This window comes from Streptomyces sp. NPDC002835, assembly GCF_053591995.1.
The window spans coordinates 1-55,283 of record NZ_JBSFUW010000037.1 but is presented as its reverse complement, the minus strand read 5'-3'; the positions used below and the strand labels follow the sequence as shown (position 1 = coordinate 55,283).

Annotated in this window: 54 protein-coding genes and 2 pseudogenes (1 of these 56 running past the window's edge); 29 read left to right on the top strand and 27 right to left on the bottom strand. The window is 72.4% G+C overall.

From position 1 onward, the window contains the following. A protein-coding gene (locus tag ACWD01_RS30100) for a GDSL-type esterase/lipase family protein (protein WP_451166141.1) crosses the window boundary here: on the top strand, positions 1 to 582 show its final stretch. The gene continues 594 nt to the left of window position 1, outside the view; 582 of the gene's 1,176 nt are visible here — the last part of the coding sequence; the start codon falls outside the window, past its left edge; it ends in the stop codon at positions 580 to 582. 6 nt (positions 583 to 588) lie between these two features. Here ACWD01_RS30100 and ACWD01_RS30095 read toward each other — a convergent pair whose 3' ends face one another. The 4 genes from ACWD01_RS30095 to ACWD01_RS30080 all read right to left on the bottom strand — a co-directional run bounded on the left by ACWD01_RS30095 (position 589) and on the right by ACWD01_RS30080 (position 4,599). Beyond that, on the bottom strand, positions 589 to 975 hold the full coding sequence (locus ACWD01_RS30095; RefSeq protein ID WP_451166139.1) for a hypothetical protein: 387 nt from the start codon (positions 973 to 975) through the stop codon (positions 589 to 591). Between the two features lie 202 nt (positions 976 to 1,177). Beyond that, positions 1,178 to 2,986: a vWA domain-containing protein gene (locus ACWD01_RS30090; protein WP_451166137.1), complete on the bottom strand. Its 1,809-nt coding sequence runs from the start codon at positions 2,984 to 2,986 to the stop codon at positions 1,178 to 1,180. Continuing rightward, entirely contained in the window at positions 2,983 to 4,044 is a 1,062-nt protein-coding gene (locus ACWD01_RS30085) for an ATP-binding protein (RefSeq protein WP_451166136.1), read from the bottom strand. The genes ACWD01_RS30090 and ACWD01_RS30085 overlap by 4 nt, the downstream gene beginning before the upstream one ends. Positions 4,045 to 4,155: 111 nt before the next feature. After that, entirely contained in the window at positions 4,156 to 4,599 is a 444-nt protein-coding gene (locus ACWD01_RS30080; protein ID WP_451166134.1) for an ATP-binding protein, read from the bottom strand. Between the two features lie 91 nt (positions 4,600 to 4,690). Between ACWD01_RS30080 and ACWD01_RS30075 the strand changes: the two are divergent. The 4 genes and pseudogenes from ACWD01_RS30075 to ACWD01_RS30060 form a co-directional block, all read left to right on the top strand. After that, positions 4,691 to 4,861 (top strand): annotated as a pseudogene (locus ACWD01_RS30075) (Scr1 family TA system antitoxin-like transcriptional regulator); the annotation flags it as partial. After that, positions 4,861 to 4,977: pseudogene (locus tag ACWD01_RS30070) on the top strand (DUF397 domain-containing protein); the annotation flags it as partial. The pseudogenes ACWD01_RS30075 and ACWD01_RS30070, both read left to right, overlap by 1 nt. Positions 4,978 to 5,067: 90 nt before the next feature. After that, complete coding sequence (locus ACWD01_RS30065; protein WP_451166133.1) at positions 5,068 to 6,294, top strand: SUKH-4 family immunity protein; 1,227 nt, start codon at positions 5,068 to 5,070, stop codon at positions 6,292 to 6,294. 234 nt (positions 6,295 to 6,528) lie between these two features. Further along, positions 6,529 to 6,939 carry a hypothetical protein gene (locus ACWD01_RS30060; protein ID WP_451166131.1) on the top strand — a complete coding sequence of 137 codons (411 nt, stop codon included), beginning with the start codon at positions 6,529 to 6,531 and terminating at the stop codon, positions 6,937 to 6,939. A 69-nt stretch (positions 6,940 to 7,008) separates the two neighbouring features. Here the strand turns inward: ACWD01_RS30060 and ACWD01_RS30055 are convergent, their stop codons facing one another. Together ACWD01_RS30055 and ACWD01_RS30050 are read right to left on the bottom strand one after the other, a co-directional pair. Next, positions 7,009 to 7,269 (bottom strand): hypothetical protein, encoded by a 261-nt coding sequence (locus tag ACWD01_RS30055; RefSeq protein ID WP_451166129.1) that lies wholly within the window; start codon positions 7,267 to 7,269, stop codon positions 7,009 to 7,011. 137 nt (positions 7,270 to 7,406) lie between these two features. After that, complete coding sequence (locus ACWD01_RS30050) at positions 7,407 to 8,009, bottom strand: HIT family protein (RefSeq protein ID WP_451166127.1); 603 nt, start codon at positions 8,007 to 8,009, stop codon at positions 7,407 to 7,409. 238 nt (positions 8,010 to 8,247) lie between these two features. On the opposite strand from ACWD01_RS30050, the gene ACWD01_RS30045 reads away from it, so the two are divergent. Further along, positions 8,248 to 8,745 (top strand): peptidylprolyl isomerase, encoded by a 498-nt coding sequence (locus ACWD01_RS30045; protein WP_356894722.1) that lies wholly within the window; start codon positions 8,248 to 8,250, stop codon positions 8,743 to 8,745. A gap of 85 nt (positions 8,746 to 8,830) precedes the next feature. Here ACWD01_RS30045 and msrB read toward each other — a convergent pair whose 3' ends face one another. The 4 genes from msrB to ACWD01_RS30025 all read right to left on the bottom strand — a co-directional run bounded on the left by msrB (position 8,831) and on the right by ACWD01_RS30025 (position 12,188). Then, on the bottom strand, positions 8,831 to 9,238 hold the full coding sequence (gene msrB / locus ACWD01_RS30040; RefSeq protein WP_451166125.1) for a peptide-methionine (R)-S-oxide reductase MsrB: 408 nt from the start codon (positions 9,236 to 9,238) through the stop codon (positions 8,831 to 8,833). A gap of 14 nt (positions 9,239 to 9,252) precedes the next feature. Further along, entirely contained in the window at positions 9,253 to 10,659 is a 1,407-nt protein-coding gene (murC, locus tag ACWD01_RS30035; protein ID WP_451166123.1) for a UDP-N-acetylmuramate--L-alanine ligase, read from the bottom strand. Positions 10,660 to 10,716: 57 nt separating this feature from the next. Continuing rightward, complete coding sequence (locus ACWD01_RS30030; RefSeq protein WP_451166121.1) at positions 10,717 to 11,187, bottom strand: indole-3-glycerol phosphate synthase; 471 nt, start codon at positions 11,185 to 11,187, stop codon at positions 10,717 to 10,719. A gap of 161 nt (positions 11,188 to 11,348) precedes the next feature. After that, complete coding sequence (locus ACWD01_RS30025) at positions 11,349 to 12,188, bottom strand: pyrimidine reductase family protein (RefSeq protein WP_451166120.1); 840 nt, start codon at positions 12,186 to 12,188, stop codon at positions 11,349 to 11,351. Positions 12,189 to 12,225: 37 nt separating this feature from the next. Here ACWD01_RS30025 and zapE point away from each other — a divergent pair, with 37 nt between their 5' ends. The 3 genes from zapE (at position 12,226) to ACWD01_RS30010 (ending at position 15,233) form a co-directional block, all read left to right on the top strand. Then, complete coding sequence (gene zapE / locus ACWD01_RS30020; protein WP_451166118.1) at positions 12,226 to 13,302, top strand: cell division protein ZapE; 1,077 nt, start codon at positions 12,226 to 12,228, stop codon at positions 13,300 to 13,302. Between the two features lie 35 nt (positions 13,303 to 13,337). Further along, positions 13,338 to 13,766, top strand: a complete 429-nt coding sequence (locus ACWD01_RS30015) for an OsmC family protein (protein WP_451166117.1) — start codon at positions 13,338 to 13,340, stop codon at positions 13,764 to 13,766. Between the two features lie 108 nt (positions 13,767 to 13,874). After that, complete coding sequence (locus ACWD01_RS30010; protein ID WP_451166115.1) at positions 13,875 to 15,233, top strand: alkaline phosphatase PhoX; 1,359 nt, start codon at positions 13,875 to 13,877, stop codon at positions 15,231 to 15,233. Here ACWD01_RS30010 and ACWD01_RS30005 read toward each other — a convergent pair. Continuing rightward, a complete protein-coding gene (locus ACWD01_RS30005) occupies positions 15,214 to 15,429 on the bottom strand; it encodes a hypothetical protein (protein ID WP_451166113.1) in 216 nt (71 codons plus the stop codon). The genes ACWD01_RS30010 and ACWD01_RS30005 overlap by 20 nt on opposite strands. 163 nt (positions 15,430 to 15,592) lie before the next feature. Beyond that, positions 15,593 to 16,009 (bottom strand): organic hydroperoxide resistance protein, encoded by a 417-nt coding sequence (locus tag ACWD01_RS30000; RefSeq protein ID WP_451166111.1) that lies wholly within the window; start codon positions 16,007 to 16,009, stop codon positions 15,593 to 15,595. 124 nt (positions 16,010 to 16,133) lie between these two features. On the opposite strand from ACWD01_RS30000, the gene ACWD01_RS29995 reads away from it, so the two are divergent. Then, positions 16,134 to 16,598, top strand: coding sequence for a MarR family winged helix-turn-helix transcriptional regulator (locus ACWD01_RS29995; protein ID WP_451166109.1), 465 nt, complete (start codon positions 16,134 to 16,136; stop codon positions 16,596 to 16,598). 208 nt (positions 16,599 to 16,806) lie between these two features. Beyond that, positions 16,807 to 17,154, top strand: coding sequence for a DUF4333 domain-containing protein (locus ACWD01_RS29990; protein ID WP_451166107.1), 348 nt, complete (start codon positions 16,807 to 16,809; stop codon positions 17,152 to 17,154). A gap of 511 nt (positions 17,155 to 17,665) precedes the next feature. Here ACWD01_RS29990 and ACWD01_RS29985 read toward each other — a convergent pair. The 5 genes from ACWD01_RS29985 to ACWD01_RS29965 all read right to left on the bottom strand — a co-directional run bounded on the left by ACWD01_RS29985 (position 17,666) and on the right by ACWD01_RS29965 (position 24,509). Then, positions 17,666 to 18,595: a carbohydrate ABC transporter permease gene (locus ACWD01_RS29985; protein WP_451166105.1), complete on the bottom strand. Its 930-nt coding sequence runs from the start codon at positions 18,593 to 18,595 to the stop codon at positions 17,666 to 17,668. Continuing rightward, positions 18,592 to 19,953, bottom strand: coding sequence for an ABC transporter permease subunit (locus ACWD01_RS29980; RefSeq protein ID WP_451166103.1), 1,362 nt, complete (start codon positions 19,951 to 19,953; stop codon positions 18,592 to 18,594). The genes ACWD01_RS29985 and ACWD01_RS29980 overlap by 4 nt, the downstream gene beginning before the upstream one ends. Before the next feature lie 11 nt (positions 19,954 to 19,964). Beyond that, on the bottom strand, positions 19,965 to 21,305 hold the full coding sequence (locus ACWD01_RS29975) for an ABC transporter substrate-binding protein (protein ID WP_451166101.1): 1,341 nt from the start codon (positions 21,303 to 21,305) through the stop codon (positions 19,965 to 19,967). A gap of 26 nt (positions 21,306 to 21,331) precedes the next feature. After that, positions 21,332 to 23,014, bottom strand: coding sequence for a glycoside hydrolase family 13 protein (locus ACWD01_RS29970; protein WP_451166099.1), 1,683 nt, complete (start codon positions 23,012 to 23,014; stop codon positions 21,332 to 21,334). 223 nt (positions 23,015 to 23,237) lie between these two features. Next, entirely contained in the window at positions 23,238 to 24,509 is a 1,272-nt protein-coding gene (locus tag ACWD01_RS29965) for an ABC transporter substrate-binding protein (RefSeq protein ID WP_451166097.1), read from the bottom strand. 167 nt (positions 24,510 to 24,676) lie between these two features. Here ACWD01_RS29965 and ACWD01_RS29960 point away from each other — a divergent pair, with 167 nt between their 5' ends. From ACWD01_RS29960 to ACWD01_RS29950, 3 genes are read left to right on the top strand one after another with little or no spacing between them, the layout of a single operon-like run. Further along, positions 24,677 to 25,183 carry a PadR family transcriptional regulator gene (locus tag ACWD01_RS29960; protein ID WP_451166095.1) on the top strand — a complete coding sequence of 169 codons (507 nt, stop codon included), beginning with the start codon at positions 24,677 to 24,679 and terminating at the stop codon, positions 25,181 to 25,183. Next, complete coding sequence (locus ACWD01_RS29955; RefSeq protein WP_451166093.1) at positions 25,180 to 25,953, top strand: ABC transporter ATP-binding protein; 774 nt, start codon at positions 25,180 to 25,182, stop codon at positions 25,951 to 25,953. The genes ACWD01_RS29960 and ACWD01_RS29955 overlap by 4 nt, the downstream gene beginning before the upstream one ends. Before the next feature lie 2 nt (positions 25,954 to 25,955). Next, a complete protein-coding gene (locus ACWD01_RS29950; RefSeq protein ID WP_451166091.1) occupies positions 25,956 to 28,280 on the top strand; it encodes an FtsX-like permease family protein in 2,325 nt (774 codons plus the stop codon). A 64-nt stretch (positions 28,281 to 28,344) separates the two neighbouring features. On the opposite strand, the gene ACWD01_RS29945 is transcribed toward ACWD01_RS29950, so the two are convergent. Continuing rightward, a complete protein-coding gene (locus ACWD01_RS29945) occupies positions 28,345 to 29,595 on the bottom strand; it encodes a S1 family peptidase (RefSeq protein ID WP_451166089.1) in 1,251 nt (416 codons plus the stop codon). Between the two features lie 153 nt (positions 29,596 to 29,748). Next, the gene (locus ACWD01_RS29940) at positions 29,749 to 30,246 is read right to left on the bottom strand and encodes a cupin domain-containing protein (RefSeq protein WP_451166088.1); all 498 of its coding nucleotides are present in this window, start codon (positions 30,244 to 30,246) and stop codon (positions 29,749 to 29,751) included. A gap of 140 nt (positions 30,247 to 30,386) precedes the next feature. Between ACWD01_RS29940 and ACWD01_RS29935 the strand changes: the two genes are divergently transcribed. Together ACWD01_RS29935 and ACWD01_RS29930 are read left to right on the top strand one after the other, a co-directional pair. Beyond that, the gene (locus tag ACWD01_RS29935) at positions 30,387 to 31,307 is read left to right on the top strand and encodes a polysaccharide deacetylase family protein (protein WP_451166086.1); all 921 of its coding nucleotides are present in this window, start codon (positions 30,387 to 30,389) and stop codon (positions 31,305 to 31,307) included. A 137-nt stretch (positions 31,308 to 31,444) separates the two neighbouring features. Further along, positions 31,445 to 32,329, top strand: coding sequence for a DMT family transporter (locus tag ACWD01_RS29930; RefSeq protein WP_451166169.1), 885 nt, complete (start codon positions 31,445 to 31,447; stop codon positions 32,327 to 32,329). Here the strand turns inward: ACWD01_RS29930 and ACWD01_RS29925 are convergent. The 5 genes from ACWD01_RS29925 to ACWD01_RS29905 all read right to left on the bottom strand — a co-directional run bounded on the left by ACWD01_RS29925 (position 32,326) and on the right by ACWD01_RS29905 (position 35,787). Beyond that, entirely contained in the window at positions 32,326 to 33,072 is a 747-nt protein-coding gene (locus tag ACWD01_RS29925) for a PQQ-binding-like beta-propeller repeat protein (protein WP_451166084.1), read from the bottom strand. The two genes, ACWD01_RS29930 and ACWD01_RS29925, sit on opposite strands and share 4 nt — an antisense overlap. Before the next feature lie 250 nt (positions 33,073 to 33,322). Beyond that, positions 33,323 to 33,520, bottom strand: coding sequence for a hypothetical protein (locus ACWD01_RS29920; protein WP_451166082.1), 198 nt, complete (start codon positions 33,518 to 33,520; stop codon positions 33,323 to 33,325). A gap of 10 nt (positions 33,521 to 33,530) precedes the next feature. Next, positions 33,531 to 34,223, bottom strand: coding sequence for an ABC transporter (locus ACWD01_RS29915; protein ID WP_451166080.1), 693 nt, complete (start codon positions 34,221 to 34,223; stop codon positions 33,531 to 33,533). Continuing rightward, positions 34,220 to 35,098, bottom strand: coding sequence for an ATP-binding cassette domain-containing protein (locus ACWD01_RS29910; RefSeq protein WP_451166078.1), 879 nt, complete (start codon positions 35,096 to 35,098; stop codon positions 34,220 to 34,222). Before ACWD01_RS29910 ends, ACWD01_RS29915 begins: the two co-directional genes overlap by 4 nt. Before the next feature lie 11 nt (positions 35,099 to 35,109). Then, positions 35,110 to 35,787, bottom strand: coding sequence for an AIM24 family protein (locus ACWD01_RS29905; protein ID WP_356894762.1), 678 nt, complete (start codon positions 35,785 to 35,787; stop codon positions 35,110 to 35,112). Between the two features lie 3 nt (positions 35,788 to 35,790). On the opposite strand from ACWD01_RS29905, the gene ACWD01_RS29900 reads away from it, so the two are divergent. The 5 genes from ACWD01_RS29900 (at position 35,791) to ACWD01_RS29880 (ending at position 41,870) form a co-directional block, all read left to right on the top strand. Beyond that, positions 35,791 to 36,609, top strand: coding sequence for a peptidyl-tRNA hydrolase (locus ACWD01_RS29900; RefSeq protein WP_451166076.1), 819 nt, complete (start codon positions 35,791 to 35,793; stop codon positions 36,607 to 36,609). Positions 36,610 to 36,792: 183 nt separating this feature from the next. Then, positions 36,793 to 37,599 (top strand): DUF4142 domain-containing protein, encoded by an 807-nt coding sequence (locus ACWD01_RS29895; RefSeq protein WP_451166074.1) that lies wholly within the window; start codon positions 36,793 to 36,795, stop codon positions 37,597 to 37,599. 142 nt (positions 37,600 to 37,741) lie between these two features. After that, a complete protein-coding gene (locus ACWD01_RS29890; RefSeq protein ID WP_451166072.1) occupies positions 37,742 to 39,181 on the top strand; it encodes a DUF692 domain-containing protein in 1,440 nt (479 codons plus the stop codon). Continuing rightward, entirely contained in the window at positions 39,178 to 40,143 is a 966-nt protein-coding gene (locus ACWD01_RS29885) for a TIGR04222 domain-containing membrane protein (RefSeq protein ID WP_451166070.1), read from the top strand. Before ACWD01_RS29890 ends, ACWD01_RS29885 begins: the two co-directional genes overlap by 4 nt. Before the next feature lie 125 nt (positions 40,144 to 40,268). Beyond that, positions 40,269 to 41,870, top strand: coding sequence for an alpha/beta hydrolase (locus tag ACWD01_RS29880; protein WP_451166068.1), 1,602 nt, complete (start codon positions 40,269 to 40,271; stop codon positions 41,868 to 41,870). 124 nt (positions 41,871 to 41,994) lie between these two features. Here ACWD01_RS29880 and hemQ read toward each other — a convergent pair whose 3' ends face one another. Both hemQ and hemG read right to left on the bottom strand, forming a co-directional pair. Next, complete coding sequence (hemQ, locus tag ACWD01_RS29875; protein WP_451166066.1) at positions 41,995 to 42,708, bottom strand: hydrogen peroxide-dependent heme synthase; 714 nt, start codon at positions 42,706 to 42,708, stop codon at positions 41,995 to 41,997. 4 nt (positions 42,709 to 42,712) lie between these two features. Next, a complete protein-coding gene (hemG, locus tag ACWD01_RS29870) occupies positions 42,713 to 44,140 on the bottom strand; it encodes a protoporphyrinogen oxidase (RefSeq protein WP_451166064.1) in 1,428 nt (475 codons plus the stop codon). Between the two features lie 129 nt (positions 44,141 to 44,269). Here hemG and ACWD01_RS29865 point away from each other — a divergent pair, with 129 nt between their 5' ends. Both ACWD01_RS29865 and ACWD01_RS29860 read left to right on the top strand, forming a co-directional pair. Next, a complete protein-coding gene (locus tag ACWD01_RS29865; RefSeq protein WP_451166062.1) occupies positions 44,270 to 45,205 on the top strand; it encodes a DUF4349 domain-containing protein in 936 nt (311 codons plus the stop codon). Positions 45,206 to 45,233: 28 nt separating this feature from the next. Next, positions 45,234 to 46,616, top strand: coding sequence for an FAD-dependent oxidoreductase (locus ACWD01_RS29860; RefSeq protein ID WP_451166060.1), 1,383 nt, complete (start codon positions 45,234 to 45,236; stop codon positions 46,614 to 46,616). Positions 46,617 to 46,738: 122 nt separating this feature from the next. Here ACWD01_RS29860 and hemE read toward each other — a convergent pair whose 3' ends face one another. Then, positions 46,739 to 47,803, bottom strand: coding sequence for a uroporphyrinogen decarboxylase (gene hemE, locus ACWD01_RS29855; RefSeq protein ID WP_451166059.1), 1,065 nt, complete (start codon positions 47,801 to 47,803; stop codon positions 46,739 to 46,741). A gap of 92 nt (positions 47,804 to 47,895) precedes the next feature. Between hemE and ACWD01_RS29850 the strand changes: the two genes are divergently transcribed. From ACWD01_RS29850 to ACWD01_RS29825, 6 genes are all read left to right on the top strand, one after another. Then, the gene (locus ACWD01_RS29850; protein WP_451166057.1) at positions 47,896 to 48,579 is read left to right on the top strand and encodes a DUF3000 domain-containing protein; all 684 of its coding nucleotides are present in this window, start codon (positions 47,896 to 47,898) and stop codon (positions 48,577 to 48,579) included. 244 nt (positions 48,580 to 48,823) lie between these two features. Further along, positions 48,824 to 49,486 carry a helix-turn-helix transcriptional regulator gene (locus tag ACWD01_RS29845; protein ID WP_005310513.1) on the top strand — a complete coding sequence of 221 codons (663 nt, stop codon included), beginning with the start codon at positions 48,824 to 48,826 and terminating at the stop codon, positions 49,484 to 49,486. 143 nt (positions 49,487 to 49,629) lie between these two features. After that, positions 49,630 to 50,193, top strand: a complete 564-nt coding sequence (locus tag ACWD01_RS29840; RefSeq protein WP_451166055.1) for a GNAT family N-acetyltransferase — start codon at positions 49,630 to 49,632, stop codon at positions 50,191 to 50,193. A 239-nt stretch (positions 50,194 to 50,432) separates the two neighbouring features. After that, positions 50,433 to 51,719, top strand: a complete 1,287-nt coding sequence (locus tag ACWD01_RS29835; protein WP_451166053.1) for an HRDC domain-containing protein — start codon at positions 50,433 to 50,435, stop codon at positions 51,717 to 51,719. A 146-nt stretch (positions 51,720 to 51,865) separates the two neighbouring features. Further along, on the top strand, positions 51,866 to 53,092 hold the full coding sequence (locus ACWD01_RS29830) for a thiolase family protein (protein ID WP_451166051.1): 1,227 nt from the start codon (positions 51,866 to 51,868) through the stop codon (positions 53,090 to 53,092). Continuing rightward, positions 53,089 to 55,218, top strand: a complete 2,130-nt coding sequence (locus ACWD01_RS29825; protein WP_451166050.1) for a 3-hydroxyacyl-CoA dehydrogenase NAD-binding domain-containing protein — start codon at positions 53,089 to 53,091, stop codon at positions 55,216 to 55,218. The genes ACWD01_RS29830 and ACWD01_RS29825 overlap by 4 nt, the downstream gene beginning before the upstream one ends. Positions 55,219 to 55,283: the final 65 nt, after the last annotated feature.

The window sequence follows — 55,283 nt, the reverse complement described above, 5'->3', positions numbered from 1 at the left end:
GCGACGGTCCGCGACCTGCATCTGACGAACCTCGGGCTGTCCGGCAACGCGATGCTGGACCCCTGCGTGGCGCGCACGATCCGGGATCTGCCCGCCGATCTGATCAGCCTGGAGATCGGCGTCAACATCGTCGGCGCGGCGGCGATGCGGCTGCGGACCTTCTGGCCCGCCGTCCACGGCTTCCTCGACACGATCCGGGAGCGCCACCCCGACGTGCCGCTGGTGGTCCTCTCCCCCATCCCGTGCCCGGCCCTGGAGGAGCGCCCCGGCCCTCTCGCCGTCGACCCGGTCACCGGGCGGGTCCGCGCCGTGGGAGACCCGCGGGACATCCCGCTCGGCGCGCTCACCCTCTCCGCCGCACGGGACCTCCTCGCGCGCCTCGTCCGGGAGCGGCAGCGCGACGACCCGGCCCTCGTCCACCTCGACGGACGGACCCTGCTGACGCCGGACGAGACGGCGGACCTGCACGACGGGCTGCACCCGGACGCGGCGGCCTGTCTGCGTATGGGGACGCGTTTCGCCGATTTCCTCGGATCGCACGGTGAAGCGTCGCGAATTCTTCACAGGATGAATACGCGGTGAATTCTTTCAGAGCCGGCGCACACGCGCGGCAATACCGTGGCCGACCAGCAGATAGATCACGGCGGGCAGGCCGTAATTGAGGAGGACCCGAAGCCCTTCTGTGTCCATGGTGAAAATGTCCTGTGACCACCAGGCGAGCCCGTCCGCGACGCCCTCCACGAATCCGACGAAGACGTTGCCCTGGTTGGCTTCGAGCAGGAACAGCAGGATCCACAGGCCCAGGAACGCGGCCGCGACGTCGGCGACGGTGTGGACGATCAGCGCCGTCCGCTGCACGCCGGCCCCGTCGCCGCCGCGCCGCCGGGGCTGCTGGGGCAGGGGCGGGGCCTGCTGCGGGGCGACCGGGCCGCCGTCGTAACGCTGGTTTTCCGGCCTGGGTTCGTAATGGCTCATGGGATTCCCGATCCGAATAAGGGGTCGCCTTTTGCGCCTCTCTCCTCAGGACTGCGCCGCAAATGCCGTGCGCGTTACACGACGACGGTCGCCGCAAATACGGGAGATTCACCGAGCGCGGTTTCTGCCGACCGCCGCGTCAGGTCGGCGAACCGCCCTCTCACACCGGCCGACCGCCCTCTCGCATCCACCGACCGCCGTCTCACGTCAGCCGGAAGACCGGCCCCCGGGGTGTGAACGGCAGCGCGCCGCCCTGCGGCACCAGAAACGCGTGCTCGCGCCGGATGCGCAGGACGTCGCACCACCCGTCGGTGATGACCAGGACCGGGGCCGTCGCCGGGAAGTCGTCGGCGCGCTGCAACAGGTCGATCCCCGGCTGCAGTTCGGTCCCGCCGCGTCCGCGCACCCGGACCCGGTGCGCGATCTCGGCCGGTGGCAGATAGCCGGCGTCGTACGCCGCCGCGTCGCAGAACACGACGCGCGCGGCGGGGACGTCGCGCGCCTCGGCGTACGAGGCGATCGCGCCCAGCGCCTTGCCGAGCAGGGCGGTGTTCATGGAGCCCGAGGTGTCGAGGACGACGCCGAAGGTGCAGCGCGGCGTCTCCTCGGCCGGGAAGTGCCGGCCCGCGCGCGGGATGTCCGGCGTGGACGCCTGCCGGCGGGCGGGGCGGGCGTAGGTCCGTACGGGCTCGGGCCGGGGCACGTACTCGTCGAACCAGTGGGCGAGCCGCGCGTCCCACGGCACGGGCGGGTGGGCCAGCGCCCGGATCTCCTGGACCAGCCCGGCGGGCAGCAGCCCGCGGTCGCCGTACTGGTGCAGGTCGAAGCCCTGCACGAGACCGCGCCGGTAGAACTCGTCCAGATCGGTGTACGGGCGGGCCGCCGGGTGGGGCAGCGGCTCGCCGAGGATGTCCCCGGCGCCCTTGCCGCGCAGGGTCGCGAGCCGCCGCTTGCGCCGCAGGTCCGTGGCGATGCGGTCGTAGACCTCCTCCACGGACAGATCCCTCAGCGCCGGGTCGTACAGCAGCCCCTCCGGCATGTCGCCGATCCGCATGCGCACCAGCCAGTCGTTCACGACGTAGTCGGCGGCGACGTTGAAGAGGTACGGGTCGCGCACGCCGCGGCGTTCACCGTGGCGCAGGGCGGCGTGCAGCATCTCGTGGGCGAGGATGAAGCGCCATTCCTCGTCGGTGAAAGTGCGCAGCGGGTTGACGTAGATCTCACCGGCGACGGAGCTCACGGCGGCGATCGCGATGCCCTGCGTCCGGGCGAGTTCGGCGTCGGCGACGACGGTGAGGCCTGCGGCGAGACCGCCGAGCAGCGGGTACGAGGAGACGAACCAGTTCAGCGCACGGTTCCAGGGCCGCTGCGGCATACGCTCGCCGGTGACCCGGTCGCAGCGGCCGCCCGCCACGTCCATGGCGGCGGACATGCTGCGGGTCAGCGCGTGCGCGAAGGCGGTCTCCCAGTCGGGGACGGTGGTGTCCCAGGAGTGCCAGGTCGTGAGGACCTGGTCGGGGTGCTCGCCGGCGGTGCCGCAGCGCTCGTAGCCGGAGGGGATGCCGTCGCGGCGCCAGCGGGCGGCGAGCTGCTCCTCGTCGCCTCCCGGATACGTCGCCGGGAGATGCTCGGGCGGGCTTCCCACGGGGAAGGTGAGCAGGAAGCGGTTGACGACGGCGCAGCGGGCCGCGAGGTCGAACCGGTCGGGCTGCTCACGCCTTCTGTCCTTGGCGGCCGGCACATGGCCGAAGCCCAGGTGCAGCAGGCAGTGTGCGAGCGTCCACGCCCAGTCGGACGGCTCGGCCCGTTTGGTCGGGTGGACGTGGACAACGCCGTTGGAGTCGACCGCCGCAAGGCCGCCGGCCGGGGTCGCGGCGCACTTGTGCTGCCGGCAGAAGTCGGCCGTGACGGCGGCGAAGGCCGGGTTCCGTTTGACCAGGGCGAGCCCGGCGGCGAACGCCTCCGTGGCCGGGTCCGGCCTGCCCTTCTTCCCGCCCGGCGTGGCCTTCACCGCCGGGCCTCGACCAGCCGGGGCATGTCCCGTGCGGCCTCGACCAGGAACCAGGCGGGCAGCACCGGCTGCCCGTCGGCGTCGTCCGCGATGACGGTCTGCGCGACCTCGACGGAGATCTCCGCGAGCTGCACAAGCAGCGACTTGGAACGGTGGACGGTCTGGCGCAGGGACGGCGAGACGTGCTCCTTCTGCCGGGGCAGGTCCTTCAGGAGCCGCCCCCGGAACGCCTCGGCGAGGTAGTAGAGCAGGTCCCGGTCCTCGAGCCGGGTGGGCCACGAGGCGTCGCCCTTGAGGATCGCCTCGATGCCGAAGGTGTGGCGCACGATCTTCGCGTAGCCGCAGAACGAGACGGCGTGCGCGGGCGTGAGCGTGCCGTGCACGACCACCTTCAGCGTCTCCTCGTCGACGGCCGGCCCGAAGGAGTGCAGGGCGTCGGAGAGCATGTGCCAGGAGCGGGGCGTGGAGAACGGCTCCTCGGTCTTCGGCGGCTGGGACCAGAGGTGGTCGGGGCGGTCGGTGAGGTAGTCCGTCACCCAGGGGTGGATGCCGTGCTCCCCCGCCCACACCAGCCAGTCCGTCGCCGACGCCCGCAGATGGACATGGGTGAGCCGGTTGACCAGCGCGGACGCGATCGGCCGCGCCAGCGCGTTGTCCGTGGCCCGGTTGCCCGCGCCGATGACGATCGACCCGGCGGGCAGCTCGTACGAACCGATCCGCCGGTCGAGGATCAGCGAGTAGAACGCCTTCTGGACGTCGGGGGTGGCGGCGTTCAGCTCGTCCAGGAAGAGGCAGTACGGCTCGTCGCGGGCGATGGCCTCCGGCGGGCAGAACACCGACCGCCCGTCGCGGATCTGCGGCACGCCGATCAGGTCCTCGGGCGCGAGCTGCGTCCCCAGCATGCTGACGCACTCCAGCCCCAGCGACTCGGCGAACCTCCGCACCAGCGACGACTTCCCGATCCCGGGCGCCCCCCACAGGAACACGGGCCGCACGGTGGCGAGTCCCAGGAGCAGTTCGGGGATCTGGGCGGGGGTGACGGTGACGGCAGCCTGCACGCGGGGGTGTTCCTTCGTGGTTCGGGAGATCGGGCCTGCCCGGTACGGGCGGCCCGCCCAGTGTGGGCGCGGCCGATGCCCGCGCGCAGCCCAATTTCGCTCGGCCCGTGGCTACATGTCGAGCTCCACGCGCACGGTCTTGCCCACCGGCACGCGGTCGAGCACCGCCCACCGGTCGGCCAGCGCCTCGACGAGCAGAAGACCGCGACCACCGTCGGCGAGCGGCGGCGGTTGCGGTACGGCGTCCCGCGCCGGCGGCCGTCGCTCGCCCCGCGTGTCGGAGACCTCGATGCGCAGCGTCCGCGGGGTGCGGGTGAGCCGCAGCTCGAAGTCCCGCCCGGGCACGCGCCCGTGGGTCACGGCGTTTGCGGCCAGCTCGGCCACCAGAAGCTCGACGGTGTCCGAGACGTCGGAGCCGTGCGGATGGCCCCAGGCGTGGAGCTGATGCGCCGCCAGATGCCGGGCGAGCCGGGCGCCCAGCGGTGTGGAGCTGAAGCGCTGGGTGAACACACGTACGGTGCCGACCTGTTGGGACGAGATGGGCGGTGGTTGCATACCGGCCACCGTGGCGGCCCGCGGTGGCGCGACCCCAGATCGGGGACTCGTACGCAGAGTAAGCGTATGGGTGCGCAGGGTGGACGGTACGGATAACCCACGGGAGCTGGTGGACCACCTGATCCACCTCGCGGAACGCCGCAACATCGAGCTCCAGATCATGCCGTTGGTACGGGAGAGCCACGCGGGGCTGGGCGGCCCCATGCGGCTCCTGGAGACGCCGGACAACGAGTGGCTGGCCTACTGCGAGGGTCAGGAGACACGTGCCCCACCACCGTCCACGTCCGCGACTCCAAGGTCACCGACGGCCCCCGCCTCGCCCTCGCCCCGGACTCCTGGGCCGCCTTCGTGCGCCTCGCCTCGGACGCCGTCGTCTGACCCGCCCGTCACACCGGGCTCGCTGTCAGTGCCGGGCCCTACCGTGGAACTCGGAAGATCACCACTGCCGAGCAGACGCGGGGAACCATCATGTCGGCGACGACCGTCACCGTGCCGGAGGACAGGCTCCATCCGGCGATCACGCACGAGGCGACGCGGCGGAGGCTGACGGGAGCCGGGCTGCCCGTCGAGGGGCCGATGCGTTTCGAGCCGGTGGCCGGCCCGCGGATGCGGACCGTGCGACAGTACGTGGTGGACGAGGGCGGCGACCCGGCGAAGATCGAGCCGGACGTCGCCGAACTGCTTTTCATGGGCCATCTCCGCGGGAATGACGGCTACGACGCGGACGAGATCGTCCTCGACGGCTCCACGGGACGCGTGTTCACCATGTGGCTCTACATACGGTCCCCGGGGAGCGCGCGGCTGTTCCCGCTCGCCCCGTCCCTCGACGCGCTGGTGCGCTTCGTGTCGGCCGTCTGCGAATTCGGTTCCCTGCGGGGGAGGTTCGCGGGGCTCGCCGGGCGGACGGGAGCGGACGCGGTGGCGGAGGCGTCGGCGCTGCTCATGTCGGTCTTCACCGAGGAGGAGTGGGGCGAGGGCGGCTGGGGCGGCGCGGGCGACCCGGCCGAGTGGGAGCACGCGGTCCCGGCGTGCTGGCGGATGATCGCGGCGATACGGCCGATGGCCCTGATCGCCGGGCCCGGGAACGGCCTGCGGCTCGAACTGCCGGAGGGGCTGCTGGACGAGGAGTTCGGGGCGGACGGAATCGTCCGCGTCGACCCGTCCGAGCTGCCGGCGGCCCTGACGCACGAGCCGACACGGCGATTCCTGGCGGACGTGGGTCTGCCCCGGGACGCCCAGATGTTCGGCATGTACGCGGAAGACGCCCTGCTGCCCCTGCCGGTCGACCGGGAACGCTCCAAGCGGGACCCCGACCTCCGGCATCTGTGGCAGGGGCCGGACAAGCTGCCCCCGGATGCAGAACACCTGCTGCTCCTCGGCGGCCTGATGCACGACTTCCATGTTCTCGTCGACGGGCGGACGGGTGAGGTCCACTACGCCGAGTACGACGCCGACCGAGTGGTCCCGGTCAACGCCGACGTGTCCACGCTCGCGTTCACGCTGTGGCTCCACAGCCGTGAGCGGCAGCTCGACGAGGAGCACGACTTCACCGGCGACTTCTACTACCCGCTCGCCGTCACCATGGCCGACACGCTCGCCTCGGTCGACCCCGTGGCCTGCCTGCCGGCCACGACCCCGGACGACTACCGCTACTGGCCGGAGGTTTTCCACGACTGCGCGGGGGACGTGCTCTGACGCCCGGCGAAGAGCCTCGGCCGCCCAGGCCCGAACCTGGCGGTCGACTGCCCCGGCCTTCCACGTGCGGTGGGCACATGGGCGGTCCCGCGCCTTGCCAGAATGCCTGTACCGAGGCGGTGTTGGAAAATCCTGAGGCTGCCGGTGCAGCAGCTTGCTCTGTGATCGACTGGAGGCGTGGAAGTCATCTGGACAAGTGCAGTAGCGGTCGCCGGTACGTTGCTGGGTTCGGTGATGACGCACACCTTCCAGCGCCTCTCTGCCAGGCGCAACGAGCTGTTCACGCGGGCTGAAGCGCTTCGTCAGGAGCGCATAGCCACGTACAGCGCGTTCGCTGCGGCAGCGGAGGACTACCGCCACGGCCAGGCGTACCGCTGGTACCGCAAGAAGGAGGACCCGGACGGAGAGACGTTCATCCTGGCGCGGGACGAAGCGCACCGCCGCCGGACGGAGACCCGGCAAGCGCTCTACCGGGTCAAGCTGCTCACCGACGACCGCGAGGTGATCCTCGCGGCCGAGCGGGCCTACCGGCGCACGCGGGAGGTGTCGGAGGCAGCTGACCAGGCGGACAGGGACGCACGAGATTCCGCAGCGAGACGAGCGATCGAGGCGTTCGTCTCCAGCGCCTCCCTGCTGCTTCGCTGAGCCGGTCCGACCTGAAAGGTCGGCCGGAGGCGGTGGGCGGTTCCCGGCATCCGGCTCAGCACGGCAGGCTCAGCCCTCCACGAACAGGTCCTCGGCCTCGGTGACGGTGAGCGCCCGGTCCAGCCACCGGTCGAGCCTGTCGAGGTCGGTGCAGCCGGCGATGCGGTCGCGGGTGCTCTCCAGGGTCGGGATCTGACGCTTCTCGAGAACGCGGAGAATCATCTCCGCCCGTGCCTCCACCCGCCCTTCCTCGCGTCCCTCTTCGACGCCCTTGAGGTACGACTCCTCGACGATGGTGCCCCGGCCGGGAAAGAAGGTTCCCCTGCTCATCAACGTCCTCCAGATGGTTCGGGCCGGGCTGAGGAAGTGACCATGATGGGAACGCTAGGGGCCGCCGACGTACCGGAATGCGCCCTTGGCATATGACCACCCGCCAGCGTGACAGTCGGGTGGGCACCTTGACCGGGTCAGACGTGCGCGACGCCCCCGTCCCTCGCCATCTCTTCGGCGATGTGGCGGTTGGTGGCCTGCCAGACGTCCTTCGGGACCTTCGGCAGCACGTCGTCCCAGAGCGGCAGACAGCTGCCGCGCAGCTGCATCATGCCCTCCGGCCTGGCGATCAGGAACATGTGCAGATGCGTGCCGCCGTCACCCCACTTGTTGACGTGGACGCGGGCGACACCGCCCAGCGACTTGATCGCGCGCTCCACCCGCTGGAGCATCCCGCCCAGCTCGGCGGCGCGCTCCGGCGGGAGGTCGTGCAGGTCGTAGTGGCCGCGCGGCTGGAGCAGGACCATCGCGGGAAGCGCGCCCGGTTCCGGGTCGGCGGTGAGCCGCCAGTGTTCGTCCGTCCACAGGAACTCGCTGTCGGGACTGCCACAGGCCCCGCACTCCTCGGGACCGGCCTCACCGTGCCGCCCGGGCTCCGGCAGCGTCGGCTCGTCCAGAATCTTGACCTGGAGGTCCCCTTCGTAGGGGAAGACCTCCCAGAACGGGATACCGTCGGCGGGAAACGGTATCCGCTCCCCGATGGGCAACCGCCTTACGTACGGGCTCGGTTCAACAGTCATGGCCGCAGCCTCGCACAGGGTCACGACCGCGGAACCCACCGCTCACCGATCACGGCCATGACACGCCGGCCCGCCCGGCCCCGGCCGGGAACCGGGCCGTATCACCGACCGCGGACCCGACGTGCTGACGCTGATCATGGGCGTACGAGACGGGTCTGGTGTCGGTATCGGGGTGAACCGGGCCGCCCGGGACGGGGCGGATGTGCGTCCGGGGGACCTCGGATGTCAGGATGAGCCAATGAGTAGCAACGTCTTCTTCGACATCACCATCAACGACGAGCCCGCCGGCCGGATCGTTTTCGCGCTCTTCGACGACGTGGTCCCCAAGACCGCCAAGAACTTCCGCGAGCTGGCCACGGGCGAGCACGGCTTCGGCTACGAGGGCTCCTCGTTCCACCGCATCATCCCCAACTTCATGCTGCAGGGCGGCGACTTCACCGCCGGCAACGGCACCGGTGGCCGCAGCATCTACGGTGAGAAGTTCGCCGACGAGAACTTCCAGCTCAAGCACACCAAGCCGGGCCAGCTCTCGATGGCCAACGCCGGGAAGAACACCAACGGCTCGCAGTTCTTCATCACGACCATCGTCACCGACTGGCTCGACAACAAGCACGTCGTCTTCGGTGAGGTCGTCGAGGGCATGGACCTCGTGAAGCGGATCGAGGGCCTCGGTTCGGGCTCCGGCACCCCCTCGGCGAAGGTCACCATCGCCAAGTCGGGCGTCGTCGAGGGCTGACCTCTCCCGCAAGACCCTCCCGCGAAACGCGACAGGGCCCGTCGGCACACGCCGACGGGCCCTGGGCGTTCGTGTCACGTCCGTGTCACGACTCGTCGGGCTCCAGCCGCAGCGAGATCGAGTTGATGCAGTACCGCTGGTCCGTGGGGGTCGGATAGCCCTCGCCCTCGAAGACATGGCCCAGGTGGGAGCCGCACCGGGCGCAGCGCACCTCGGTGCGGACCATGCCGTGGGAGGTGTCGGAGACCAGTTCGACCGCGTCGCTGTCCTTCGGGTCGTAGAAGGACGGCCAGCCGCAGTGGGACGCGAACTTGGTGTCGGAGCGGAACAGTTCGGCGCCGCACGCCCGGCAGGAGTAGACGCCGGCGGTCTTCGTGTCCGTGTACTCGCCGACGAAGGCGGGCTCCGTGCCGGCCTGGCGCAGGACCGCGTACTCGGCGGGGGTCAGCTCCGCCCGCCACTGCTCGTCGGGCTTCTCCACGTCGTACGCCATTCGGTGCGCCTCCCTCAGTTCGACAGCCGGGCCAGGATCAGCGGACCGAGGTCCGTGACGTCTCCCGCGCCCATGGTGAGAACGTAATCGCCGGGCTTCGCCATTCCCGCGATCACGTCGGGCACCGCAGCCTTGTCGTGGACGGCCGTGACCTCCGCGCCTGCCGCCTTCGCCGCGTCGATGATCAGTTCGCTGGTGACGCCGGGGACCGGGTCCTCGCGGGCCGGGTAGATGTCGAGGACGACCGAGGCGTCCGCGAAGGCCAGCGCCTGACCCATCTCGGCGCCCAGCTCCTGGGTGCGGGAGAAGAGGTGCGGCTGGAAGACGACCAGCAGCCGGGAGCCGTCGCCCGCGCCGCGCATGGCCTCCAGGTCGGCGGTCATCTCGGTCGGGTGGTGCGCGTACGAGTCGATGACCTGGACGCCGGCGGCCTCGCCCTTGAGCTGGAGGCGGCGCTTGACGCCGGTGTACGTGCCGAGGGCGGAGGCCAGGTTGTGCGCGGGGATGCCGAGGGCGGTGCCGGCGGCGAGCGCGGCGACCGCGTTCAGCGCGTAGTGGCGGCCGGGGACGGACACCGTGAAGGTCAGCAGCCTGCCGTTCAGCAGGACGGTGACCTCACTGGTCAGGCCGCGCGGCGTGATCTTGTGCACACGAACGTCGGCCCCCTCCGACTCGCCGTAGGTGACGACCTTCACCGAGGACACGTCGCGCACCCGGCGGGTGAGCTCGGCGGCGCCCGACTGGTCGGCGGAGATCACCAGTGTGCCGCCCGGCACGACCTTGCCGACGAAGGTCTGGAAGGACTCGTAGATCTCGTCCATCGAGGCGTAGTTGGCGTGGTGGTCCAGCTCCACGTTGAGGACGATCGCGACCTCGGGGTCGTACTTGTGGAAGCTGCGGTCGCTTTCGTCCGCCTCGGCGACGAAGATGTCGCCGCTGCCGTGCCGCGCGTTGGTGCCCGGACCCTCGAGGTCGCCGCCGATCGCGTACGACGGGTCGAGGCCCAGCTCGGTCAGGGCGACGGCCAGCATCGAGGTCGTCGTGGTCTTGCCGTGCGTGCCGGCGACGGCGATGGAGCGCAGCCCGGTCATCAGCGAGGCCAGTGCGTCCGAGCGGTGGACGACCGGGACGGACAGCTCGGCGGCGCGCACGAGCTCCGGGTTGTCGGCGCGGATGGCGCTGGAGACGACGACGCTCGTGGCGTCGTCGGCCAGGTGCCCGGCGGCGTGGCCGATGTGCACGGTGACGCCGAGGGCGCGCAGGGCCTCGGCGGTCGCCGAGTCCCTGGCGTCGCTGCCCGCGACCTTCGCGCCGCGCTGGGCGAGGATCTTCGCGATGCCCGACATGCCGGCTCCGCCGATGCCGATGAAGTGCGGGCGCTCCATCGCGCCGGGAACGGCGGCGGGAACGGCGGGTGCCATGGTCTTCTCCCCAAGCTGTACGACTACGTGCGGCTGCCCACCCTATTGCCTGTGGGACTACTCGCTGTGCGCGAAGAGTTTCAGGACGGGGACGCCGACCTTGTGGCGGGCCCTGGACGCCCAGTCGCGGTGGAAGAACTCCTCGACGTAGTGCGGCTCGGTCAGGACGATCACCTCGTCGGCGTCCGCCTCGTCGACCACGGACTTCAGCTTGTTCAGCGGGTGGTCCTCGACGAGATGGCCGACCGCCTCGCAGCCCGCCGCGCGCAGGGCGGCGAGCGAGTGCTCCAGTGCCCGCTGGGCGGGCGCCTTGGCCTCGGCCCCCGCGGGCTCCTCGCCCTCGCGGACCGCGTCCTTCAGATCACCGACGGCGACGTCGTCGATGGCGCGCAGCAGTACATCGGCCTGGTCCCCGCGCGGCTGCATGAGGACGACGAAGGCGACACCCTCCTCGCCGTGCAGCGTGGTGACGAACTCCACGTCCTCCGAGGTCAGGGGCTTCTCGATCATCAATACGCTTGTGAACACCTCAGGAGCCCTTCTGCGGAAACTGCGGATGGAGCGGATAGTGCGGTACTGCGGAAACCAGCCGTCCTTCCCCCGTGCCCGTACGGGGAGCGTGCGCAATCAAGTGTGCCCGCCAGAGACTAAACGGAACGGTAAATTCCGCTAATTGCCGGACGTGGCCGTCAGACGCGCCGGTAGCGCGTGAACAGGAATCCGGCCTCCTCCAGCACGGAATCCAGGGCGAACCGCGCCGGATCGGGCAGCCCCGGCCCGCCCGCGATGCGTTGCGCGTCCCCCACGGTCATCGTCGGGGACACGGTCAGGCACAGCTCGTCCAGTACCCCGGCGGCCGCGAACTGACCCAGCATCCTCGGGCCGCCCTCGGTCAGCAGCCGCACCAGCCCGCGCTCCGCGAGCGCGTGCACCGCCCTGGCGGGCTCGACACCGGGCCCGTCACCCGCGACGACCACCTCCGCGCCGGCCTTCTCCGCCGCGTGGATCCGCTCCGGCGAGGCGGCCGCGCCGGTCAGCACCAGGGTCGGCACCAGCGGCTCGGTGAACAGCGGGAGCGAGAAATCCAGGTTCAGCGAGGCGCTGACCACGGCGATCGCGGGGGCGGGCCCCTGCCCAGCGGCGGCCCTGCGCTCCGCGAAGGCGTCACGGGCACGGGCGGGGCGGTAGCCCTCCAGCCGGACCGTCTCGGCGCCCACCACCACGGCGTCGGCCAGGCCCCGCAGGGTACCGAAGATCCGCATGTCGGCGGCGGAGGAGATCGGCTGCGAGCGGCCTTCGTGCTGGGCCGCCCCGTCGAGCGAAGAGACCATGTTGGCGCGCAGCCACACGCCGCCGCCCGCGCTGCGGGCCTCGGCCGCCCCGTGGCCGGGGCTGCCGCCGGCGCCCGCCTCACCGCCCGCGGCCATGCCCCGCTCGGGGTACGCGTAGGCCGCGGCCAACTCGTCCAGCGACCACTCCCGGTCGCCGGCTGCCGCTGTCTGGTCGGTCACAGGGAACAGGCGTCGCATACGGTGCAGTCTGGCACGCCCCTTACAGTGGAGTACTGTGCCGACCAGCCCGATAACCGAAGCCGCTCCCCTGTCGCTCTGCGCCCGCGAGCCGCACGTCCCCGCCGACCGCCTGGTCGCGGAGATGGTGCCGCCGCCGCGTTTCGACTCGGTCCGCTTCGACACCTACGTGCCCGACCCGAAGCAGCCCAGCCAGGTCGAGGCCGTCAAGGTGCTGAGCGACTTCGCCTCCGGCCTCGGCGGGGCGCAATCCACCGGCAGCGGCCGACGGCGCTGGTTCGCCAGGACCCCCAGGAAGACAGCCCCCGCCGGCCCCCGCGGCGTCTACCTCGACGGCGGGTACGGCGTCGGCAAGACCCACCTGCTCGCGTCGCTGTGGCACGCCACCCCCGCGGAACCGTCGCTCAAGGCGTTCGGCACCTTCGTGGAGCTGACCAATCTGGTCGGCGCGCTGGGCTTCCAGCAGACGGTGCAGACGCTGAGCGGGCACCGGCTGCTGTGCATCGACGAGTTCGAGCTCGACGACCCGGGCGACACCGTCCTCGTCTCCTCGCTGCTCCGCCGGCTGGTCGACGCCGGTGTGGCGCTCGCGGCGACCTCCAACACGCTGCCCGGCAAGCTCGGCGAGGGCCGTTTCGCCGCCGCCGACTTCCTGCGCGAGATCCAGGGCCTGTCCGCCCACTTCCGCCCGCTGCGGATCGACGGCGAGGACTACCGTCACCGCGGGCTGCCGGAGGCCCCTCCCCCGTACTCGGACGAGCAGGTCACCAGCGCCGCGTACGCCGCGGAGGGCGCGTCCCTCGACGACTTCCCGCATCTGCTGGAGCACCTCGCGAAAGTGCACCCCAGCCGGTACGGGGCGCTCACCGACGGGGTGCGGGCCGTGTGCCTCACCGATGTCCGGCCGGTGCCCGACCAGTCGACCGCACTGCGGCTGGTCGTACTCGCGGACCGGCTGTACGACCGGGAGGTGCCGGTGCTCGCCTCCGGCCTGCCGTTCGATCAGCTGTTCAGTGACGAGATGCTGAACGGCGGCTACCGGAAGAAGTACTTCCGGGCGATCTCGCGGCTCACCGCGCTGGCACGCGACGCGAAGCCCTTGGTGGCGCAGTAGGTTTGGGGCCGTAACCCGATCTGAAGGGAACCATCATGGCCACCACCCGCCAGGCCCACACCGTCTGGGAAGGCAGCCTGCTCGAGGGCAAGGGCGTCGTCACCCTCGACTCCTCCGGCATCGGCGAGTACCCGGTCACCTGGGCGGCTCGGACCGAGCCCGCGGAGAGCGGCAGGACGAGCCCCGAGGAACTGATCGCGGCCGCGCACTCCAGCTGCTTCAACATGGCCTTCTCGCACGCCCTCGCCGGTGCGGGGACCCCGCCGGCCCGCCTGGACACCAAGGCCGAGGTGACCTTCCAGCCGGGTGAGGGCATCACCGGCGTCCACCTCACCGTCGTCGGCGAGGTGCCGGGCATGGACGAGGCGGACTTCGTCAAGACCGCCGAGGTCGCCAAGGAGAACTGCCCGGTCAGCCAGGCGCTGAAGGCCACGAAGATCACCCTCAGCGCGTCGCTCGCCTAGCACACAGGCACCTCGAGGCACAGTGGCCCGCACGGTTACGTCTCGCGTTCTCTGCGTGATACACCGTGCGGGTCACATCTCCTGTCCGCCAACAGGAAGTTGCCTCATATGTCCGCAACACGACGTGAAATTCTGGCCCGTACCGGCGCGCTCGGCGCCGGGATCGCGTTCACGGGCGCCTTCTCCGAACTCTTCGCCGGCACCGCGGCCGCCCGTGGTCACCGCGGGTACGGCCCTCTCGTCCCCGACCCGGACGGACTGCTCGACCTGCCGAAAGGTTTCCGCTATCGGGTCCTGTCCCGCGAGGGCGACCCACTGCGCTCCGGCGAGGGCCCGGTCCCGTCCAACCACGACGGCATGGCAGCCCTCCCGGGCCGCCGCGGGCGGATCCACCTCGTCCGCAACCACGAGAACCGCCACACCGCCACCATCGGCGTACCGACCGTCGAGGGCCTGACCTACGACCCCGCGGCCAGGGGCGGCTGCACGGCCCTCGAACTCGACGGCCGGGGCGAGGTCCTCGGCGAGCGGGTCGCCATCGCCGGCACCGCCGTCAACTGCGCGGGCGGCCCCACCCCTTGGAACACCTGGCTGACCTGCGAGGAGAACGAGGACCGGGCCGGCACCAACGGCTACACCAAGGACCACGGCTTCATCTTCGAGGTCGACGGAGCCGACCCGCACCGCACCGGTGCCGTGCCGCTCACCGCGATGGGCCGCTTCCAGCACGAGGCGATCGCCGTCGACCCCGGGAGCGGGATCGTGTACGAGACGGAGGACGCGTTCGACCGCCCCTTCGGCCTCTTCTACCGCTTCCTGCCCGACAAGCCGCTGGGCGGCACCGGTTCACTCCGCGCGGGCGGCGCACTGGAGGCGATGCGGGTACCGGGCGTGCCCGACCTGTCGGAGATCAAGGACATCGGCGCGTCGTTCGACCGGATCGAATGGGTGCCCGTACCGGACAGCCAGGCCAAGCAAACCCCCATCAGGCTCCAGGACTTCGGCCCGAAGGGCATCACCCACGCCCAGAAGCTGGAGGGCTGCTACTGGGGCGGCAGATCGGTGTACTTCGTCTCCAGCTACGCCCGCAGCTCGGAGGGCTCCGCCGGCGACCACTTCGGCCAGGTGTGGAAGTACGAGCCGCACCGCCGGCGCCTCACCCTGGTCGTCGTCTTCGGCCCCGGCACCGGGATCGACATGCCCGGCGAGTTCCCGGACAACATCTGCCTGGCGCCCAGCGGCGGCCTGATGGTCTGCGAGGACGGCAACGGCGCCCAGCACGTGTACGGGCTGACCAAGCGCGGCGAGGTGTACCCGGCGGCCAGAAACGCGCAAAACATCGGCACACCGGACGAGCCCGAGTGGGGCGAGTTCGCCGGCGTCGTGTTCTCCCCGGACGGCGACACGATGTACCTGAACTGCTACCGGCCCGGCACGACGTTCGCGGTCACGGGGCCGTGGTGCTGAGCGGGCTGCGGTAGCCGAGCGTTCCGCGCGAGGGCTCCCCCGCCGCGGTGCCGGCGGCATCGCAGCGCAGCACACGCAGGTGCTCGTCCAGCACCAGGAGGTCCGCCGGGGACCGGGCGAGCAGCACCTCCAGAAGGGCCTCTCCCAGGTCGCCCGCGGGCGGTGGGGCACGGTTCGGCAGGTCGGCGTCCGACACGATTCACCACCCTTCGGGCACTGCTCGCGACAGCGGACTGCCGCGCGGCTCCGGTCCCGGCCAAGCTAAGCGGATTCACGGCCGGGAGCACCTTTTGCCGGGTGGCCCCGTCGGAACGGTGCCACCCGGCAGGGCCGGCTGCTCGGCGACAGCCCGACGACGACTATTCGACGATGAGCTCGATCGGGAGGTTGCCGCGGGTCGCCTTGGAGTAGGGGCAGTACTCGTGCGTCTTCTTCAGCAGGTCCTGGCCCGCCTCGCCCTGCAGGTGGTCGGGGAGCTCGACCCGCATGATCACGGAGAGCGCGAAGCCACCGTCGGCGGCGTCCTTGCCGATGCTGACCTCAGCGGTCACCGAGGCGTCCTTGACGTCGATCTTCTCCTGGCGGCCGATGGCTCCCATGGCGCTGGCGAAGCAGGCGGCGTACCCGGCGGCGAAGAGCTGCTCGGGGTTGGTGCCCTGGCCGTTGCCGCCGAGGGCGGCGGGGAAGGCGAGCGGCAGGTCGATCTGGCCGTCCGAGCTGACGGCACGGCCTTCGCGGCCGTTGGCGGTGGCGACAGCGGTGTACAGGGCGTCCATGGGTGAATCCCTCTTCGTCTTGACGGAGTCGTGGTCGGTAGGGGTCAGGAACCGACCTCACGAATAGAAGCACACAATTAAGTTGCGCACAACTCAATGGGGCGCAGCTTGGTATGGTGGGCGCATGGAGAAGAAGACGCTGCGGGACGTGCCGGACGAGGACTTCCTCCGCCTCGAGCACCAGATCTGCTTCTCGCTGCACACCGCGTCGCGTGCCTTCAACGGCGTGTACCGGGCAGCACTGAAGGAGCTGGGGCTCACCTACCCCCAGTACCTGGTGATGCTGGTCCTGTGGGAGCACGGCGAACTACCGGTGAAGCAGATCGGCGAACATCTGCGGCTGGACTCGGGGACGCTGTCCCCGCTGCTGAAGCGCCTGGAGGCGGCGGGTTACGTGGAGCGCCGGCGCAGCGCGGCGGACGAACGCTCGGTCACGGCCCGGCCGACCCCGGCGGGGCGCGCGCTGCGCGAGCGGGCGCTCGGCACGCCGCGGCGGATCGCGGAGGCGACGGGGCTGACGCTGGAGCGGATCCGGGCGCTGCGGGAGGAACTGGACGCGCTGACGACGACGCTCGACGCGCACGCGTAACGGCTGGGCGGCGAGGTGCCGATCCTGCAACAGTCCGATGCCAACCGCTCATGCGCAGAACCGGTCGGCGGATCACACAGTCCTGATCTTTGTGCTATCACCCATAGACCAGGAGGCGCCACACGGGGCGTAGCAGAATGGCGGCCGCGGCAGCGCTGGGCGCACTACGGTTCTTCTCACCACGGGATACTCGTTCAGCGTCGGTGACGTGAAGAAGAAGGACGAGTCGGCGGCCGGCGAGGAGAAGCAGACCGGGGAGACGCCGACGGCTGGAGAGGCGCCGGCCGGTGACGAATCCGCGGCACCCGGGGACGTCAGCGAGGACGGAGCTGTCCACAAGACCCGAGTCGCGCAGACGATCTCCGACAAGCTTGCCGCGGACACGGGCAAGCGTCCCGACCGCGTTACCTGTCCCGAGCACCTCCCGGCGCGAGTCGGCGCCACGATCCGCTGCGAGCTCACCGCGGGCAGCGACACCCTGGGCGTCACCGTCACCGCCGTCTCGGTCAACGGCGGCCGGGTCAACTACAACTTCGTGGTCGACGACACCGAGTAAACACGGAGTCCGGGGCGGTGCCCCCCGACACCGCCCCGGACTCCTCCCGGCCCCGGTACCGCGCTCCGCGCGGTGTTTCGGGGGCTCCGCCCCCGGACCCCCGCGCCTCAAACGCCGGCGAGGCTGGATGTGCCCAGTTCCGTGCCGGGTCGGGGGCCTTGAGCGCTTGGCGGGGCTTGAGTTGTCCTCGTGGGCGCCCCTGTCTCGCGCAGCGAGGTTGGGCTTGCCCGGCGGGCCGGGTTGCCGCGCAGCGGCAAATCAAGCCCGGCCTGGGGGTACCACCCACGGCCGCCAGGCCGTAGGGGGAGATTGAGGCCACCGCCCGGAGGGCGGTACCGGGCCCGGGCGAAGCCCGGGCCCGCCCACCCAGCGGCACACAGCCTCGGGCGGAGCCCCCAACTGCCGCGCGAAGCGCGGTACGGGGCCCGGGGGCGGAACCCCCCGGTTCGGGAAGGGGCGGGTAGGGGAACACGCCCCCGCGCAGCGGACCCGCCCCCCGCACGCGCCCCCCCTACTTCACCGACCCCGCCATCACGCCCTGCACAAAGTGCCGCTGGAAGGCGAAGAAGACCACCAGCGGGACCACCAGCGACAGGAACGCCCCCGGCGCCAGGACGCCGATGTTGCTGCCGAACTGGCGCATCTGGGACTGGAGCGCCACCGTCAGCGGCTGGGACTCGCTGTCCGCGAAGAGGAGCGCGACGAGCATGTCGTTCCACACCCACAGGAACTGGAAGATCGCCAGGCTCGCGAGGGCCGGGCGGCCGAGGGGCAGGACCAGTTGGGAGAAGATGCGCCACTCCGAGCCGCCGTCCATCCGCGCGGCCTCCAGCATCTCCCGCGGGATCTCGGCGAAGTAGTTCCGCAGCAGGAAGACCGCGAACGGCAGACCGTAGGCGACGTGGAAGAGCACGACGCCCGCGACCGTCCCGAACAGGCCGATCGTGCCGAACAGTTTGGCGACCGGCAGCAGGCCGATCTGGACGGGCACGACCAGCAGGCCGACGACGACGAGGAAGATGCCGTCGCGGAAGGGGAAGTCCAGCCACGCGAAGGCGTATCCGGCGAGGGCAGCGATACCGACGACCAGGAGGGTCGTGGGCACCGAGATGAGGACCGTGTTCCAGAAGGCCTCGCCGATGCCGGAGTCCTCGAAGAGCGCCGTGTAGTTGTCCAGAGACAACTGCGACGGGTCGGTCAGCGCTGTCCACCAGCCGTCGGACGCGTTGTCCCGCTCGGAGCGCATCGAGGAGAGGAACAGGCCCGCCAGCGGTGTGATCCAGACGAGCGCGACCAGGACGAGCACGGCCTGGACCGCTCCGTTGCTCAGCCAGGCGGCGAGCCGGCTCTTGCGGCGTCGGGCGGTGGGCGGCGGCAGGGGGACGGGCCGGACGGCGGCCCGGTCGGCCGGCCGGCGCTCGACGGTGGTGCGGCCGCTCATGATCGGCTCCTTCGGAAGCGCCGGACGTTGAAGATCATGGCCGGAACGACCAGCAGGAGCAGCAGCACGCTCAGGGCGCTGCCGAGTCCCTGGTCGTTGCCGCCGCCGAAGGACACCAGCCACATCCGGGTGGCGAGGACGTTGGCCTCTTCCTGGACCGGTCCGGGCGCGATGATGTAGACGAGGTCGAAGACCTTCATCACGTTGATGACCAGCGTCACGAAGACGACCGTGAGCACGGGCGCCAGCAGCGGCACGGTGATCTTGCGGAAGATCTGGCCCTCGGAGGCGCCGTCCATCCGGGCCGCCTCCAGCGCGTCGCGCGGGATCGCGGCGAGTCCGGCGCCGATGAGCACCATCGCGAAGCCGGTCCACACCCACAGATACGCGCCGATGATGGCCGGGGTGACCAGCGCCGGCCCGAGCCAGTTCACGCCCTGGTAGGGCGCGGCGAAGTTCGAGGCGGGCAGCCGGACGGTGTACGCGCCGTCGGCGAGGCCCGTGAAGCTGAACGAGCCGTCGGCTGCGGTGGTCGTGGTGGCCGCGGCCTTTCCGTCGCGGACGGCCTCGACGGTCATGCCGGGCAGGCCCTTCTCCGCCGGGTCGACCTTGCCCTGGGTGCCGCTGCCGCCCGGGGCGAAGTCGAGGTAGGCGACGCCGCCGAGCTCGTCCGCCGCGGGGCTGGGGACGGCGGCGGCCCGTGCCTGAGCCGGGATCGCGTCGGGTGCCACGCCGACGAAGCCGAGGGTGACCGAGCCGCCGGGGCGGACGGCCTCCGTCGTGGTGTACGGGCCGCCGGCCTTTCCGGCCAGGCCCTGGTTCTCGCGGACACGGGCCGTCGGGTAGGCGGCGGGGTCCTCGAAGGAGTCGTGGACGGCGACCACGGCCGCGTTGATCACACCGCGGTCGGGGTCCTGTTCGTACGCGAGGCGGAAGATGATGCCCGCGGCGAGGAAAGAGACCGCCATGGGCAGGAAGAGCACCAGTTTGAAGGCGGTCGCCCAGCGCACCTTCTCCGTGAGGACGGCCAGCATCAGGCCGAGGCCGGTCAGCAGGACGGGTGCGACGACGACCCAGATGGTGCTGTTGCGGATGGCTTTGAGGGTGGCGGGGTCCTGGAAGATCTCGGTGTAGTTCGCCGCGCCGACGAACTGCTCGCCGCTGGCGTCGAACAGGCTGCGCCCGACGGAGAAGACGACGGGGTAGACGACGAGCGCGCCGAGGAGCAACAGGGCCGGCAGGACGAAGAGGACCGCAAGGCGGCGTTTTCTGCGCTGGGCCCGGCGCCGCGGGTCGGGCGCGGCGCCGGAGTGGGGGGTGCGGGCCCCGGGGGCCCGCGCCTTGAGTGTGTCGGCCATGGCGGTATGCCTCAGTTCCCGTACGCCTTGGCGGCCGCGGCCTCGAGCTTGGCGGCGGTGGCCTTCGGGTCGGACGGGTCGCGCAGGAAGTCCTGGAGGAGCTTCCACTCGCCCGCGCCCTTGGTGCCGCCGAACGCGGCCGGCGCCTGGTCGGACATGTCGAAGCGGACCGAGTTGCCCGCGGCGATGAGAGACTCGGCGGTGGACCGGGTGGTGTCGTCGCCGTACGCGTCGAGGCTGACGTTCTTGTTGGGCGAGAGGAACCCGCCGGCGCCGGCCCAGATCTCGGCCGCCTCCGGGGTGGCGAGGAACTCGAGGAGCTTCATGCCGGCCTCGCTGTTCTTGCCGTCCTTGAGGACGGCGGCCGCGTCACCGCCGCTGACCACGGGGGCCTTGCCGCCGTCGACCGCGGGGAACGGGAAGAAGTCGGCGTCCTCGCCGAGCTTGCGGCCGAACTCGTCCTTGGCTATGCCGCCGACGAAGTCGCCCTCGTAGACCATGGCCGCCTTGGGCTCGGGGCCGAAGACCTGCTCGACGGAGGCCGGGAAGTCGGTCTGCAGCGCGGACTTCGCGCCGCCCGCGACGAGCTGGTCGTCCTTGAACAGTTCGCCCAGCGTGGTCAGCGCCTTGACGACGCTCTCGTCGGTCCACTTCAGTTCGTGCTGGGCGAGCTGGTCGTACTTCTCGGGGCCGGCCTGGGAGAGGTAGATGTTCTCGAACCAGTCGGTGAGGGTCCAGCCGTCCTCGCCGGCCACCGCGAAGGCGGGACGGCCGGAGTCGGCGAGGGTGTGGCCGGTCTTGAGGAGGTCGGCGTACGTCTTGGGCGTGCTGACGCCGGCCTGGGTGAACGCCTCGGGGCTGTACCAGACGGTGGACTTGTGGGCGGCCTTGAAGTAGAGGCCGTAGTAGGTGTCGTCGACGGTGCCGTAGTTCTTCCACACGGGGGCGAGCCCGTCGGTGGCCGTCTTCGCGGTCTCGTCGGACAGCGGCTTGAGCCAGCCCTCCTTGGCGAACTGCTGGAGGACGCCGACCTGGGGCACCATCACGACGTCGGGGGCGTTGCCGCCCTCGATCTTGCTGCCGACGAAGGTGGAGACGTTGTCGCCGGAGGGGACGAAGACCGTCTTGGCGCCGGTCTTCTCGCTGAAGGCGTCGAGCACCTTCTTGAAGTTCTTCTGCTCGCTGCCGGTCCACACGCCGGCGACGGTCACGGTCTTGCCGCTGAGTTCGCCGCCGCTCGCGGGTCCGGTGGTGCTGCCGCCGCAGGCGGTCACGCCGAGGGTGAGGCCGAGTACGGCGGAGGCCGCGGCCGTCGTGCGCAGGGTGGTGGTCCTTCTGCTGGTGCTTCGCATGGTGAGGGTCCTTCCAGGGGTGAGGGTCAGGAGACGGGGTGGTCGCCGGTCCACCAGGCGGCGGTCGCTCCGGGGAGCACACCGTCGGGGCAGGGACCGCTGGCGAGCAGGGGGGTTCCGGACACGGGGGCGGGCACCGGGTCCGTGCCGAAGTTGACGGCGCAGATCAGCCCGTCGCCGCGGGCCATGGCCAGCACCTGTGCGGGCGCGTCCAGCCAGCGCAGAGTGCCTTCGCCGAGCTGCGGCAGGCTGCGGCGCAGTTGCAGGCCGTCGCGGTAGAGGTGCCAGAAGGAGCGGGTGTCGGCCAGGGCCCGGTCGGTGGCGTGTTCCGCGAACCACTCGGGTTGCGGGAGCCACGGCCGGGCCCCGGCCGCGCCCTGGCTGAAGCCGAACGGGGAAGCGTGGCCGGACCAGGGCAGTGGAACGCGGCAGCCGTCGCGGATGCGCTTGCGGCTGCCGGTGCGGTGGAAGATCGGGTCGGTCAGCACCTCGTCCGGCAGGTCGAGGACCTCGGGGAGGCCGAGCTCCTCGCCCTGGTAGACGTAGGCGGCGCCGGGGAGGGCGAGCATCAGGAGGGCCGCGGCGCGGGCGCGGGCGGCGCCGAGGCCGCTGCCCTCCACGCCGGGCTCGCCCGCGTACCGGGTGACGGTGCGGACCTGGTCGTGGTTGTTGAGCACCCAGGTGACGGTCGAGCCGGTGCCGGCGATATCGCGTATCGCCTCGTCGATCGTCGAGCGGAAGGCGTCCGCGTCCCAGGGGGCGGAGAGCAGGTCGAAGAAGAAGGCCTGGTGCAGTTCGTCGGGGCGGACGTACTCGGCGTGCTCGCGTGCGGTGGGTACGGAGACCTCGCCGACGAGGAGCCGGTCCCTGCCGTCCCGTTCGGCGTACTCGTCGCACACCGCGCGCCAGCGGCGCCACACGTCGTGGACCTCGGGCTGGTTCCAGGCGAGCGGGTTGACCGAGTCGCGAGACCGCTCGTCGGCCTCCGGGTCGTCGGAGTCGGGCAGCGCGGGGTGCTTGAAGAGGCCGGCGGCGACGTCGATGCGGAAGCCGTCGACGCCGCGGTCCAGCCAGAAGCGCAGCACCTGCTCGAAGTCGTCGCCGACGGCCGGGTCGCGCCAGTTGAGGTCCGGCTGCTCCGGGGTGAACAGGTGGAGGTACCACTCGCCGGGGGCGCCGTCGGGCTCGGTGACGCGGCTCCAGGCGGGGCCGCCGAACATGGCGCGCCAGTTGTTGGGCGGCTCGTCGCCGCCGGGGCCGCGGCCGGGCGCGAAGTGGAAGCGGGAGCGGGCGGCGCCGCCGGGGCCGGCGGCGAGCGCCGCGCGGAACCACGGGTGCTCGCTGGAGCAGTGGTTGGGGACGATGTCGAGCAGCAGCCGGAGCCCGAGGCGGCCGGCGTCGGCCATCAGCCGGTCGAATTCGGCGAGGTCGCCGTATACGGGGTCGACGCCGGTGTAGTCGGCGACGTCGTAGCCGTGGTCGCGCTGCGGGGACGGGTAGAACGGGCTGAGCCAGATGCCGTCGACGCCGAGCTTCCTGAGATAGGGAAGCCCGGCCCGCACGCCTGCCAGGTCGCCGATGCCGTCCCCGGTGCTGTCGAGGAAGCTGCGGACGTAGACCTGATAGATCACCGCGTCGCGCCACCAGGGATCGGGGGCGGTGACGGGGCGGGAGGGGTCGCCGATGGCGGCCGGAAGCGTGCTGAGCATCTCGCGTCGACCTGTTTCTGCTGGATGCGAGGGCGCCCCGGATCGGGTGCGCTGTTATGCATGCATGTTAAGTACCAGCGACTGGAAGGTGTCAACGGTGTGTCCGGAAACTGCCATCAGGTTGGGGGATTTGTCCCGGAATGCGGTAACCAAAAGCAGAAGCTCCTGCCTAACATGTAAGTAGGAGCTCTGTGGAACGAAGGAACCAGACGAAGTGACCGGGTCAGTCCCTGCGGGAGATCGCGGCGAGTTCGCGCGCGAGCCGTGCCACCGCCTCTTCGGGCGTCTGGCGCAGCGCCATGACGTCCTGCGCCACCGCCTGCACGGCCAGGCTCACCTGGTCGTAGCGCGGGCTCTTGGGGCGCGGCACCGCGGACAGCACGCTCTGGCGCAGCGTCGGCAGATAGGGATGGGCCCGCACGAGCTCCGGGTCCTCGTACAGCTCGGCGCGCACGGGCGGCAGGGAGCCCTCGGTGAGCACCTGGCGCTGGACTGGCTCGCTGGTGAGGTAGGCGATCAGGTCGGCGGCGGAGGCCGGATGGCGGGAGTGGCTGCTCACCGCCAGGTTGGAGCCGCCCAGCACGCTGGTGCCCGGCCCGTCGGGCCCGGGCAGCGGCACCACGCCGAACTTCCCCGCGACCTTGGAGTCCTCGGCGCTGGCGTCGGAGTAGACGTACGGCCAGTTGCGCAGGAAGAGCAGCCTGCCGTCCTGGAACGCCTGCCGGGACTCCTCCTCCTTGTAGCGCAGCGCCTCACGGGGGATCCAACCCTCCCGCACCCCGTCCGCCAGGAAGGTGAACGCCTCACGCGCGGCGGCGGAGTCCACCGTGACCCGGTCGCCGTCGTCCCGCAGGATCGACCCGCCGGCCGAGTGCACGGCCTCCGCGACGTTGACGGTCAGCCCCTCATACGGCAGGAACTGGCCCGCGTAACCGTCGAGACCTTGCCGGGGAGCGATGGTGCGTGCCTGACGCGCCAGTTCCGCCCAGGTGCGCGGCGGCTTCTCGCCCGCCCGGTCGAGGACGTCCTTGCGGTAGTAGAGCAGTCCGGCGTTGGTGACGTACGGGACCGCGTACAGCCGCCCGTCGAAGGTGGCGGTGTCGACCACCGGCCGCAGGAAGCTCTTCAGCGGGAAGCGGTCGCGCTGCAGCGGGGAGATCCAGCCCGCCGCGGCGAACTCGGACGTCCACGCCACATCGATGTTCAGCACGTCGAACCGTTCGCTGCCGGAGCGCAGCTCGCTGATCATCTGCGCCCGTGTCTCGTCCGCCGAGTCCGGCAGTTCGACCAGGGTCACCCGCTCGTCGGGGTGGCCGCTGTTCCAGTCGTCGAGCAGCGGCGAGAGATAGTCGGTCAGATCGCCCGCCGTCACGAGCGTCATGGGGCCGCGCCCCTCGGGGTCCGCGCCCCGGCCGGCGGAGCCGAAACCCGCGTAACCGGCCAGTACCACCGCCGCGACCAGGAGTCCCCTACCCGCGGCACGCATCCACCGCATAGGTTCCTCCCAGTGCACGATCCGGCTGCGCTGCCGAGTATCGCGGCCTATATATACCCGTTAGGCATGGGCGATACTAGACGTCCAGGCAGACGAGGCGCGTGCCACAGAACACACGCCGCGGCCGGGGCAACAGGAAACCATGTCAGCGGGAGGGAGGGGAGCGCGTGCGGCTGCCGCTCCTGGCACTCCTGACCCGTGGCCCCGCGCACGGCTACGAGCTGAAGCAGGACCTTGAACAGCTCCTCGGCGCCGCGTACCCTCAGCCGAACGTCGGCCAGATCTATGTGACCCTGGGCCGGCTGGAGAAGAGCGGTCTGATCGACGGCGAGGACGTCGAGCAGTCGGGCCGGCCCAACAAGCGCACGTACCGGCTCACCGACGCCGGCCGTGAGGCGGTGCAGGCCTGGTTCGAGGAGACCACGGACGAGCCGCGGGTGCGGGACGAGTTCTTCATGAAGCTCGCGCTCGCCCCCCAGTCCGGACTGGCCGATCCGGTCGCCCTGATCAACAAGCAGCGGCGGCAGTACCTCAACACCATGCGGGACCTGTCCAAACTGGCCGCCGCGGAGGACCGTGACAACAGGATCTCCCAGCTGCTGATCGAGGGAGCCATGCTGCATCTGCAGGCCGACCTCGACTGGCTGGAGCGCTGCCAGGAGGAGCTGGAATGAGCGACACCGCAGCCCCTTCGGGCGAGGCCGCCACGCCGATCGTCCGGGCCGAGGGCCTGACCAAGACGCACCACGGCGAAGGCGCCCCGGTGCACGCCGTGCGCGGCGTGGACCTGACCGTCCGGCCCGGCGAGTTCGTCGCCGTCACCGGCCCCTCCGGCGCGGGCAAGTCGACGCTGCTGCATCTCATCGGCGGCCTCCAGCGGGCCGACAGCGGGAAGCTGTGGCTCGACGGCCGGCGGGTCGACGAGTACCGCGAGGCCCGCTGGGCGGTGCTGCGGCGGCGCCACATCGGCGTCGTCTTCCAGTTCTTCAACCTGGTCTCCAACCTCACCGTCGCCGACAACGTCGAACTGCCCGCACTCCTCGCCGGCGCCTCCCCCCGGGCCGCCCGCGACTCCCGTGCCGAACTCCTCGCCGAGCTCGGCCTCGAAGGCCGCGAGAAGTCCATGCCCGGCGAGCTCTCCGGCGGAGAGCAGCAGCGCGTCGCGCTCGCCCGGGCCCTGGTCAACCACCCCGCCCTGCTGCTCGCCGACGAACCCGCCGGCAGCCTCGACAGCAAGGGCACCCGGGAGGTGCTCCGGCTGCTCTCCCGCTTCCACCAGCGCGGTCAGACGATCGTGATGGTCACCCACGACGCCCGGATGGCCAGCGCCGCCGACCGTGTCATCAGCTTCTTCGACGGGCGGATCGCGGACGACGCCGAGCTCGGCGCCGGACGCCGCGGCCCGGGCGGCGGGGTGTCCGGCGTGCTCGAACTGAAGGACTGACCGTGCGGGCCACTCTGCGCTGGGCGCACGCCGACTTCCGCGCACACCGCGGCGAGGCCCTCTTCGTCGTCCTCGCCAGCGCCGGGATCATCGCCTCGCTGCTGCTCGCGGGCGCGCTGTTCAGCTACGCCGCCAACCCGTGGCAGCGGATCTTCAACCAGTCCCAGGGCGCGCACATCTGGCTGCAGACCCGGGTGGGCGCCGACACGGCCGCCCTCGCGGATCTCGACGGCGTCGCCGGTCTCTCCGGCCCGTTCCCGACCGCGGCCACCACCGTCGAGTCGCAGGGCGCGCGGGCCGCGGTGGCGCTGCGCGCCGCGGAGACCCGGCCGCCGGAGGTGGCACGGCCGCTCGTGACCACCGGGAGCTGGCTCGCGCCGCCCGACGGCGGCCGCCCGACGGGCACCGTCGTGCTGGAGAGCTCGGTCGCCCGGGCGCTGTGGGCCGAGCCCGGCGACACCGTACGGGTCACCGGGCAGGACGGCGCGCCGCACACCCTGCGCGTGACCGGCGTCGCCGAGGCGGCGGAGCCCGCCTACCGGCCGGGCGGCGGGCCCGGCATCGGCTGGGTGCTGCCGGACACCCTCGACTCACTCGCGCCCGGCGGCACCGGGCAGAGCGTGGGGCTGCGGCTCGACGACGCCGGCGACACCGACTTCATGGTCCAGCGGGCGGTGACCCTGCTCGGTGCCGACCGGGTCGAGACGGTCACCAAGTGGCAGCAGGCGCGGGCCGAGGCCGGCGGCGACGACCGGCTGCTCGGCCAGCTCTTCGCCGTCTTCGGACTCGGCGCGCTGCTGGCGGCCGCGCTCGCCGCGTCCGGGGCGATCGGCGCCCGGGTCCGCGGACAGCTCCGGGACATCGCCGTGCTCAAGGCCGTGGGCTTCACCCCGGGGCAGGTGGTGCGCGGCTTCCTGGTACAGCACCTGGCGTTCGCGCTGCTCGGCGTCGCCCTCGGGACGGCGGCGATCGCCCTCCTCGGGGCGCGGATACCGGGCCGGATAGGCGACGCGGCCGCCCTCTGGCAGGACCTGCCCGGATACGCGGCGCTGATGATCGGTGTGCCGTGCGGCGCGGTCCTGCTGATCGCGGCCGCGACCGGGCTCGCGGCCTGGCGCGCCGGCCGCGTCCCGCCGGTCCCGGTGGCCCGGGCCGCGCAGCCGTCGGCCGCGCCGATGACCGTGCTCGGCCGGCGGGCGCTGGGGATGCGGGTGCCGCCGGCCCTGGTCCTCGGCTGGCGCTCGGCCTTCTCCCGCCGGGGCCGTACGGCCGTCGCCGTGGGGCGTCTCGCGCTGCCGCTGGTGCTGATCACGGTCGCGCTGGTGGCCTGGTCCACGCTCGACCAGTTCCGCTCCAGGCCCGCCGAGATGGGGCTGCCCGCGGCACTGACCGTACGGGCCCAGCAGCCCGGCGGGCCCACGGAGGACGAACTGCTGCGGACCCTGGCCGGGGTGCCCGAGGTGGCCGCCGTCCATCCCGGCGCCGAGCTGGCCGCACTCGTCCCCGGGCAGACCGGCACCATCACCCTGCGCGGGCTCGGCACCACCGAGGACCCGTACCCGTCGGCGGTCGCCGAGGGCCGGGCGGCCCGCGGCGCGGACGAGGCGGTCGCCGGACAGGGGCTGCTGGACCTGCTGGGCGTACGGGTCGGCGACTGGGTGCGGATGACGGTCGAGGGCCGGCCGCAGATACTGCACATCGTGGGCCGCAGCATCGAACCGGAGTCCGGCGGACGGGTCGTCTCCACGACCCTCGACGCCCTGCGGGACCGCGATCCGCAGCTGCGGCCCGACTTCCACGCGCTGGTACTGGCCGACGACGCGGACCCGCGGGCGGTACGGGCCGCACTCGACGAGGCGGCGGGCGGCACGCTGGAGATCCGTGAGACGCCGAACCCCGCGGACCGGCTGGAACCGGCGCGCGGGGTGATCGCGGCCCTGATCGCCGTACTGGCCCTGATCGGGCTGACCGAACTGTTGACACTGATCGGCACCGGGGTGCGCGACCGAGGCCGGGACCTGCTCGCACTGAAGGCGATCGGACTGACGCCCCGCCAGATCGGCTCGGTCATCGTGATCGGCGCCGGGCTGACGGCGCTGGTGGCGGCCGTCGCGGGGACCGCCGTCGGCGCGCTGACCGGGGTGTGGCTGGTGGACGCCCAGGGCAGCTCCAGCGGCATGGGGGCGGGCATCGCCCATCTGCCGCCGTGGCCGGTGCTGGTCGGGGTCGTCGCCGGCGCCGTGGTGGGCGCGGTGGCGGCGGCCTCACTGCCGGCGACGCGGACGGCGCGGCGGCGGCTGGCGGACTCGCTGAGCGAGACGCTCTGAGCACGCGCCCGGGGGCGTGCGGAGTGCCGCACGCCCCCGGACGGGTGGGGGGAGACGCCGGGGCTCAGTTGCCGCCGAAGCCGTCCTGGTCCTGACCGTCCTGGTCCTGACCCTGGCCGTCTTGGCCGCCCTGGTCCTGGTCCTGGCCTTGACCGCCTTGGTCCTGGCCCTGCGCCTGGCCCTGGTCGCCGCCGCCGGCCTCGCCGAGCTGCGCGCCGACCGCCGCCAGCGCCGTCGTCACCGGCTGGAAGAACGTCTCGCCGCCCGACGTGCAGTCACCGCTGCCGCCCGAGGTCAGACCGATCGCGCTGCCGTCGCGGGTGAACAGGGCACCGCCGCTGTCGCCGCCCTCCGCGCACACGTCGGTCTGGATCAGGCCGGTGACCGTGCCCTCCGGGTAGTTCACCGTGGCGTTCAGACCGATCACCTGACCGCTCTTCAGACCGGTGGTGCTGCCCATACGGAACACCTCCTGGCCGACCGCCGCGTCGTCCGCGCGCACGATGTCCAGCGTCTGTCCGTTGCCGAGGTCGACCGTGCCGGGGGCGTCGGTGGCGGGGTCGTCGTACGTGACGAGGGCGAAGTCGCCCTCGCCGGGGAAGGTCGCCGCCTGCACCGTGCCGATCGGGGCGCCGTTCTGCTCCTCGGACCACTGGTCGTCGGCGACGGCGCAGTGTCCGGCGGTGAGGAAGCCGGGCTGTCCGTCGCCGGTGGTCACGTTGAAGCCGACGGAACAGCGTGATCCGCCGCCGAAGATGGCGTCGCCGCCCTCCAGGAAGGGCTTGAACTCGCCCGCGGTCTTCTGGATACGGGCCATGCCGTCGCCCAGGGACGTGACGGCGGACTCCAGCTGGTTCCAGCCGTCACCGGTGACCGTGCGGTCCGCGGTGACCAGCAGCCGGTTGGTCCTGGGGTCGACGGCCCAGGCCGTGCCCGGGACGGTGGCCTCGCGGGCCAGGGTGTCCGCCGCGGACTTCAGCTCGCTCAGGCTGTTCTCGACGGGCCGCGCGACGGCGCCCGCCTCGTCGACCTGGACGATCACGTTGTCGCTGTCGCCGCTGACGTTGACGACGACCTGCTGCTTCTGTGCGTCGTAGTACGCACCCGCATACGCGTCACCGAGTTCGGGACCGAGCTGCGAGACCAGATCCTGGGCCGCCGCGGCGCTCAGTGTTCTCGCCTCGGCCTTCGACTCGGAACCGGAGCCGGACTGCGATGCGTTGGCGTGGGGCAGCAGCACGGCGGCCGCGACGACGCCCACCGCCCCCGCCCCTGCAAGCACAGCCTTTCGCTTGGGTATTCGCCTGTGACTCAACTCGCCGCCTCCTGCGGGGATACGGAATCCGGTTGCCGACGACAGACCGGGGGACGCGTCCGACCGTTGATACGGAAGAGGCGGGGAGTTGTACTCATCGCGACTGCGAAATTCGCTCCCTGACGTGATGTCAGCGGCGTTGCGGAGAAGGGCTCATGCGGCGGGCAGCCGGGCGCCGCACCGGCTGCAGTACCGCGCCCCGGTGTCCTCGGCCGGGCGGTCGCACTCCGGGCAGATGCGGTTCAGCATGCACGCCGGTTCCGCGGCGGGGGCGGGCCTGCGGACGGCGGAGGCGTTGCCGATGGTCATGCCGGGGCGGCGGCGGTGGGCCGTGACGTAGGCGAGGCCGGCGGGGCCGGCGGACACGGCGCGCTCCATGCCGTGCGGCAGCCAGGCCACGCATCCCGGTTCCAGGGGCTGCCGCTCCCCGCCGATCACCAGTTCGCCGCTGCCGTCGACGACGCAGACCAGCACGTCCAGGTCGGGCTCGACGTGCGCGGCGCCCCGGGTGCCCGGCGGGAGGCGGACCAGGTTGGCGTCCAGCTGCCTGGCGACCGGGTCCAGCCGCCAGACGGCGCCGCTCCGGTCGTCCTCAGCCGCCGGCAGATCCGCCTTGCCGGCGAGCACTCCGGCCTTCGGGGACACTGCCATGCCGTTCCTCCAGAACACGTGGACCACAGACCGACCGCATCATTGCACGGTGCAATCCACCGGCCGGGCCCGCCCGGCCCCGGACCCGGGCGGAGGAACACAACCCTGACGCAGGAGCGTCCCGCACTTCGCTCGGGCGCATGATCACATATTTTCCATCAGTGACCACATATGCTCGGAAATCGATCGCTTTGGCGGTGTCCGCTTTCGCGCTGGCCGGATGCGCCGCCGTTCCCGACCGCCCCGACACCGCTCCCCGGCCCTCACCGCCGAAGGCCGCCCCCTCCCCCGCCGAGGCCGCGCCGACCATGGCTCCCGGACCGGGCGGTCTGGCACCGGTGTTCACGCGCGCCGCCGGTGACGGGAGCACCGGGCCGAAGACCGTCGCCCTCACCTTCGACGCCGACATGACCGCCGATCAGGGCCCGCGGGCCGCGCGCGGCGAACGGTTCGACAACCCGGCGCTGATCGACGCCCTGCGCACGCTCGACGTCCCGTCGACCGTCTTCATGACGGGCCGGTGGGCCGAGGAGTACCCGGCCCAGGCGAAGGCCATCGGCACCGACCCCCTCTTCGAGATCGCGAACCACTCCTACAGCCACCACGCCTTCAGCTCCCCCTGCTACGGCCTCCCCGAGATCGGCGCCGAGGACATGACCGCCGACGTACGGCGTGCGTTCACCGCGATCGAACGGGCCGGGGCACGCAATGTGGTGCCGTACTTCCGCTTCCCCGGCGGCTGCTACGACGACGCCGCCCTGCGGGCCGTGGCGCGGGCCGAGGTCACCGCCGTGCAGTGGGACGTCGTCAGCGGGGACGCGTTCGCCACCGACGCCCGGTCCGTGGCGCGCCAGGTACTCGACGAGGTGAGGCCCGGGTCGCTGGTCGTCCTGCACTGCACCCGCAGCGCCGCCCCCGTCACCGAGGAGGCCGTCCGCCGCATCGTCCCCGAGCTGCACCGGCGCGGCTACCGGTTCGTCAAGGTCTCCGACCTGATGCGGCAGTCCGCTCCGGCCCGGGCCGCGGAGGTCTCCGGCCGGCCGGGGCCTCGGCAGCCCTGACGCCCGCGGCCGGCCGGCTCGCAGGCAGGACCGGCTGTGGGCACCATGACAGAAGCGGCACCCGGGCCCGCGGATCTTGGAACCGCGGCCCCCGCCGCACGCCCCACCGTCGACTGCCGGAGGCCGACCACGTGCCCATGCTGCTGCCGGTGCTCTTCGCGCTCTGCGCGGCGCTCAGCAACGCCTTCGCCACGGTGCTGCAGCGCAAGGCGGCCCTTGTCGTCCCGCACTCGCAAGGCTTCCGCGCCGGTCTGATCCTCGACCTGGTGCGGCAGCCCGTCTGGCTGGGCGGCATCCTCGCCGTCGTCGTCGCGGGCCTGTGCCAGGCCGTCGCCCTCGGGACCGGGCCGCTGACGATCGTCCAGCCGCTCTTCGTCCTGGAGCTGCCGCTCGCTCTGATCCTGGCGACCCTCCTGCTGCACGGAAGCCTGCCGCGCGCCGGATGGGTGGCGGTGGCCGGTGTCGTGGTGGGTCTCGGGATCGCTCTCGCCGCAGCGGCACCGTCGGGCAACCGGACGGACGTGCCGGGAGACCGCTGGGTCGTTGCGCTCGCGGTGTGCGCCGCGGTGGTCCTCGCGCTCTCCGCCGCGGCCCTGCGCCGCCCGGAGGGTCGGGCCCGCGCCGCCTTCCTCGGCAGCGCCACCGCCATCAGCTACGCCGTCACCGCGGCCCTGATGAAGGAGGCCGTGCACATCCTGGCCGACCACGGCCTCAGGGCGTTCCTGACGACCTGGCAGACGTACGCGTTCGCGGCGGCCGGCGTCGCCGCGGTCCTCCTGCTGGTGCACGCGATGCAGGCGGGCCCGCTGGTCGCCTCCCAGCCCGCGCTCACCCTCGGGGACGCGGCGGTGAGCCTGACGCTCGGCATCCTCCTCTTCGAGGAACACGTCCGCACCGGCTGGTGGCTGCTGCCCGAGGCGGCGGGGGTGGCACTGGTGGTGGCCGGTGTCGTCGCCCTGGCCAGACTGCCGCTCGCCCGGTCCCTGGCCGCCGCGGAGGAGACCGGCGCCGTCCTGCCTTAGGGCGTGCGGATCATCAACTGGCCGTCCGGACCGGCGGCGGCGCGGCAGGCCCGGTGGTGGCGACGGCGCTGCGCGCCGGCGGCTGAGGCGGGGGCTCCCGTGCGGGCATCGACCGCCCGCAGCATCCCGTCGTCGCCGGTGAAACAGACCACACCCTCCGCGACCGTGGGGGCGTGCCTTACCTCGCTCGGCAGCGGGAAGCGCCAACGCTGCTTCCCCGTACCGCTGTCCAGGGCGTACAGCGCCTTGGACCCAGCGTGGTGGAACAGCGCATCCCCCGCCAGGACGGGGTGGCTCGCCCCTCGAGTCTCGAAGCTCCACACGGGCCTGCCGGTCTCTGGATCCAGGGCGTACGACTCAGCGCTGCCACACATGTAGACGCGGCCCGCCACCGCCTCGGGCGAGAAGACCTGTGAGCCCGCGTCGAAGTCCCAGCGTTTCCGGCCCGTTCCGCTGTCCACCGCGTGGAGCACGCCCTGCTCCGCCACGACGTAGACCGTGCCCTGGTGGATTTCCGGGGCGGGCGGGGAACTGAAGCCGTTGAACGCGAAGGAGTAGGTCCAGCGCACAGTCCCGTCGGCGGGGTCGATCGCCAGCAACGTGCCGCCGGAGCGGCTGATGTAGAGCACCTGGTAGCCGGACACCACAGGCCAGAGCATTTCCTTGCGCCTGCCGACCTCAGCCGTCCACCGGACCCGGCCGTCGGCGGCGCCCCCCGCGTGGAGGATTCCGTCGTAGGACACCGTGTGGAGGCCGCCACCTCCCGCAGCGCTGCGGGCAGCCCGGTCAGCCGGGGCTGCTCGTGCACGATGCGGTAGTTGAGGGCCTACGCCGGTCCCGTACCGAACGGGCCGATGCCCGTGGCCGCGTACGTCAGGACCGCGCCCAGCGAGAACACACCTCTCCGGCGTGCCATTCGCCCGAAGGCACGCGAGGGACCGGCCCGGCGGTCGGAGGAGGTCGGGGGTCGGCAGTGCCAGGGGGACCGAGCGGTCAGCCTGAGCAGGCCGTGCGCTCCGCCTCCCGCCATTCGCAGACCGGGCACAGCGGCGCGCCCTCGACCGACGCCGGGTACTCCGTCGGCTCGCGGCACAGGACGCACTCGGCGAAGGGACCGTCGGCGGCGGCGTCCTGGGCCGGCTCCGCCGCCCGGCTCTCCGAGGTCTCGCAGTACGGCTCGTGCTCGTCCATACCTTCGACTCTAACTCGCGGCCCTGCCACCGTCCGCGCCGCGCACCGGTGCCAGTACGGACGTCAGAGCGGCCGCCGCCGCGGCGATCAGCGCCGCCGCGAGGAGCGACAGCAGCGGCCATGTCACCGTCCCGGTCCGCGAGCCGGTGACCAGGCCGGTCACCGCGTACTTCGCGGGCGATCCGCTGGTCACCAGGGCCAGCAGTACGAACAGTGCGGTCGCCGCCAGCGACCAGCCGCGTGCATGCAGCACCGGCCGCGTGCACAGGGCGCCGACCGCCGTCCCCAGCAGTACGCAGACCGCTCCCGCGATCAGCCCGGCGGCCGCCGCGGGCAGCCGTGGGACCGCCACCTGGTGGTCGGCGCTCGACGGGTCGCTGATCAGCACGGTGAAGGCCACCGCAACCGCGCCCAGTACGGCCGCGCAGACGGCGGCGACCAGCAGCGACGCCAGATGGGCGCGGTGCGCGCCGGCCGCCGCGGCCGTGACGCCGCGCGCGGCCGCCGGTTCCTGCGTCGCGCAGACGCTCACCAGCCACGCGGCGACCGGCAGCAGCGCGGCCGCGGTCCAGCCGAGGGAGTCCAGGACCGGCCCGCCGCCCTGGACGCCCACGGCCAGGGCGGCGGCGTAGAGCAGGACGGGCGGCAGCCAGCGCTGGGAGCGCAGCAGGAGGGCGAGGTGGTAGCGGAAGAGCGCGGTCATGCGGTGGTGCCTGATCCTTTCGGACGGGGTGTCGTCACTGCCACCGCCGGGTCACCGGTCTCCGTCAGCTGCCGGACGTGCCACGGCGGCCGGGCGGTGAGCAGCGCGCGCAGCAGCGCGTCCGAGTACACGGCGGCGACGGTCAGCACGGTGCTGCCGTCCTCGCCCGCGCTCCGCTCGGGATCCCCCGGCAGTCCGCCGGGCAGTGCCGCGCCGGGCGGGCCGACCGCCACGATCCGGGCAGAGCGGCCCGGCCGCCGGCCGACGCCGGGCAGTTCTGCCGGCCGCTCCTCCAGCCGCCCGTCCCGTACGGCGAGGACGGTGTCCACCGCCCCGGCCAGCCGGCGCGGGTCGTGGTCGACGTACACGACGCTCGCCCCCGCCGTGACCCGTTCCGCGACGGCCAGGTCGAACTGGTCACGGGCCGCGGTGTCCAGGCCGGTCCACGCCTCGTCGAGCACCAGCAGCTCCGGACCGGCCAGCAGCGCCTGGGCGACGGCGACCTTCTGGCTGGTGCCCTTGGACAGTGCGCCGAGCGGTGTACGGGCGTGGGCCGCGGCCCCGAAACGTTCCAGCCATTCCGCGGCGCCGGTGGCCGCCGCCCGTCGCCCCAGGCCGTGGACGCGGCCGAGATGCGTCAGATAGCCGGCCGCGGTGAACGGCAGGGCGGCGGGGAAGCGCTCGGGGACGTACGCCGTACGCGGCCGGCCGGTGATCCGGCCCTCGGTCGGCGCGTCGATACCGGCGAGCAGCCGCAGCAGCGTCGACTTGCCGCTGCCGTTCGTGCCCTGCACCCGGACCAGGGCGCCCGGGCGCAGGCCGAGGTCGACCCCGCGCAGCACCCATGGGCCGCCGAGGCCGTAACGGCGGCCCACCTGCCGGAGCCTCAGTTCTGCGACGCCTTCTGCTGGGTGAGCTCGCTGGGCCGGACGATCACGAAGCCCTCGCCCTCCAGCTTGAGCTGGACCGCTTCGCCGGAGCCGCCGCGGATCATCGAGCCGACGGACTGCGAACGGTGCAGCGACGTGTGGAGCTGCGCGCTCCAGCCGACGACCGCGTCGGTGTCGACGAACACCGGCTGCTGGTGGCTGACGGGGATGACGATGGGGCTGCCCTCGCACATGACCGCGAGCTTGCCGTAGCCGGTGAAGACGCTGTTGAACAGGCCGCCGCCGGCCATGCCGGCGCCCTTGACCGTCTTGATCTCGTAGGACAGCGTCGCGTCGAAGCAGAGCACGTTGCGGCCGTTTATGGTCAGCGCGTCGCCCTGCTCGATGTCCACGATGAAGCAGTTGGCCGCCTCGTGCGCGAACCAGGCCTCGCCCTGACCGCGTACGGCCATCAGCGCCAGGCCCTCGCCGGTGACGGCGCGCTTGAGCATGCCGCCGATCCCCTGGCCCTTGCGCTCGAACTGGAGATTGCCCCGGAAGGCGATCATCGAGCCCTGTCGCGCGTGCATCTCGCCGTTGACCGCGTATTTGACGGACTTGGCGTTCTGCAGCGTCATGCCGGGCACCGTGGCCTGCTGTGCCATGTTCTCTGTGGAGAAAAGATCGCTCTTCATGCCATGCATCGTCGCCCGGAGGCGCCCGTTCCGCCAACAACCCCGCGCATGACGGCTGGCAGACTGGCCGGTGTGAGCAGCGAAGACACCCGTGAAATCCGATCCGACAGCGCCTTGGGCCGCGAGATCTCGAGCCGTGACGCGGCCCCGCAGTTCGTCCTGCCGCTGGTGGTGCGCATCGAGAAGACCGCGCCGCCGGCCCGCACGGACGCCCTGGAGACCGCCGCGCGGGCGGTGCTCGCGATCCTCGCCGACGAGCGTTCCACCGGCGACGGCGAATGGGCCGAGGCCGTGCGGGACTGGCAGGACGCCCGTATCCGCAAGGTCGTACGGCGGGCGCGGGGCGCCGAGTGGCGCAAGGCCGGCACGCTGCCGGGCATCACGGTGACCGGCACGGACCCGGATGCGGAGGCGGAGGTGCGGGTCTTCCCGCCCGTACCGCTCGACGGCTGGCCCAGGGAACTGGCCAAGCTCCAGGTGTCGGGCACCGAGCTCGACGACCCGCGGCCGCCCGCCGCCCCCGACCCCGCCCATCCGGTGCTGTGGCTCAGCCCCACGCTCGAGATGTCGGCGGGCAAGGCCATGGCGCAGGCCGGTCACGGCGCCCAACTCGCCTGGCTCCGGCTCTCGCAGGCGCAGCGCGAGGCATGGCGTGAAGCGGGCTTCGCGCTGTCCGTGCGCACCGCGGACCCGGCAGGCTGGCGCGCACTCACGGCGAGCGGACTGCCGGTCGTTCGGGACGCGGGCTTCACGGAGATCGCCCCCGGCTCGTGCACGGTGGTCGCCGACCATCCGGCGCTGCGGGAGCGGGCCGGCCGCTGAACGGGCCGTCGGCCGGCGGGCCGTTGAACAGTTCGAGCCCCGGTTGCGTACTCCCCGGTACCGCCCAGTAGTTTGACCGGCTAGGTTCGACCGGCGGTCGGCCGCCGGTCGACCGGTGAGCTGACCGGCCATTCAGCAGGGCTATTGGTTGCCGTGTAACGCATCGGCTCTGGAGGCACATTGTTGCGGCGCATCAACGGAACAGCACTCATCATCGCGGCTCTGGTCGTCACGGTCGGCGCACTCGCCTTCCCCGTGTGGTCCTACGCCGACCGTTCCGGCACCGGTCAGGACAATCTCAACGCCTCGAGCGTGGCAACCCAGTGGGGGCCGCTCTCGGCCACCGACCGCGACTTCCTGGTCAAGGTACGGCTGGCGGGGCTGTGGGAACTGCCCGCCGGACAGCAGGCGATCGAGCGCGCGCCCACCGAAGCGATCAAGGCCGCCGGCGACCACCTCGTCGTCGGCCACACCGACCTCGACGAGCGGGCGCGCAGAGTCGCCGCGCAGCTCGGCGTCGAGCTGCCCAACCAGCCCACCGAGCAGCAGCAGGGCTGGCTGCGAGAGCTGTCCGCAGCACAGGGCGAGGAGTACGAGCGCAAGTTCGCGCAGATCCTGCGGACCGCGCACGGCAAGGTGTTCGCGCTGATCGCCGAGGTCAGGCACACCACCCGCAACACGCTGATCCGGCAGCTCGCGACGGACGCCAACCAGACGGTGCTCGACCACATCACCATGCTGGAGCAGACCGGCCGCGTCGACTTCGACGAGATCGCCAACGACGCGGCCGCGACCGCGACGGCCAGCCCGAGCGGGCCGCCGCCGCCGGACGGCAACCTGCCCCCGTCGCCGCCGGCGGCCTCGCCGACGGGCGACCAGTCGTTCACCTCCCGGCCGACACCGCAGCCGGGCGCGCCCACCGCGATCAACACCGACCGTCCGGCGCCGCAGGATCCGCCCGCGCCGCAGGAGCCGGAGCCGGCGGGGTGAGGTGACTGGTCCCGCGGACCGGGGGGTCCGGTCGGGAACCTCAAATGAAGCTCTGAACGTCCCCTCCTTCGGATTCACCTTGCCGTGACGGGGTCATGACCCCAGCACCGTCACACGTGGGCGTGAGCGGAGGAGGGGGACCATGGAACTCGGCATCGGCATCGGCTGGCGGCCGGAGATCGCGGAAACGGTGGAGCGGCTGCCGGGACTCGACTGGGTCGAGGTGGTCGCGGAGAACGTCTGCCCCGGCCATCTGCCGCCCGCGCTGCTCCGGCTGCGCTCGCGCGGCGTCCGCGTCGTCCCGCACGGCGTCTCGCTCGGCCTCGGCGGCGCGGACCGGCCGTCGCGGCGACGGCTGGCCGACCTGGCCGAGCGGGCCCAGGCCCTGGGTGCGCCGCTGGTCAGCGAGCACATCGCGTTCGTACGGGCGGGCGGCGCGCTCACCGCGTCGCCCGCCCTGGAGGCGGGCCACCTGCTGCCCGTCCCCCGCACCTGGGACGCGCTGGACGTCCTCTGCGAGAACGTGCGCATCGCCCAGGACTCGCTGCCGGTGCCGCTGGCGCTGGAGAACATCGCGGCGCTGATCTCCTGGCCGGACGATGAGCTCACCGAGGGCCAGTTCCTCGCGGAGCTCGTCGAACGGACCGGGGTACGGCTGCTGATCGACGTGGCCAACCTCCACACGAACCACGTCAACCGCGGCGAGGACCCGTGCCGGGCGCTGGACGAACTCCCCGTCGAGGCGATCGCTTACGTCCATGTCGCGGGCGGCGTCGAACGCAACGGCGTCTGGCACGACACGCACGCGCACCCGGTGACGCAGCCGGTCCTGGACGTCCTGTCCGCCCTCCGGGCGAGGGTGGACCCGCCGGGGGTGCTGCTGGAGCGCGACGACGCGTTTCCGGCGGGGGCGGAGCTGGAGGGTGAACTGGCGACGATCCGGGCGGTGGTGGGGGCGGGTGCGGGTGCGGGTGCGGGTGCGCCTGCGGCGGGCCTGTTCCCCCACCCGCCCCTTCCCGAAACCGGGGCAAGCCCCGGACCCCGTACCGCGCTCCGCGCGGTGGCCTCAATCGCCGGCCGGGCTGAAGTCGCCCGACCACACCCAGTCCCGCCGGCGATTGAGGCGCGGGTCCGGGCGGAGCCCGGTTCGGGGAGGGGCGGGGTGGGGAAACGGCAGCGGGTGGCGCTCGCGCAGGCCGCGGTGCTGTCCGCGCTCGTCGCCGGCACCCCCGCCCCCGAGGGCTTCGACGCACGCCGCCTGCGCGTGCAGAGCCGCGCGCTCGCCGCGAAGCGCGCGGACGTCGTCGCGAAGGTCGCGCCCGAACTGCCGGAGATCCTCGGCGCGGACTACCGGCCCGCGTTCCTCGCGTACACCAGGAACCGCCCCCTGCGCGCCGGTTACCGGCGCGACGCGCTGGACTTCGCCGAGCACCTGCTCGCCGCCGGCCGCGTCGCGGACGACGGCGTGCGCCGGCGGCTGGCGCTGTGGTGGCGGGAGCGGGCCGCCGCGCGGCCGCCGCGCCGGGCAGCCCGGCTGGTGCGGGCGGCGCGTGCCGCGCTCGTGGGGAGGCGGGCGGCATGACACTGCTCACGCTCGCCGTGTATCTCGCCGTCGGCGTCTCGTCCGTCCTGCTGATCGTGCGGGTCTCCGCGGCCCGGCCCGCCGCCCGGGCCACCGGGGCGCAGGTGCACGACGTCTACGAGGCGGCCTTCCTCGCGGGCGGCCCGGCCCGCGTCGTCGACGCCGCGCTGGTCGCGCTGCACGCGGACGGGCGGCTCGCCGTCGGCTGGCCCGGTGTCCTGTCCGTGCTGCGGCCGGCCGCCCACGACCCGGTGGAGCGCGCGGTCTTCGCCGAGCTGGCGTCCGCACCGGACGGCGCGCTGCACACCGTGCGGCTCCGGACGATGCGCAATGCCGCCGTGCAGGAGGTCGGTGACGTGCTCGCGGCACGCGGCCTGATGGTGCCGCCCGCGCCGCCCGGCGTCGCGCGACTCGCCACCTGGGGCCTCGTCCAGGCCGTGGTCTGTGTGCTCGGCGTGCCGGTCTCGATCGTCGTCACTATCGTCCAGTTCGCCGAAGCCCCCTTCGTCGATCCGGGTGCGCCGTTCGTCTTCCTGGTCCTCCCGGTCCTGGTGGCCGGCGCCGTGATCGGCGGTCTGCAGGCGGGCCGGGTGCGGCGGCGCCTCACCCCGGCCGGGCTCAGGGCGCTGCACTCGTACCGGGCCGGACACGCGCGGCCGGGGACGCCCGCCGAGGCGGTGGCCCTGAGCGGGCTGCGCGGCGTGTCGGACCCGGTGCTGCGGACGGCGCTGACCGGCGCGCCCCGCTACCGTGCTGCGTCGGCGGACCACGGCGGCGGCGCGGCGCCGGGTGCGTACTACGCCGTCGACGACGGCGCGTGGTGCGCCGGTTCGTCGCCCGGCTCCGGGGGCTCCGGGAGCTGCGGCAGCTCCGGCGGCTGCGGTGGATCCGGCGGGTCGAGCTCCAGCTGCGGCGGGTCCTCCGGTTCCAGCTGCGGCGGCGGTGGCGGCAGCAGCGACTGACGCACCGGCATCGGGGTCATAGACCCCGACACCGCCGAACGGTGCTTTACTTCGCGATCCGCCCCCGTCGAAGATCCCTTTCGTCCCGTGGCCGTCGTCGGCCGCCCGCGCACGAAGGGAACGCGATGCGAACATCCGCTAAGTACGGGGCTGTGGCCGGCCTCAGTTCCTTGGTCCTCACCTCGCTCTCCGTCGCCCCCGCCGACGCGGCGGCCACCACCGGCGCCGAGTCCCGCGGCACCGTGGTGGCCGCCGAGCGCGCCGCCGCGGCCGGTGTCGACTTCGGCCGCTGCCCCGCGGCCGAGAAACTGCCGGACCCGGTCCGGTGCGGCACCGTGAAGGTCCCGCTCGACTACGCGGACCCGTCGGGGCGTCAGATCGAACTGACCGTCAGCCGCGTGGCGGCGAGCGGCAAGAGCTCCGAGCGGCAGGGCGCCCTCGTCTACAACCCCGGCGGCCCCGGCGCCTCCAGCATGACGTTCCCGCTGGCGGCCGAACTGCCCGAGTGGAAGCGGATCTCCGGGGCGTACGACATCGTGGGCTACGCGCCCCGCGGCGTCGGCCGGTCCGCGCCGCTGTCGTGCCAGGACCCGCGGGACTTCCTCAAGGCGCCCACCCAGGCCCCGACCCATCCGTCCCTCTCGTACAAGAAGGAGCGCATCGCGCAGGCGCGGGCGTACGCCGACGGCTGTGCGGAGCGCAACGGCGCGGCGCTGCGCCACTACACCTCGCTGAACAACGCCCGCGACCTCGACGTGCTGCGGGCGGCGCTGGGCGAGGAGAAGCTGACCTTCATGGGCGCGTCGTACGGCACCTACTTCGGCGCCCTGTACGCGACGATGTTCCCGTCCCATGTACGCCGCATGGTCTTCGACTCCGCGGTCGACCCGGACCCGGAGCAGGTCTGGTACGGCAACAACCTGAGGCAGTCGGAGGCGTTCGAGAGCCGGTGGGCCGACTTCCGCGCCTGGGTGGCCAAGCACCACGAGACGTACGGGCTGGGCACGACGGCCGAGGACGTGGCGCACAGCTACGAGCAGGCGCGCGCCCGGCTCGCGGAGGAGCCCGCGGGCGGCACGGTCGGCCCCGGCCAGCTCCACGCGGCCTTCCTCGGCGCCGGCTACTACGACGGCTACTGGCCGCTGCGCGCCACGGCGCTGTCGGAGTACCTGAAGGGCAATCCGGAGCCGCTGATCGCCCAGGCCGCGCCGGACGAGACGAGTGCGAAGGCCGCGGAGAACGGCACCGCCGTCTACACGGCGGTCGAGTGCAACGACGCCCCCTGGCCGGAGGACTGGCTGACGTGGGACCTCGACAACTCAGCTCTGGCGCAGCGCGCGCCGTTCGAGACGTGGGACAACGTCTGGATGAATCTGCCGTGCGCCTTCTGGTCCGCGCCGCGGCAGCAGCCGCTGGACGTGCGCACCGCGCCGGGGGAGCTGCCGCCCACGCTGATCCTGGCCGCCGAACGGGACGCGGCCACGCCGTACGCCGGGGCGCTGGAGCTGCAGCGGCGGCTGGCGGGCTCGGTGCTGATCACGGAGGAGGACGCGGGCACGCACGGCATCGGCGGCGGCGAGAACTCCTGCGTCAACCAGCACCTGGAGGACTATCTGCTGCTGGGGAAGACGCCGGTGCGGCGCGCATCATGCGCGCCGCACCCGGAGCCGGACCCGGTGTCGCTGGACCGGCGGGCGGAGCAGCGAACGCTGCCGCACACCGTCTGATCTTCCGGGTCACATGGACGGCTGGGTATCCGCACCGGTGGTGCGGAAACCCGGCCGTCAGGTTTTCAGGGGCCCCGGGCGAGGTTACGCGAACCCGCCCGTGGGTTTCCGGCCCTGGGGAAGGCTACGCGAGCCCGGCCACCAGATCCGCCACGTCCTTGCGGCGGCCGGTGTAGAACGGCACCTCTTCGCGCACGTGCATCCGGGCCTCGGAGGCGCGCAGGTGCCGCATCAGGTCGACGATGCGGTACAGCTCGTCGGCCTCGAAGGCCAGGATCCACTCGTAGTCGCCGAGCGAGAACGACGCGACCGTGTTGGCGCGCACGTCCGGGTAGCCGCGGGCCATCTTGCCGTGGTCGGCGAGCATCCGGCGGCGGTCCTCGTCGGGCAGCAGGTACCAGTCGTACGAGCGCACGAAGGGGTAGACGGAGATGTAGTCGCGCGGCGTCTCGTCGGCCAGGAACGCCGGGATGTGCGCCTTGTTGAACTCGGCGGGGCGGTGCAGCGCCATGTTCGACCAGACCGGCTCGAGAGCACGGCCGAGGCGGGTGCGGCGGAAGCGGTTGTACGCGTCCTGGAGCTCGTCGGCGGTCTCCGCGTGCCACCAGATCATCACGTCGGCCTCGGCGCGCAGCCCGGAGACGTCGTACGTGCCGCGCACGGTGACGTCCTTGGCGGCGAGCTGGTCGAACAGCTCCTGGACCTCCTCCGCGTAACCGGAGCGGTTCTCGGGGAGCACATCGCGCAGCTTGAAGACGGACCACAGCGTGTACCGGATGACCTCGTTGAGGTCCTTGGCCTTCTTGCCCGCGTTCGGAATCTTTTCTGGCGCACTCATACGGCTATTGTCCCGCCTCTGCTTCCGTGCCCCGCGCCAGGGTCGGCGTGGCGAGGATCTCGTCCGCCGCGCGCTGCCCGCTGGCGATGCAGGCGGGGATGCCGACCCCGTCGTACACGGCGCCGCAGACCCGCAGCCCGGGGACCTTGGCGACCTCGTCGCGGATGCGGGCGACCCGGGCGAGGTGTCCGACCGGGTACTGGGGCAGGCCGCCGGTCCACCGGGTGACCTCGGTGGCCACGGGGCGGGCGGTGAGGCCGACGGCGGCGCCGAGGTCGGTCAGGGAGACGTCGACCAGCTCGGCGTCCTCACGTTCGAGGGCCTGCTCCTCGCCGTGCCGCCCGACGGAGGTGCGCAGCACGAACAGGTCGCCCGCGTCCCGGCCGGACCAGCCCCACTTGGCGGACGAGAACGTGGACGCCTTGATGGTGCGGCCGTCCACGGGCGGGACGAGGAACCCGCTGCCGGCGGGCAGCCCCGCCACGTCGGCGCGCCGGAACGCCAGGGTGACCAGCGCCATCGAGGCGTACTCGACGCGCCCGAGCTCGGCCGCCGCGGCCGGTGACTCGGCGGCGAGGAGCGCCGACGCGGACCAGGCGGGCGTCGCGAGCACGACGGCGTCGGCGTCGAACGTCTCCCGGTCGGTGCGGATCCGCCAGCCGGCGGCGGTGCGGGCCAGGCCGAGGACGGGCGTCTCGGTGCGGACGTCGCCGCCCTGGGCGCGTACGGCGTCGGCGACGGCACCCGGCAGCGTGCCGATGCCGCCGTCGAGGCCCATGAAGACCGGCCCGCCGGGCTGCTGCGCGGCGGCCCTGGCCTGGATGTCGCGCACGCCGTCGAGCAGCGAACCGTGGGTCCTGGCCGCCTCGAACAGCTGGGGCACGGCCGCGCGCATGGAGATGCGGTACGCGTCCCCCGCGTACACCCCGCCGAGCAGCGGCTCCACCAGCCGGTCGACGACCTCCCGGCCGAGGCGCTCGGCGACGTACGCGCCGACGGCCACGTCGTCGCCGATCTCGGCCGGCGGAAGGTCCTTCTCGTGTTCGATACGGGCCAGGCCCTCGGGCGACAGCAGCCCGGCCAGGGCCGACGCGTCACCGGGGACGCCCATCACATGGCCCTTGGGCATGGGCCGCAGGGCGTCGCGGGTCCACACCGCGGAGGCGGCGGTGGCCGGCGGTTCGAGGCGGTCGCCGAGGCCGACCGCGCGGGCGAGGCCGGTGCCCTCGGGGCGGCGGGCGAGCATCGACTCGGCGCCCAGATCGACGCGTACGCCCTCGATCTCCCCCGACAGCAGCTTGCCGCCGACCCGGTCGGTGGCCTCGAGGAGGGTGACGCGCACGCCGGAGTCGAGCAGCCGGTGCGCGGCGGCGAGACCGGCGATGCCGCCCCCGACGACCACGACATGGCGCGCAGGTGTGTCCACGTTCATGGTCCAACTCTCTCAAACGCCGTTCCGAGTCCTGACCGTGACCGCTTCGGGACCGGAATCCGGCAACCCGCGGCAGGGGCCGTACGTCGAACCTGCAACTCTTACGTCACATCCCCCGGGGGGCCGGTCATGCGTTCACGACGCCTATTCGCGGTACTGCTTCTCTCCGCCTCACTCGGCCTCGCCGGGTGCGCCGCCGATGCCTCCGACTCCCGAGACGCGCAGAGCGCGGTGAAACCCGCCGCCCAGGACGCGGGGGAAGGCGCGGCGGGCCCCGGCTACGCGGCGGACGAGGCCGCCGGGCAGCCGGAGCAGGCCGACGCGGACCGCAAGGCCCCCGCGAAGCAGGCCCCGGTACAGGCCCACGTCATCCGGACCGCCGCGCTGGAGGTGGAGGTGAAGAACGCCACGAAGGCGCTCGCCGCCGCCCGCACGACGGCGCTGAACGCCGGCGGCCACGTGGAGAACGAGACGACGGAACGGATCGACGACACCCACGTCACCTCCCACGTCGTGATCCGCGTCCCCCAGGAGCAGTACGACTCGGCGCTGACCGAGCTGGCGGGCGCCGGAAAGCTGTTGGCCCGCAAGGCCAATGCCAAGGACGTCACGGACCAGGTGGTCGACGTGGAGACCCGTATCGCGACGCAGCGGGCGAGCGTGGCGAGGGTGCGGGAGCTGATGGACCGGGCGACGAAGCTGGCCGACGTCGTCACCCTGGAAGGGGAGTTGAGCAGCCGTCAGGCCGACCTGGAGTCGCTGCTGGCGCAGCAGTCCGCGCTGAAGGACCGCACCTCGATGGCGACGATCACGCTGACGCTGTCGGAGCAGGAGCGGCCGGAGGCCGGCAAGGACGACGACCCGGGCTTCCTGGACGCGCTCGGCGGCGGCTGGGACGCGCTGACGGCGACGCTGCGCTGGAGCGCGGTGGTCATCGGCGCGGTGGCGCCGTTCGCGGCGGTGGCGGTGGTGGTGTACGCGGTGTGGCGGTGGCTGGTACGGCCCCGGCTGCCCCGGCGCCCGGCGGCCGCTGCCCCGGCCGTTTCCCCTGCCACGGAGGACTGAACAGCCCTTTCCCCGTAGCGTGTTCCCCATGACAGCGACGGAACGCCTGGTGATCATCGGGGGCGACGCGGCGGGCATGTCCGCCGCGTCGCAGGCACGCAGGATGAAAGGCCCGGACGAGCTGGAGATCGTCGCGTTCGAGCGCGGCCACTTCAGCTCGTTCTCGGCGTGCGGCATCCCGTACTGGGTGAGCGGCGACGTCGGCGACCGCGACCAGTTGATCGCGCGCACGCCGCAGGAACACCGCGAGCGCGCCATCGATCTGCGGATGCGCACCGAGGTGACGGAGATCGACGTCGCGGGCGGCCGGGTGCGCTCGCGCGAGGTGGACACCGGCGCGGAGTCGTGGACCGGCTACGACAAGCTGGTCATCGCCACCGGCGCCCGCCCGATCCGCCCCGCGCTGCCCGGCATCGACGCGCCCGGCGTGCACGGCGTGCAGACCCTCGACGACGGCCAGGCCCTGCTGGACACCCTCAACCGCACCGACGGCCGGCGCGCGGTCGTCGTCGGCGCCGGATACATCGGCGTCGAGATGGCGGAGGCGCTCCTGAAGCACGGCTACGAGGTCACGGTCGTCAACCGCGGCGAGCAGCCGATGGCCACCCTCGATCCGGACATGGGCCGGCTGGTCCACGAGGCGATGTCGGGCATGGGCATCACGACGGTCTCCGGCACGGCCGTCACCGGAATCCTGACCGGTGACGACGGCCGCGTCCGCGCGGTGGCGACCGACGGCGCCGAGTACCCGGCGGACGTGGTCGTCCTCGGCATCGGCGTCGAGCCGGAGACCACGCTCGCCCGAGCGGCCGGCCTGCCGCTCGGCCGCTACGGCGGCCTGCTCACCGACCTGGCGATGCGGGTACGCGGCCACGACGCCGTCTGGGCTGGCGGCGACTGCGTCGAGGTCCTCGACCTCGTCTCCGGCCGCGAACGCCACATCGCGCTGGGCACCCACGCCAACAAGCACGGCCAGATCATCGGCGCGAACGCGGGCGGCGGCTACGGCACGTTCCCCGGCGTGGTCGGCACGGCCGTCAGCAAGGTCTGCGAACTGGAGATCGCCCGCACGGGCCTGCGCGAGAAGGACGCCCGGGCGGTGGGCCTCCGGTACGTCACCGCGACGATCGAGTCGACCAGCCGCTCCGGCTACTTCCCCGGCGCGGCCCCGATGACGGTCAAAATGCTCGCGGAACGCCGCACGGGCCGGCTGCTGGGCGTCCAGATCGTGGGCCGCGAGGGCGCGGCGAAACGCGTCGACATCGCGGCGGTTGCCCTGACGGCGGGCATGACGGTCGAACAACTGACCATGCTCGACCTCGGCTACGCCCCACCCTTCTCCCCCGTCTGGGACCCGGTCCAGGTAGCGGCCCGCAAGGCAACGAAGGCGGTACGCACGGCGGGACCGTGACCTCCGCCCCGCGCCCCGTGTCCGCCCGACGGGCGGGCCGGGCTCCGGGCAACCTCAGCCCCGCCGGCGATTGAGGCGCAGGGCCCCGGGGCGGCAGCGCCCCCGGAAACACCCCGCGGCGGCTAGCGCGCAGTCGACTCGTGCACGTCCGCCACCAGCCGCGTCAACGCGTCCGGCGCCGTCGTCGGCAGCACCCCGTGCCCGAGATTGAAGATGTGGCCCTCGAGACCCGCCGCCGCGTCCAGCACCTCACGGGTCTTGGCCCGCACGGCCTCCGGCGTGGAGAACAGCACGGCCGGGTCCAGGTTCCCCTGGAGCGCCTTGCCGGGGCCGACGCGGCGTACGGCCTCGTCCAGCGGGACGCGCCAGTCGACGCCGACCACGTCCGCGCCCGCCTCGCCCATGAGGCCCAGCAGCTCGCCCGTGCCGACGCCGAAGTGGATGCGCGGCACGCCGTACGAGGCGACGGAGTCGAAGACCTTCGACGAGGCCGGCATCACCGAGCGCCGGTAGTCCGCGGGGGCCAGCGCGCCGACCCACGAGTCGAAAAGCTGCACGGCGGACGCGCCCGCCTCGATCTGGACCTTCAGGAAGGCGGAGGTGATCTCCGCAAGGCGGTCCAGCAGGTCGGCCCAGAGCTGCGGGTCGCCGTACATCAGGGCCTTGGTGTTCTCGTGGTTGCGCGACGGCCCGCCCTCCACGAGGTAGCTCGCGAGAGTGAACGGCGCGCCGGCGAAGCCGATCAGCGGGGTGGACCCCAGCTCGCCGGTGAGCATCCCGATCGCCTCGGTGACGTACGCGACGTCGTCCGGCGTCAGGTCCCGCAGCCGCTCGAGGTCCGCGCGGGTGCGGATCGGCTCCGCGACGACGGGGCCGACGCCCGGCTTGATGTCGAGGTCGATGCCGATCGCCTTCAGCGGCACCACGATGTCGCTGAAGAAGATCGCCGCGTCGACCTTGTGCCGCCGCACGGGCTGCAGCGTGATCTCCGTGACGAGCTCGGGCCGCATGCACGACTCGAGCATCGGGATGCCCTCGCGCACCTTCAGGTATTCGGGCAGTGAGCGCCCCGCCTGCCGCATGAACCAGACCGGCGTGTGCGGCACCGGCTCCCGGCGGCACGCCTTGAGAAATGCGGAGTTGTACGTCTTCGTCCGGTGGCCCGCGGGGCTGTGGTTGGCGCTCACGCGTTGAATCTTCGCATGTGCGCGGGAAGTGCCTGCCCCGGCATGGGTGTCCCTCCCTGCGCGAAGCTCCCGTTCCGCCTACTCTTCCCCGCATGGCTGCGGCTCAGGGACACTTTTCCGATCATTCCAACGGCGCTGACGACAAGGGGAGCGCGGAACCGGACGCCGAACCGAGCGCCGTCCCGCGGGCGTTCCGTCAGGCGGTCGAGGCGCTGCGGTCGGCCCGGCTGCGGCCGGAGATCGAGATCGATCCGACGCGGCCTCCGCAGCGGCTCGCGCCGCACGCGTACGCGCTGGAGGCGGCGGTCGTCGTCGGCGAGGACGATCTCGCGGACGGGCGTCTCGTGCTGCTGCACGAACCGGCCGGCCACGACGCGTGGCAGGGCACCTTCCGGCTGGTGACGCTGGTGCGGGCGGAGCTGGAGCCGGAGATGGCGGCCGATCCGCTGCTGCCCGAGGTGTGCTGGTCGTGGCTGACGGGCGCGATGGACGCGCGCGGCCTGTCGTACGGGGAGGCGAGCGGCACCGTCACCCGTGCGGGGTCTCACTATTTCGGTGGACTTGCCGAGCGCCGTCCTGCGACGCAGATCGAGATCCGGGCGTCGTGGACCCCGGAGGAGGGGCCCGGCGGTGTGCCGGACACCGCCGCACACCTGGTGGCCTGGTGCGATCTGCTCTGCCAGGTCGCGGGCCTGCCGCCGTCGCCGGCCGGTCCCGCGGACAACGCGACGGGCGTGGTGACCCTGCCGCAGCGCCGCGGCCCGCAGCAGGCCTGAATCGGGGCGCCGCCGCGGCACGGGAGACTGGCCTGCGGCCGTACGCGGGAACGACGCCGGGGAGCGGTCGTTCGTAGGATGATCGATCGCCCGTCCGAATTGCCCCGATTATTACTCACCAAATCGTGATCATTCTCTAAAGGCGGACGGGTTTGCTGCCGAAGAGGTCAATGACCTAACTGCACGGTTCGCCCCGGCTTCACTCCCCGAGCCGGCTCCGTCCCGCACCTTTCCAGGAGGCCTGGTGTCCGTTCTTCTCGAGCAGCCCGCAAGCCTGGTCGCCTACCGCCCGAACAAGCCGACGGCCATGGTCGTCGTAGCCGACCCGCGCGTCCGTTCCACCGTCACCCGCCATCTGTGGGCGCTCGGGGTCCGTGACGTCATCGAGGCGTCGTCCATCGCGGAGGCCCGTCCCCGCGTCGGCAACCCGCGCGACATCTGCGTTGCCGACGTCCACCTGCCCGACGGTTCCGGGCTGACCCTGCTGTCCGAGACCCGCGCGGCAGGCTGGCCCAACGGGCTGGCGCTGTCGGCCGCCGACGACATCGGCGCCGTTCGCAACGCGCTGGCCGGCGGCGTCAAGGGTTACGTCGTCACCGGCACCCGTACCAACATCGGCCACCCGACCCGCCCCGGCGCCGCCCCCATCGGCGCCGCGGCGAACCGTATGCACCGCCGCCCCCCGGGTGCCCCGAGCCACCCGGGCGGCTACCGGGAACTGTCCGGCCGCGAGGTCGAGGTCCTGCGCCTCGTCGCGGAGGGCCAGTCCAACAAGGCCATCGGCGTCTCCATGGGACTGTCCGCGCTGACCGTCAAGAGCCACCTGGCCCGTATCGCCCGCAAGCTGGGCACGGGCGACCGCGCGGGAATGGTCGCGGTCGCCCTGCGCACCGGAATCATCCACTGAATCGCTCTCTCCCCTCCCCCGCCCCGGCGCCCGTCGACGGAACGTTCCGTCGACGGGCGCGCTTCGCCTCGGGCCCGTGCTAGGCACGAACCACGGCTCACCGGACGAGAGATGATCAGGTGAACCGCTCGGGGAGGACCCTGATGAACGTCACTCTGCGGGTGGACGCGACGCCGTCCGCCTCCGCGCTCTTCCTGCGCCCCTGGCACGACGGCGACGTCAAGCCGCTGATCGAGGCGTATCGCGATCCCGTCCTGCGGCGGTGGACAAGGCTGCCGGTGGAGAACGCCGGCGATGCGGTGCGGTGGCTGGACCTTCAGAGACGCGGCTGGGAGACCGGAGAGCGGCTGAGCTTCGCCGTGCTGGAAGACCGTCCGGGCACCGGCGAGAGCCGACTGGCCGGCAACGTGGTCCTGAAGCGGACCGGCCCCGGCAGGCACTCCACGGAAGTCGGCTACTGGACGGCGGCGCCCGCCCGGGGCCGGCAGGTCGCCCCCCGCGCCCTCGAAGCCCTCACCCGCTGGGCCTTCGGCGCCTTCGCGGCCGAGGGCCTGGCACGTCTCGACCTTCTCCACCAGGTGGACAATCCCGCCTCCTGCCGGGTCGCGGAGAAGACCGGATACGAGTTCCACGAGATCCTGCCGGCGCGGCCACCCTTCCCCCGGGACGGCCACCTGCACATACGGCGGGCCGACACTCCGGCCTGAGCCGGCGCGGGCACAGCCCGACGGCGGACCGGGTCCATGAGCTCGTCCGCCCGGGCGGGCGCGGCGCGTTCCGGGTCCACGGACCCGGTGCGAGGGACGCCTCCCGAGGCCCCCCGGGCCACCCGGGAGCAGCAATCGGCGCCCGTAACGCCGTGTACTGAGAGCCGTTTTCCCAGGTCAGGCGATTCTTCGTACGAAGGTGCAGGTCAGGCCGCCGTGGGGGCGGATACCCTTGACAGGTGACCGACGCCCAAGAGACCGCAGCAGAGACCGCACTGCGAACCACCGGGGGCGCCCCCTCGGACGACGACGTCCCTGCCGCAGGGTTGCCGATCCCCTTGCTGGAGCCCAGGGAGGGCATCCCGCCGGTGGTCGCCGACGAGGAGGCCCTCGCCGAGGTGATCGCCGCCTTCGCGGCCGGCACCGGCCCCGTGGCCGTCGACGCCGAGCGGGCGTCCGGCTACCGGTACGGCCAGCGCGCCTACCTCGTACAGCTCCGCCGTGAGGGCGCCGGCACCGCGCTCGTCGACCCCGTCGGCTGCCCCGACCTGACGGCGCTCGGCGACGCGCTCGCCGACGCTGAATGGATCCTGCACGCCGCCACCCAGGACCTGCCGTGTCTGCGGGAAATAGGCATGGTGCCCAGCCGGCTCTTCGACACCGAGCTGGCCGGACGGCTCGGCGGCCATCCGCGGGTCGGGCTCGGCGCGATGGTGGAGAGCGTCCTCGGCTACGCCCTGGAGAAGGGCCACTCGGCCGTCGACTGGTCCACCCGCCCCCTGCCGGAGCCCTGGCTGCGGTACGCGGCCCTCGACGTGGAGCTGCTGGTCGACCTGCGCGACGCGCTGGAGAAGGACCTCGACCGGCAGGGCAAGCTCGAGTGGGCCCGCCAGGAGTTCGACGCGATCGCGTCCGCCCCGCCGCCGCCCCCGCGCCGCGACCCCTGGCGCCGCACGTCCGGGATGCACAAGGTGCGCCGCCGCCGGCAGATGGCGGTCGTACGGGAGATGTGGACGGTCCGCGACCGGGTCGCCCAGCGGCGTGACGTGTCGCCCGGCAAGGTGCTCGGCGACGCCGCGATCATCGAGGCCGCGCTCGCGCTGCCCGCGAACGTGCACGCGCTGACCGCGCTGCCCGGCTTCGGGCACCGGATGGCCAGGCGCCAGCTCGAGCAGTGGCAGGCCGCGGTCGAGCGGGCGAAGGCCCTGCCCGACGCCGAGCTGCCGCAGCCCGGCCAGCCGTTGAACGGCCCCCCGCCGCCGCGTTCGTGGGCGGACAAGGACCCGGCCGCCGCGGCCCGGCTGTCGGCCGCCCGCGCGGGAGTCTCCGCGCTGGCGGAGGAGCTGAACATGCCGCAGGAGAACCTGATCACGCCGGACACGGTGCGGCGGGTCTGCTGGGAGCCGCCGTCCGAGGCGACGGTGGCGGCCGTCTCCGACGCCCTGACCGAGCTGGCCGCCCGCCCCTGGCAGGTGGAGCTGGTCGCGCCCGCGCTGGCACAGGCGCTGACCGCCGCGGCACCGTAGGCGGGGGGCTTCGACGTGTGACGTTCGACGCTCCGGCCTCGGGGGGTGTGCAGCTTGGTTACCCACAAGTAGCATGGGGCAAGCAAGCGCACGCTCAGGCGTGCGTGCCGCAGCAGTGCAACCCCGCACCCTGGAGGAGAGCCATCGTGCCTCGTACCGTCAGGGACGTCGTCTTCGTCGACGGCGTCCGCACCCCGTTCGGCAAGGCGGGCCCGAAGGGCATCTACCACGAGACCCGCGCCGACGATCTCGTCGTGAAGGCCATCCGGGAGCTGCTGCGCCGCAACCCGGCTCTCGACCCCGCGAAGATCGACGAGGTCGCCATCGCCGCGACCACGCAGATCGGTGACCAAGGCATGACCCTCGGCCGCACCGCCGGCATGCTCGCCGGTCTGCCGCAGTCCGTGCCGGGCTACTCGATCGACCGCATGTGCGCCGGCGCGCTCACCGCCGTCACCGCGACCGCCGGTTCGATCGCCTTCGGCGCGTACGACGCCGTCATCGCCGGTGGTGTCGAGCACATGGGCCGCCACCCGATGGGCGAGGGCGTCGACCCGAACCCGCGCTTCGTCAGCGAGAAGCTCGTCGACGAGTCGGCCCTGTTCATGGGCATGACCGCGGAGAACCTGCACGACCGGTACCCGCAGATCACCAAGCAGCGCGCCGACGAGTACGCCGTGCGTTCGCAGGAGAAGGCCGCCAAGGCGTACGCCGACGGCAAGATCCAGCAGGACCTGGTGCCGATCTCCGTGCGCCGCACCAACCCCGAGGCGGGGGAGACGGGCTGGGGCCTGGTCACCGCCGACGAGCCGATGCGCCCGGGCACCTCGCTCGAGTCCCTCGCGGGCCTGAAGACGCCGTTCCGCGTCCACGGCCGCGTCACCGCCGGCAACGCCGCGGGCCTGAACGACGGCGCCACCGCCTCGATCATCGCCTCCGAGGAGTTCGCCCGGGAGAACAACCTTCCGGTCAAGATGCGCCTGGTCTCGTACGCCTTCGCCGGCGTCGAGCCCGAGGTCATGGGCTACGGCCCGATCCCCGCGACCGAGAAGGCCCTCGCCAAGGCCGGCCTGTCGATCGAGGACATCAACCTCTTCGAGATCAACGAGGCCTTCGCCGTCCAGGTGCTGGCGTTCCTCGAGCACTACGGCATCGCCGACGACGACGCGCGCGTCAACCAGTACGGCGGCGCCATCGCGTACGGTCACCCGCTCGCCTCCTCCGGTGTGCGTCTGATGACCCAGCTCGCCCGCCAGTTCGAGGAGCAGCCCGAGGTCCGTTACGGCCTGACCACGATGTGCGTCGGCTTCGGCATGGGCGCCACGGTCATCTGGGAGAACCCGAACCACAAGGACGCCGGAGGCGACAAGTGAGCACCACCACCGAACTCCTGAAGGGCGCGGCCGAGCTGTTCCCGGACGAGGTCGTCACGCAGGCGCATGTACGCCACCTCGACCTCCCAGCCGGCGCCGGGCGCTTCGCGCTCATCACGCTGGACAACGGCCTGGACCACACCAAGCCGACCACCTTCGGCCCGCAGTCGCTCGCGAACCTGAACACCGCGATCGACCAGGTCGAGGCGGAGGCGGCGGACGGCGGCATCGTCGGCGTCGGCATCACCGGCAAGCCGTTCATCTTCGCCGTCGGCGCCGACCTCAAGGGCGTCGAGCTGCTGAAGGAGAAGTCCGACGCGCTGGCGATCGGCAAGGGCGGCCACGACGTCTTCAAGCGTCTCGCGGGCCTCGCCGTCCCGACCTTCGCGTACTACAACGGCGCGGCCATGGGCGGCGGCGTCGAGGTCGGTCTGCACTGCTCGTACCGCACCGTCTCGAAGGCGATCCCGGCGTTCTCGCTGCCCGAGGTCTTCCTCGGTCTCGTCCCGGGCTGGGGCGGCTGCGTGCTCCTGCCGAACCTGATCGGCGCGGACCGCGCGGTCTCGGTCGTCATCGAGAACTCGCTCAGCCAGAACAAGCAGCTCAAGGGCGCGCAGGTCTTCGAGCTGGGCATCGCCGACGCCATCTTCGAGGGCGCCGACTTCCTCGAGCAGTCCCTCGTCTGGACCGCGTCCGTGCTCAAGGGCGAGACCGTCGTCGAGCGCGCCGGGATCGACCGCGGCGAGGCCTGGGACCAGGCCGTCGCCAAGGGCCGGTTCATCGCCGACTCCAAGGTGCACGGCGCGGCCCCGGCCGCCTACCGCGCCCTCGACATCATCGAGGCCGCCAAGGACGGCGACCTGCAGAAGGGCTTCGACGCCGAGGACGAGGCGCTGGCCGACCTCATCATGGGCGGCGAGCTGCGCAGCGGGATCTACGCCTTCAACCTGGTCCAGAAGCGCGCCAAGCGCCCGGCCGGCGCGCCGGACAAGAGCCTGGCCCGCCCGGTCACCAAGGTCGGCGTCGTCGGCGCCGGTCTGATGGCCTCCCAGCTGGCGCTGCTGTTCCTGCGCCGCCTCGAGGTGCCGGTCGTGCTGACCGACATCGACCAGGAGCGCGTCGACAAGGGTGTGGGCTACGTCCACGCCGAGATCGAGAAGCTGCTCGGCAAGGGCCGCATCAACCAGGACAAGGCCAACCGCCTCAAGGCCCTGGTGACCGGTGTGCTGGACAAGGCCGAGGGCTTCGCGGACGCGGACTTCATCATCGAGGCCGTGTTCGAGGAGATGGGTGTCAAGCAGACGGTGTTCGCGGAGGTCGAGGCGGTCGCCCCGGCGCACGCGATCCTCGCCACCAACACCTCGTCGCTGTCGGTCTCCGAGATGGCGTCCAAGCTGAAGCACCCCGAGCGGGTCGTCGGCTTCCACTTCTTCAACCCGGTCGCGGTCCTGCCGCTGCTGGAGATCGTCCGCGGCGAGCAGACGGACGACGCGTCGCTGGCCACCGCGTTCGGTGTCGCGAAGAAGCTGAAGAAGACCGCGGTCCTCACCAAGGACGCCCCGGCGTTCGTCGTGAACCGCATCCTGACCCGCTTCATGGGCGAGATCCAGAACGTCATCGACGAGGGCACCCCGGTCGCCACCGCCGAGAAGGCCATCGAGCCGCTGGGCCTCCCGATGTCGCCGCTGGTCCTGCTGGAGCTCGTCGGCCCGGCCATCGGCCTCCACGTCTCCGAGACCCTGAACCGCGCCTTCCCGGAGCGCTTCACGGTCTCCGAGAACCTGGCCGCGGTCGTCAAGGCCGGCAAGCGCGGCTTCTACGTCTACGACTCCGGCAAGCCGGAGCTGGACCCGGAGGTCGCCGCACTGCTGAAGCAGGGCGACACCGTCCTGACGGAGGAGCAGGTCCGCGACCGCGTCCTGGACGCCGTCGCGCAGGAGATCGGCCTGATGCTCGACGAGGGCGTCGTCGCCGAGGCCCAGGACATCGACCTCTGCCTGATCACCGGCGCCGGCTGGCCCTTCCACCTGGGCGGCATCACGCCGTACCTGGACCGCGAGGGCGTCTCGGAGCGCGTGAACGGCAAGCCGTTCCTGGCCCCGGGCGTGGCGAGCGTCCCGGCGTAACCTCCGGGCGCGCAGCGCAGACTGCCCCGGCACCGCGTAAGCAGTGCCGGGGCAGTCTGCGCTGC

Excerpts from the sequence above, each read along its gene's own strand:
- ACWD01_RS30095 (WP_451166139.1), bottom strand. The coding sequence starts at position 975 with ATGAGCCATTACGAACCCAGGCCGGAAAACCAGCGTTACGACGGCGGC.
- ACWD01_RS30080 (WP_451166134.1), bottom strand. The coding sequence starts at position 4,599 with ATGCAACCACCGCCCATCTCGTCCCAACAGGTCGGCACCGTACGTGTG.
- ACWD01_RS30065 (WP_451166133.1), top strand. The coding sequence starts at position 5,068 with ATGTCGGCGACGACCGTCACCGTGCCGGAGGACAGGCTCCATCCGGCG.
- ACWD01_RS30060 (WP_451166131.1), top strand. The coding sequence starts at position 6,529 with ATGACGCACACCTTCCAGCGCCTCTCTGCCAGGCGCAACGAGCTGTTC.
- ACWD01_RS30055 (WP_451166129.1), bottom strand. The coding sequence starts at position 7,269 with ATGAGCAGGGGAACCTTCTTTCCCGGCCGGGGCACCATCGTCGAGGAG.
- ACWD01_RS30050 (WP_451166127.1), bottom strand. The coding sequence starts at position 8,009 with ATGACTGTTGAACCGAGCCCGTACGTAAGGCGGTTGCCCATCGGGGAG.
- ACWD01_RS30045 (WP_356894722.1), top strand. The coding sequence starts at position 8,248 with ATGAGTAGCAACGTCTTCTTCGACATCACCATCAACGACGAGCCCGCC.
- msrB (WP_451166125.1), bottom strand. The coding sequence starts at position 9,238 with ATGGCGTACGACGTGGAGAAGCCCGACGAGCAGTGGCGGGCGGAGCTG.
- murC (WP_451166123.1), bottom strand. The coding sequence starts at position 10,659 with ATGGCACCCGCCGTTCCCGCCGCCGTTCCCGGCGCGATGGAGCGCCCG.
- ACWD01_RS30025 (WP_451166120.1), bottom strand. The coding sequence starts at position 12,188 with ATGCGACGCCTGTTCCCTGTGACCGACCAGACAGCGGCAGCCGGCGAC.
- ACWD01_RS30015 (WP_451166117.1), top strand. The coding sequence starts at position 13,338 with ATGGCCACCACCCGCCAGGCCCACACCGTCTGGGAAGGCAGCCTGCTC.
- ACWD01_RS30010 (WP_451166115.1), top strand. The coding sequence starts at position 13,875 with ATGTCCGCAACACGACGTGAAATTCTGGCCCGTACCGGCGCGCTCGGC.
- ACWD01_RS30000 (WP_451166111.1), bottom strand. The coding sequence starts at position 16,009 with ATGGACGCCCTGTACACCGCTGTCGCCACCGCCAACGGCCGCGAAGGC.
- ACWD01_RS29995 (WP_451166109.1), top strand. The coding sequence starts at position 16,134 with ATGGAGAAGAAGACGCTGCGGGACGTGCCGGACGAGGACTTCCTCCGC.
- ACWD01_RS29985 (WP_451166105.1), bottom strand. The coding sequence starts at position 18,595 with ATGAGCGGCCGCACCACCGTCGAGCGCCGGCCGGCCGACCGGGCCGCC.
- ACWD01_RS29980 (WP_451166103.1), bottom strand. The coding sequence starts at position 19,953 with ATGGCCGACACACTCAAGGCGCGGGCCCCCGGGGCCCGCACCCCCCAC.
- ACWD01_RS29975 (WP_451166101.1), bottom strand. The coding sequence starts at position 21,305 with ATGCGAAGCACCAGCAGAAGGACCACCACCCTGCGCACGACGGCCGCG.
- ACWD01_RS29970 (WP_451166099.1), bottom strand. The coding sequence starts at position 23,014 with ATGCTCAGCACGCTTCCGGCCGCCATCGGCGACCCCTCCCGCCCCGTC.
- ACWD01_RS29965 (WP_451166097.1), bottom strand. The coding sequence starts at position 24,509 with ATGCGGTGGATGCGTGCCGCGGGTAGGGGACTCCTGGTCGCGGCGGTG.
- ACWD01_RS29955 (WP_451166093.1), top strand. The coding sequence starts at position 25,180 with ATGAGCGACACCGCAGCCCCTTCGGGCGAGGCCGCCACGCCGATCGTC.
- ACWD01_RS29940 (WP_451166088.1), bottom strand. The coding sequence starts at position 30,246 with ATGGCAGTGTCCCCGAAGGCCGGAGTGCTCGCCGGCAAGGCGGATCTG.
- ACWD01_RS29935 (WP_451166086.1), top strand. The coding sequence starts at position 30,387 with ATGATCACATATTTTCCATCAGTGACCACATATGCTCGGAAATCGATC.
- ACWD01_RS29930 (WP_451166169.1), top strand. The coding sequence starts at position 31,445 with ATGCTGCTGCCGGTGCTCTTCGCGCTCTGCGCGGCGCTCAGCAACGCC.
- ACWD01_RS29920 (WP_451166082.1), bottom strand. The coding sequence starts at position 33,520 with ATGGACGAGCACGAGCCGTACTGCGAGACCTCGGAGAGCCGGGCGGCG.
- ACWD01_RS29915 (WP_451166080.1), bottom strand. The coding sequence starts at position 34,223 with ATGACCGCGCTCTTCCGCTACCACCTCGCCCTCCTGCTGCGCTCCCAG.
- ACWD01_RS29905 (WP_356894762.1), bottom strand. The coding sequence starts at position 35,787 with ATGAAGAGCGATCTTTTCTCCACAGAGAACATGGCACAGCAGGCCACG.
- ACWD01_RS29900 (WP_451166076.1), top strand. The coding sequence starts at position 35,791 with ATGCATCGTCGCCCGGAGGCGCCCGTTCCGCCAACAACCCCGCGCATG.
- ACWD01_RS29890 (WP_451166072.1), top strand. The coding sequence starts at position 37,742 with ATGGAACTCGGCATCGGCATCGGCTGGCGGCCGGAGATCGCGGAAACG.
- ACWD01_RS29885 (WP_451166070.1), top strand. The coding sequence starts at position 39,178 with ATGACACTGCTCACGCTCGCCGTGTATCTCGCCGTCGGCGTCTCGTCC.
- ACWD01_RS29880 (WP_451166068.1), top strand. The coding sequence starts at position 40,269 with ATGCGAACATCCGCTAAGTACGGGGCTGTGGCCGGCCTCAGTTCCTTG.
- hemQ (WP_451166066.1), bottom strand. The coding sequence starts at position 42,708 with ATGAGTGCGCCAGAAAAGATTCCGAACGCGGGCAAGAAGGCCAAGGAC.
- hemG (WP_451166064.1), bottom strand. The coding sequence starts at position 44,140 with ATGAACGTGGACACACCTGCGCGCCATGTCGTGGTCGTCGGGGGCGGC.
- ACWD01_RS29865 (WP_451166062.1), top strand. The coding sequence starts at position 44,270 with ATGCGTTCACGACGCCTATTCGCGGTACTGCTTCTCTCCGCCTCACTC.
- ACWD01_RS29860 (WP_451166060.1), top strand. The coding sequence starts at position 45,234 with ATGACAGCGACGGAACGCCTGGTGATCATCGGGGGCGACGCGGCGGGC.
- ACWD01_RS29850 (WP_451166057.1), top strand. The coding sequence starts at position 47,896 with ATGGCTGCGGCTCAGGGACACTTTTCCGATCATTCCAACGGCGCTGAC.
- ACWD01_RS29840 (WP_451166055.1), top strand. The coding sequence starts at position 49,630 with ATGAACGTCACTCTGCGGGTGGACGCGACGCCGTCCGCCTCCGCGCTC.